At 47.2% G+C, this 47,660-nt stretch carries 51 protein-coding genes and 1 tRNA gene (1 of these 52 only partly in view); 40 read left to right on the forward strand and 12 right to left on the reverse strand.

What is annotated here, in order from left to right; translation table 11 throughout:
* Positions 1-579: the 3' end of a glutamate synthase-related protein gene (locus tag Q335_RS09060; RefSeq protein WP_245588270.1), read on the forward strand. The gene continues 4,158 nt to the left of window position 1, outside the view; 579 of the gene's 4,737 nt are visible here — the last part of the coding sequence; its start codon lies beyond the left edge, outside the window; its stop codon occupies positions 577-579.
* A gap of 10 nt (positions 580-589) precedes the next feature.
* The gene (locus tag Q335_RS0102955; RefSeq protein WP_028357359.1) at positions 590-2,053 is read left to right on the forward strand and encodes a glutamate synthase subunit beta; all 1,464 of its coding nucleotides are present in this window, start codon (positions 590-592) and stop codon (positions 2,051-2,053) included.
* A 74-nt stretch (positions 2,054-2,127) separates the two neighbouring features.
* Here Q335_RS0102955 and fghA read toward each other — a convergent pair whose 3' ends face one another.
* A complete protein-coding gene (gene fghA, locus Q335_RS0102960) occupies positions 2,128-2,976 on the reverse strand; it encodes an S-formylglutathione hydrolase (protein ID WP_028357360.1) in 849 nt (282 codons plus the stop codon).
* A 207-nt stretch (positions 2,977-3,183) separates the two neighbouring features.
* Between fghA and Q335_RS0102965 the strand changes: the two genes are divergently transcribed.
* Together Q335_RS0102965 and Q335_RS0102970 are read left to right on the forward strand one after the other, a co-directional pair.
* Entirely contained in the window at positions 3,184-5,085 is a 1,902-nt protein-coding gene (locus Q335_RS0102965; RefSeq protein ID WP_028357361.1) for an LTA synthase family protein, read from the forward strand.
* 9 nt (positions 5,086-5,094) lie between these two features.
* Positions 5,095-6,267, forward strand: a complete 1,173-nt coding sequence (locus Q335_RS0102970) for a nucleotide sugar dehydrogenase (protein ID WP_028357362.1) — start codon at positions 5,095-5,097, stop codon at positions 6,265-6,267.
* A gap of 152 nt (positions 6,268-6,419) precedes the next feature.
* On the opposite strand, the gene Q335_RS0102980 is transcribed toward Q335_RS0102970, so the two are convergent.
* From Q335_RS0102980 to Q335_RS0103010, 7 genes are all read right to left on the reverse strand, one after another.
* A complete protein-coding gene (locus tag Q335_RS0102980) occupies positions 6,420-7,376 on the reverse strand; it encodes a formate dehydrogenase accessory protein FdhE (RefSeq protein WP_028357363.1) in 957 nt (318 codons plus the stop codon).
* A gap of 58 nt (positions 7,377-7,434) precedes the next feature.
* Positions 7,435-8,244, reverse strand: a complete 810-nt coding sequence (fdhD, locus tag Q335_RS0102985; protein WP_028357364.1) for a formate dehydrogenase accessory sulfurtransferase FdhD — start codon at positions 8,242-8,244, stop codon at positions 7,435-7,437.
* The gene (locus Q335_RS09065) at positions 8,225-8,887 is read right to left on the reverse strand and encodes a formate dehydrogenase subunit gamma (protein WP_051532270.1); all 663 of its coding nucleotides are present in this window, start codon (positions 8,885-8,887) and stop codon (positions 8,225-8,227) included. Before Q335_RS09065 ends, fdhD begins: the two co-directional genes overlap by 20 nt.
* 161 nt (positions 8,888-9,048) lie before the next feature.
* Positions 9,049-9,966, reverse strand: a complete 918-nt coding sequence (gene fdxH, locus Q335_RS0102995) for a formate dehydrogenase subunit beta (protein WP_028357365.1) — start codon at positions 9,964-9,966, stop codon at positions 9,049-9,051.
* 11 nt (positions 9,967-9,977) lie between these two features.
* Complete coding sequence (gene fdnG, locus Q335_RS0103000; protein ID WP_084493523.1) at positions 9,978-13,082, reverse strand: formate dehydrogenase-N subunit alpha; 3,105 nt, start codon at positions 13,080-13,082, stop codon at positions 9,978-9,980.
* A 288-nt stretch (positions 13,083-13,370) separates the two neighbouring features.
* The gene (gene moaC, locus Q335_RS0103005) at positions 13,371-13,853 is read right to left on the reverse strand and encodes a cyclic pyranopterin monophosphate synthase MoaC (RefSeq protein WP_038369294.1); all 483 of its coding nucleotides are present in this window, start codon (positions 13,851-13,853) and stop codon (positions 13,371-13,373) included.
* 26 nt (positions 13,854-13,879) lie between these two features.
* Complete coding sequence (locus tag Q335_RS0103010; RefSeq protein ID WP_028357368.1) at positions 13,880-14,554, reverse strand: FCD domain-containing protein; 675 nt, start codon at positions 14,552-14,554, stop codon at positions 13,880-13,882.
* A 128-nt stretch (positions 14,555-14,682) separates the two neighbouring features.
* Between Q335_RS0103010 and Q335_RS0103015 the strand changes: the two genes are divergently transcribed.
* From Q335_RS0103015 to mog, 9 genes are all read left to right on the forward strand, one after another.
* The gene (locus Q335_RS0103015; protein WP_028357369.1) at positions 14,683-15,564 is read left to right on the forward strand and encodes a phosphate/phosphite/phosphonate ABC transporter substrate-binding protein; all 882 of its coding nucleotides are present in this window, start codon (positions 14,683-14,685) and stop codon (positions 15,562-15,564) included.
* Between the two features lies 1 nt (position 15,565).
* Positions 15,566-16,336, forward strand: coding sequence for a phosphonate ABC transporter ATP-binding protein (locus Q335_RS0103020; protein WP_038369297.1), 771 nt, complete (start codon positions 15,566-15,568; stop codon positions 16,334-16,336).
* The gene (gene phnE, locus Q335_RS0103025) at positions 16,329-17,138 is read left to right on the forward strand and encodes a phosphonate ABC transporter, permease protein PhnE (RefSeq protein WP_028357371.1); all 810 of its coding nucleotides are present in this window, start codon (positions 16,329-16,331) and stop codon (positions 17,136-17,138) included. The genes Q335_RS0103020 and phnE overlap by 8 nt, the downstream gene beginning before the upstream one ends.
* Before the next feature lie 36 nt (positions 17,139-17,174).
* The gene (phnA, locus tag Q335_RS0103030; RefSeq protein ID WP_028357372.1) at positions 17,175-18,425 is read left to right on the forward strand and encodes a phosphonoacetate hydrolase; all 1,251 of its coding nucleotides are present in this window, start codon (positions 17,175-17,177) and stop codon (positions 18,423-18,425) included.
* Between the two features lie 197 nt (positions 18,426-18,622).
* Complete coding sequence (locus Q335_RS0103035) at positions 18,623-18,874, forward strand: MoaD/ThiS family protein (RefSeq protein WP_028357373.1); 252 nt, start codon at positions 18,623-18,625, stop codon at positions 18,872-18,874.
* 2 nt (positions 18,875-18,876) lie between these two features.
* Complete coding sequence (locus Q335_RS0103040) at positions 18,877-19,344, forward strand: molybdenum cofactor biosynthesis protein MoaE (protein WP_028357374.1); 468 nt, start codon at positions 18,877-18,879, stop codon at positions 19,342-19,344.
* Positions 19,329-19,973, forward strand: a complete 645-nt coding sequence (gene mobA / locus Q335_RS0103045) for a molybdenum cofactor guanylyltransferase (protein WP_156929878.1) — start codon at positions 19,329-19,331, stop codon at positions 19,971-19,973. Before Q335_RS0103040 ends, mobA begins: the two co-directional genes overlap by 16 nt.
* Before the next feature lie 35 nt (positions 19,974-20,008).
* Positions 20,009-21,292 (forward strand): molybdopterin molybdotransferase MoeA, encoded by a 1,284-nt coding sequence (locus tag Q335_RS0103050; RefSeq protein ID WP_084493524.1) that lies wholly within the window; start codon positions 20,009-20,011, stop codon positions 21,290-21,292.
* A gap of 11 nt (positions 21,293-21,303) precedes the next feature.
* Entirely contained in the window at positions 21,304-21,873 is a 570-nt protein-coding gene (gene mog / locus Q335_RS0103055; RefSeq protein ID WP_028357377.1) for a molybdopterin adenylyltransferase, read from the forward strand.
* A 97-nt stretch (positions 21,874-21,970) separates the two neighbouring features.
* Here the strand turns inward: mog and moaA are convergent, their stop codons facing one another.
* On the reverse strand, positions 21,971-22,945 hold the full coding sequence (moaA, locus tag Q335_RS0103060) for a GTP 3',8-cyclase MoaA (protein ID WP_028357378.1): 975 nt from the start codon (positions 22,943-22,945) through the stop codon (positions 21,971-21,973).
* A gap of 28 nt (positions 22,946-22,973) precedes the next feature.
* Positions 22,974-24,083 (reverse strand): S-(hydroxymethyl)glutathione dehydrogenase/class III alcohol dehydrogenase, encoded by a 1,110-nt coding sequence (locus Q335_RS0103065; protein WP_211248242.1) that lies wholly within the window; start codon positions 24,081-24,083, stop codon positions 22,974-22,976.
* Between the two features lie 161 nt (positions 24,084-24,244).
* On the opposite strand from Q335_RS0103065, the gene Q335_RS0103070 reads away from it, so the two are divergent.
* The 20 genes from Q335_RS0103070 (at position 24,245) to tatC (ending at position 38,773) form a co-directional block, all read left to right on the forward strand.
* Positions 24,245-25,099 carry an ABC transporter ATP-binding protein gene (locus Q335_RS0103070; protein ID WP_051532263.1) on the forward strand — a complete coding sequence of 285 codons (855 nt, stop codon included), beginning with the start codon at positions 24,245-24,247 and terminating at the stop codon, positions 25,097-25,099.
* On the forward strand, positions 25,099-25,866 hold the full coding sequence (gene mlaE, locus Q335_RS0103075) for a lipid asymmetry maintenance ABC transporter permease subunit MlaE (RefSeq protein WP_028357381.1): 768 nt from the start codon (positions 25,099-25,101) through the stop codon (positions 25,864-25,866). The genes Q335_RS0103070 and mlaE overlap by 1 nt, the downstream gene beginning before the upstream one ends.
* 51 nt (positions 25,867-25,917) lie before the next feature.
* The gene (mlaD, locus tag Q335_RS0103080; RefSeq protein WP_028357382.1) at positions 25,918-26,445 is read left to right on the forward strand and encodes an outer membrane lipid asymmetry maintenance protein MlaD; all 528 of its coding nucleotides are present in this window, start codon (positions 25,918-25,920) and stop codon (positions 26,443-26,445) included.
* A 23-nt stretch (positions 26,446-26,468) separates the two neighbouring features.
* Positions 26,469-27,452: an MlaA family lipoprotein gene (locus tag Q335_RS0103085; protein ID WP_028357383.1), complete on the forward strand. Its 984-nt coding sequence runs from the start codon at positions 26,469-26,471 to the stop codon at positions 27,450-27,452.
* A gap of 133 nt (positions 27,453-27,585) precedes the next feature.
* Complete coding sequence (locus Q335_RS0103090; RefSeq protein ID WP_028357384.1) at positions 27,586-28,203, forward strand: MlaC/ttg2D family ABC transporter substrate-binding protein; 618 nt, start codon at positions 27,586-27,588, stop codon at positions 28,201-28,203.
* A gap of 185 nt (positions 28,204-28,388) precedes the next feature.
* The gene (locus Q335_RS0103095; protein ID WP_028357385.1) at positions 28,389-29,159 is read left to right on the forward strand and encodes an ABC transporter ATP-binding protein; all 771 of its coding nucleotides are present in this window, start codon (positions 28,389-28,391) and stop codon (positions 29,157-29,159) included.
* 2 nt (positions 29,160-29,161) lie between these two features.
* Complete coding sequence (locus Q335_RS0103100) at positions 29,162-29,947, forward strand: ABC transporter permease (RefSeq protein ID WP_038369300.1); 786 nt, start codon at positions 29,162-29,164, stop codon at positions 29,945-29,947.
* Positions 29,948-30,032: 85 nt separating this feature from the next.
* The gene (locus Q335_RS0103105; protein WP_028357387.1) at positions 30,033-30,275 is read left to right on the forward strand and encodes a BolA family protein; all 243 of its coding nucleotides are present in this window, start codon (positions 30,033-30,035) and stop codon (positions 30,273-30,275) included.
* Positions 30,268-31,527, forward strand: a complete 1,260-nt coding sequence (gene murA / locus Q335_RS0103110) for a UDP-N-acetylglucosamine 1-carboxyvinyltransferase (protein WP_028357388.1) — start codon at positions 30,268-30,270, stop codon at positions 31,525-31,527. Before Q335_RS0103105 ends, murA begins: the two co-directional genes overlap by 8 nt.
* On the forward strand, positions 31,527-32,183 hold the full coding sequence (gene hisG / locus Q335_RS0103115) for an ATP phosphoribosyltransferase (RefSeq protein WP_028357389.1): 657 nt from the start codon (positions 31,527-31,529) through the stop codon (positions 32,181-32,183). The genes murA and hisG overlap by 1 nt, the downstream gene beginning before the upstream one ends.
* Before the next feature lie 8 nt (positions 32,184-32,191).
* Positions 32,192-33,496 (forward strand): histidinol dehydrogenase, encoded by a 1,305-nt coding sequence (gene hisD / locus Q335_RS0103120; protein ID WP_028357390.1) that lies wholly within the window; start codon positions 32,192-32,194, stop codon positions 33,494-33,496.
* Positions 33,497-33,499: 3 nt separating this feature from the next.
* The gene (gene hisB / locus Q335_RS0103125) at positions 33,500-34,087 is read left to right on the forward strand and encodes an imidazoleglycerol-phosphate dehydratase HisB (protein WP_028357391.1); all 588 of its coding nucleotides are present in this window, start codon (positions 33,500-33,502) and stop codon (positions 34,085-34,087) included.
* Positions 34,087-34,734, forward strand: a complete 648-nt coding sequence (gene hisH, locus Q335_RS0103130) for an imidazole glycerol phosphate synthase subunit HisH (RefSeq protein ID WP_028357392.1) — start codon at positions 34,087-34,089, stop codon at positions 34,732-34,734. The genes hisB and hisH overlap by 1 nt, the downstream gene beginning before the upstream one ends.
* A 126-nt stretch (positions 34,735-34,860) precedes the next feature.
* A complete protein-coding gene (hisA, locus tag Q335_RS0103135; protein ID WP_028357393.1) occupies positions 34,861-35,610 on the forward strand; it encodes a 1-(5-phosphoribosyl)-5-[(5-phosphoribosylamino)methylideneamino]imidazole-4-carboxamide isomerase in 750 nt (249 codons plus the stop codon).
* Positions 35,611-35,639: 29 nt separating this feature from the next.
* The gene (hisF, locus tag Q335_RS0103140; protein WP_028357394.1) at positions 35,640-36,431 is read left to right on the forward strand and encodes an imidazole glycerol phosphate synthase subunit HisF; all 792 of its coding nucleotides are present in this window, start codon (positions 35,640-35,642) and stop codon (positions 36,429-36,431) included.
* Between the two features lies 1 nt (position 36,432).
* Positions 36,433-36,825 (forward strand): phosphoribosyl-AMP cyclohydrolase, encoded by a 393-nt coding sequence (gene hisI, locus Q335_RS0103145; protein WP_028357395.1) that lies wholly within the window; start codon positions 36,433-36,435, stop codon positions 36,823-36,825.
* On the forward strand, positions 36,822-37,169 hold the full coding sequence (locus tag Q335_RS0103150; protein WP_028357396.1) for a phosphoribosyl-ATP diphosphatase: 348 nt from the start codon (positions 36,822-36,824) through the stop codon (positions 37,167-37,169). The genes hisI and Q335_RS0103150 overlap by 4 nt, the downstream gene beginning before the upstream one ends.
* Before the next feature lie 2 nt (positions 37,170-37,171).
* Positions 37,172-37,438 (forward strand): Sec-independent protein translocase subunit TatA, encoded by a 267-nt coding sequence (gene tatA, locus Q335_RS0103155; protein ID WP_028357397.1) that lies wholly within the window; start codon positions 37,172-37,174, stop codon positions 37,436-37,438.
* Positions 37,439-37,487: 49 nt separating this feature from the next.
* Positions 37,488-38,003: a Sec-independent protein translocase protein TatB gene (tatB, locus tag Q335_RS0103160; RefSeq protein ID WP_028357398.1), complete on the forward strand. Its 516-nt coding sequence runs from the start codon at positions 37,488-37,490 to the stop codon at positions 38,001-38,003.
* On the forward strand, positions 38,000-38,773 hold the full coding sequence (tatC, locus tag Q335_RS0103165) for a twin-arginine translocase subunit TatC (RefSeq protein ID WP_028357399.1): 774 nt from the start codon (positions 38,000-38,002) through the stop codon (positions 38,771-38,773). The genes tatB and tatC overlap by 4 nt, the downstream gene beginning before the upstream one ends.
* A 69-nt stretch (positions 38,774-38,842) precedes the next feature.
* Here the strand turns inward: tatC and Q335_RS0103170 are convergent, their stop codons facing one another.
* Entirely contained in the window at positions 38,843-40,045 is a 1,203-nt protein-coding gene (locus tag Q335_RS0103170; RefSeq protein WP_028357400.1) for a S1C family serine protease, read from the reverse strand.
* Positions 40,046-40,067: 22 nt separating this feature from the next.
* Here Q335_RS0103170 and Q335_RS0103175 point away from each other — a divergent pair, with 22 nt between their 5' ends.
* The gene (locus Q335_RS0103175) at positions 40,068-40,847 is read left to right on the forward strand and encodes a Nif3-like dinuclear metal center hexameric protein (protein ID WP_028357401.1); all 780 of its coding nucleotides are present in this window, start codon (positions 40,068-40,070) and stop codon (positions 40,845-40,847) included.
* A 92-nt stretch (positions 40,848-40,939) separates the two neighbouring features.
* Here Q335_RS0103175 and mscL read toward each other — a convergent pair whose 3' ends face one another.
* On the reverse strand, positions 40,940-41,452 hold the full coding sequence (gene mscL, locus Q335_RS0103180; RefSeq protein ID WP_028357402.1) for a large conductance mechanosensitive channel protein MscL: 513 nt from the start codon (positions 41,450-41,452) through the stop codon (positions 40,940-40,942).
* A 129-nt stretch (positions 41,453-41,581) separates the two neighbouring features.
* Here mscL and petA point away from each other — a divergent pair, with 129 nt between their 5' ends.
* From petA to Q335_RS0103210, 6 genes are all read left to right on the forward strand, one after another.
* Positions 41,582-42,241, forward strand: a complete 660-nt coding sequence (gene petA / locus Q335_RS0103185) for a ubiquinol-cytochrome c reductase iron-sulfur subunit (protein WP_038369302.1) — start codon at positions 41,582-41,584, stop codon at positions 42,239-42,241.
* Positions 42,242-42,318: 77 nt separating this feature from the next.
* Positions 42,319-43,704, forward strand: a complete 1,386-nt coding sequence (locus Q335_RS0103190; RefSeq protein WP_028357404.1) for a cytochrome b — start codon at positions 42,319-42,321, stop codon at positions 43,702-43,704.
* Positions 43,705-43,716: 12 nt separating this feature from the next.
* Complete coding sequence (locus Q335_RS0103195) at positions 43,717-44,568, forward strand: cytochrome c1 (protein WP_211248240.1); 852 nt, start codon at positions 43,717-43,719, stop codon at positions 44,566-44,568.
* A gap of 117 nt (positions 44,569-44,685) precedes the next feature.
* Positions 44,686-45,297 (forward strand): glutathione S-transferase N-terminal domain-containing protein, encoded by a 612-nt coding sequence (locus Q335_RS0103200; protein WP_028357406.1) that lies wholly within the window; start codon positions 44,686-44,688, stop codon positions 45,295-45,297.
* Positions 45,298-45,329: 32 nt separating this feature from the next.
* Positions 45,330-45,761, forward strand: coding sequence for a stringent starvation protein B (locus Q335_RS0103205; protein ID WP_028357407.1), 432 nt, complete (start codon positions 45,330-45,332; stop codon positions 45,759-45,761).
* Between the two features lie 125 nt (positions 45,762-45,886).
* Positions 45,887-45,962, forward strand: a tRNA-Thr gene (locus Q335_RS0103210).
* Positions 45,963-47,660: the final 1,698 nt, after the last annotated feature.

Genomic DNA, 47,660 nt, shown 5'->3' on the forward strand with positions numbered 1-47,660 from the left:
CAAGGGTATGGCCCCGAAAATATCATTGTTGGCAATACCGTTTTATACGGTGCCCTAGAGGGACGAGCTTTCTTTAATGGTGTGGCAGGCGAGCGCTTTGCTGTGCGTAATTCGGGGGCTTGTGCGGTGGTAGAAGGTACCGGTGATCATGGTTGTGAATATATGACAGGTGGCACGGTGGTTGTTCTCGGTAAAACGGGTCGTAACTTTGCCGCCGGCATGTCGGGCGGTGTCGCTTATATCTGGGATCCAGAGGCTAACTTTAAGGCGCAATGCAATCTCAGTATGGTCGACCTCGAACCAGTCTTGAGCCAAACAGAGCAAAGCGACCAACATAGTTGGCACAGTCTAGAACGTCAGGGCCAACGACAATCGGATGAAGCGATTCTAAGACACCTGATTGAGGAGCATTTCCGCTATACCGGTAGCTTTAGGGCGCGTGATTTATTGAATGACTGGGCGAATGCGCGACAGCAGTTTGTCAAAGTCATGCCAAAAGAATACAAACGCGCCTTGCGCGAGATGTCATTGACAGCGCTCGAACAAGCACAATTAACAACTGCCGCTGAGACAGTATAAGGAGGAGACCATGGGAAAAATCACTGGATTTATGGAGTTTGCGCGCGTTGAACAAAGCTATGAAGCGCCCAAAGCGCGTCTCAAGCACTACAAAGAGTTTGTCGCAACCTTGAGTGACGATAAGGCGCAGACACAAGCGGCGCGCTGTATGGATTGTGGCATTCCGTTTTGTAATACGGGCTGCCCAGTCAACAATATCATTCCGGATTTTAATGACTTGGTCTATAAGCAGCAGTGGCGTCAGGCCTGTACGGTGCTGCACTCGACCAATAACTTTCCCGAGTTTACTGGCCGTATTTGTCCAGCACCGTGTGAAGCCGCCTGTACCTTGACGATTAATAGTCAGCCTGTCGGTATTAAGTCGATTGAACAAGCCATTGTCGATAAGGGCTGGCAAGAGGGCTTTATTAAGCCACAATTGGCGCCTTATAAAACCGGCAAAAAAGTAGCGGTAGTGGGGTCTGGGCCGTCCGGCTTGGCGACCGCGCAACAGTTAGCGCGGGCAGGACACAGCGTGACCCTATTTGAAAAAAACGACCGTATTGGTGGTTTATTGCGTTATGGTATCCCAGACTTCAAACTCGAAAAGCGTTTGATTGACCGGCGTCTAGCACAGATGGAAAGTGAGGGCGTGACGTTTGAACCCATGGTGTATATTGGTCACAAGAAAAACGCGCCTGGCAGTGTCAAATGCATTGAACCGAGTCAATTACTGAAAAAATTTGATGCGGTCGCTTTATGTGGTGGCTCCGAAACACCTCGTGATTTGCCGATTCCGGGACGCGATGCCGAGGGTGTACACTTTGCTATGAATTTCTTGCGGCAACAAAATAAAATCAATGCCGGTGATCGTATAGCGCATGCCATTAATGCGAAAGGCAAGCATGTGGTCGTGATTGGTGGCGGTGATACTGGCTCCGACTGTGTGGGTACGAGTAATCGTCAAGGCGCCAAAAGCGTTACCCAAATTGAACTGATGGCTAAACTGCCAGAACAAGAAGACAAGGCCTTGACTTGGCCCTATTGGCCAGCTAAATTGCGAACCTCATCCTCACACCAAGAAGGCTGTGAAAGAGATTGGGCCATTTTAACCAAGGAGTTTGTCGCAGAAAAAGGTCAACTCAAAAAGCTGCGTTGTGTTCGCGTAGAGTGGCATAAGGATGCTGTCAGCGGTCAGATGCAAATGCACGAAGTGCCTGACAGTGAGTTTGAGCTCAAAGCCGATTTGGTATTTTTGGCGATGGGCTTCGTGCATCCAGTCGCTCAAGTGCTAGACGCTTTTGGTTTAGAAAAAGACAAGCGCAATAATGCCAAAGCCGATACTCTTAATTACCAAACGTCAGTGCCTAAGGTGTTCGCGGCGGGTGATATGCGCCGCGGGCAGTCATTGGTGGTGTGGGCGATTCGTGAAGGCCGACAATGTGCGCGCGCGATCGATGAGTTTTTGATGGGTAGTAGCGATTTGCCTCGTTAAGTGACTAGATAAGCACGGTTCTAAAAAAGCCCAATACCTGATGCTAGGATTGGGCTTTTTTGCAGCTTGAGCGATTAGCCGAGGTGTTGTGCATGAAAAGCAATATGTTTTTCTATAAAGCTACTGATAAAAAAGTAACTATGATCGTAATATTGATGCAGGTCCAAACGGCTCTCAAATCCTAGTGACTGTGCTTTTTCTTGGAATTTTTCGGGTTGTAGTTGTTCAGGATAGAACTGATCAGCCAAACCTTGATCAATCAACAGCGGGATTTTTTGGGGGACTTGTTCGAGCAATGCTAGCGCATCGTAGTCTTGCCAAGCACTTGGATTATCACCTAAGTAGGCAGATAAGGCTTTTTGCCCCCAAGCCGTTTGGCTCGGATTGACGATAGGCGCGAACGCCGAAGCACTTGTATAGAGGCTTGGGTTTTTTAGGCCAATGGTGAGTGCGCCGTGACCACCCATACTATGCCCCATAATGGCTTGTTTACCATTGTGGCTTAGTAGTGTTTGTACGACGCTAGGCAATTCTTGGGTGATGTAGTCATACATCTGATAGTGGCGTTGCCAAGGCGCTTGCGTGGCATTGACATAAAAACCTGCCCCTTGACCCAAATCGTAATTCTCATCATCCGGCACCTCCTGGCCACGTGGGCTGGTATCTGGAATAATCAGCGCGAGATTATGCTTGGCAGCATATTGTTGCGCACCAGCTTTGCTTGAAAAGTTTTCGTCGGTACACGTCAGCCCAGATAAAAAATACAAAAAAGGGACGGCTTGGCCGGCTAAGGCACTTGGCGGCACAAAAATAGAAAACGTCATGGCACATTGTGTGCTCTCAGCTTCGTGACGGTAGCGTCTTTGCTCACCGCCAAAACAAAAATGTGTTTCTAGAAGTTCGACAGAGGGTTGAGTGGTCATGCGAAATCCTTAAGGTTAGAGAGAGTTCTTTTCATTATAAGGATTGTGGCCAGTTTTTTTCAGAGGAAGGTGCTTGGCCACCGCATGCCGTTAAGTGAGGGCCATTTATCAAGCAATTATCAAGGCACTGCCTAAATTGCCCAGTGCGGGCTTTAATTTTTTTAAAATAAGCAGATTATATTTTTAAAAGCGCTCGCTTCGCTGATTATGAGAAATCAATTATTTGTCTTTGTCATTGCCTTGATGGCAATGTTTAGCATCAGTCGTCTTCTTTTGTCCTTATGGCAAAAACAACGTGTCCAAAAAAGCGGCAATGTAGCGGCCGTATTCGTGGGCGGTTTGCGTATTGACCTCAATATGATGGCCAGTTTTGCGGTGATACCCGCGGCCCTGATGCCTTGGTTTGAAAACTCCAGTACAGCGATCGAGGTGGCTGGATTTTGGTATAGTGCTTGGTTCTTGGTCAGCGTCTTTATGGAATTGGCGACTCCTCAATTTATGATGGAGTACGACCTACGACCTAATCGCCTATTTGTCGAGTATTTACAGCATCCCAAAGAAGTCAGCACCATGTTGTGGCGAGGCTACAAATGGGCCATTGCTTTTAGTTTGCTTGGTATGGCATTGGTGCTTTGGCTTGATTCTTGCCTCTTCTTTGGTTTTAAGGCGCAACCGTTGCACCCTTGGTGGTTGCGGATAATTGAATCCTTATTGTGGATTGCGTTGGCCGTGGCGTGTATTCGCGGCACCATGAAAAAACGCCCGATTAATCCTTCTACTGTGGCTTTTTCTAGTGATGGCTTAGTTAATTCACTAGCGCTTAATTCTATTTATAGTTTGTTTTACGCCATTTATGCCATGAAGTACGAGGTGTCTGCCGAGAAGTTCTATGGGCAGATGGATCGTGATGAGGTCGAGCAACGCTTACGCCAAACGGCGGGTCTAGAAAGTGCCCCCACTTTGCCAGAGTTTGCGCAAAAAACCTCACTCTATCATTTGCAACGGAGTGCCAAGCCTAAACAAAAACCGTTAAATATTGTCGTCATTGTTGAAGAAAGTCTAGGCGCGCAATACATCGGTAATTTACAAGGCGGCGCTGCGGAACGCTCCTTGACCCCGAACGTCGACAAACTATACGAGCAGTTTTGGGGCTTTACCAATGCCTATGCGACGGGTACGCGCTCAGTACGCGGCCTGGAAGCCTTGAGTGCTGGCTTTCCTCCTACGGTAAGTCAATCGGTGTTTAAACTCCCTAAAGCGCAGCAGGGCTTTTTCACTATCGCCAAAGCCTTAGGTCAACAACAGCATTATCATTCACGCTTTGTGTATGGGGGCGAGGCGCATTTTGACAATATGAAAAGTTTCTTCTTGGGCAATGGTTTTCAGGAAGTCATTGACGAAACCAATTTCCAAAGCACCGACTTTAAAGGCACTTGGGGTTACAGTGACGAGGATATGTTCAAGGAGCTCGATCGTGTGCTTCTGCAAGACCATGAGCAGCAACGCCTGGCTTTTACCCTCGCCTTCAGTGTGAGTAATCACTCACCTTGGGAATATCCACAAGGCAAAATCACACCGATTGGACAGCCGGCTTCAGTGACGAATACGGTGCAATATGCCGATTATGCGATTGGCCAATTCTTCGAGAAAGCCAAACAGCAGCCGTATTGGGACAACACGGTGTTTTTGTTGGTGGCTGATCATGACTCACGCGTCTTTGGTGAGGAGCTCATCCCCCTCAAGCATTTTCATATACCTGCTGTCATTTTTGGCAAAGAGATAGCACCGCGTCGCGATGATCGCCTGATTAGTCAGATTGATTTGCCTGTCACTTTATTATCACTGGCAGGTGTGGATTTGAAACACCCCATGATTGGTCAAGATTTATGCCAGTCCTCACCCAATCGCGCCATTATGCAATATGACAACCGCTATGGTTATTTACAAAACGATCAACTCATGGTCTTAGCCCCCTTTAGCGAGCCCAAACAGTATCAAGTCCGTAGCCAAACGGAGATGATTCCAACGACCTTAGATTATCAATTTTCTAAGAATGCCTTAGCGCATGCATTGTGGCCTTTTTATGTTTATAAAGACAATTCCTACTAAGAAAACGTTATGAATATCACGATTGTAGGCACGGGTTATGTCGGTTTATCCAATGGTATTTTGCTAGCACAACAGCATGATGTCATTGCCTTAGATATTAATTCCCGCAAGATTGAGCAACTCAATCAAGGTATGTCACCAATTGAAGATCATGAAATCACTGAGTTTTTGGCGCATAAACCCCTCAGGTTTAGGGCCACGCTGGATAAACAAGAGGCCTATACAGCGGCAGATTTTATTCTGATAGCGACACCAACTAACTACGATCCAGATACCCATTATTTTAATACCGAGTCCGTAGAGGCTGTATTAGCGGATATAGCCGCTTTGCGCCCTGAGGCGAGCGTGGTCATCAAGTCTACTATTCCCGTGGGCTTCACAGAAAAAGTCAAACAACGCTGGCCAGCACTTAAACACTTGTTTTTTGCCCCTGAGTTCCTGCGCGAGGGCAAGGCACTCTACGATAATCTATATCCTAGCCGTATTATTATTGGCGATGATTCTGCTCAAGCTCGGCAATTTGCACAGATGCTCAGAGATTGCTCGTATAAGCCCGAGGTTAATATTCTGTTCACCAATAATACAGAGGCAGAGGCCATCAAATTATTTGCCAATACCTATTTGGCCTTACGCGTGGCGTATTTTAACGAGTTGGATACTTTTGCTAAGGTCCATCATCTAAATTCGCGCCAAATCATCGAGGGGGTCAGTGCTGACCCGCGCATTGGTGACCATTACAATAATCCAAGCTTTGGCTACGGTGGTTATTGCCTACCCAAAGACACTAAACAATTATTGGCTAATTACCAAAATATCCCACAAAACATTATTCAGGCGATTGTGGATGCTAATCACACACGTAAGGACTTTATCGCGGCGGATATTGCACAGCTTGAACCGAATGTGGTGGGTATTTATCGTCTGATCATGAAGGCTAGCTCTGATAATTTTAGAGACTCTTCAATTCAGGGCGTCATGAAACGTTTGATGGCTAAAGGGCTAAAGGTGATTGTGTATGAGCCTAAACTAGAGGCTGATGAATTTCTGGGCTGTAAGGTCTACAAAGATTTACAGCAGTTTATCGAGCACTCAGATGTGATTGTAGCCAACCGCATGCACCGGGATTTAGCCGCCGTACAAGATAAAGTTTATAGTCGCGATTTGTTTGGTGGTGATACCTAATTGCGCATGCCGCCATGAGTGGCGGTGCGTGGGCGTGCGAGCCCTAAGAAAAAAATTAAAGCCTTGGACAGCGCGGCGCCACGATTGAGCGTATTCATTTGCGTCCAGTGTTAAGGCTTGGCTTCGTTAGAGGATGCCAGCGCTAGCGGTGCCTATGTGCTCGCGTTCGTGTCTGCGGCGAACATCAGATAAGGGTTATGACCGCCCCGAGAGTAGCCGGCCTCGCCTAATTTAATATCCAAGGCCAAGGACGCCAAATCATCTGCAATCACCTCGGCAAATTGCTGTTTTTTAAGGTCAAAGAGCTTGCGATAATGGTGGCACTCATCGCAGCATTCGCCGACCGCCGCTTCTAGCCCGCCTTCAGGTGCCTCATCAATACTCGCTAAGTACATGGATTTACCAGAGCCACAAAACGTGCACTGTGCACGTAAATAATGCTTGGCGCTATTGCAAGTGCCACAATATAAGTAACGCAATCCTTCGTCTTGACCGTGATTGATGACGTAAGAGGCCACGGTTTCTGAACCACAACAAGGACAGGTGGTGGCCGCTGCATTCAACGCAAAATGATATTCATTAAACTGCATGGCTTGTTTACTCAAGACAATCTCGAGTACGGCATGGAGCCAAATGGCTTGCGCTGGATGAGGCAATGGTTGGCCTTGTAAATGCGCCACGCATAACGTTATGAGTGCCTCAGGGTTAAGTGCCAAAAGAGTCTGCCAGGTTTGTTGGCTGGCTTGTGGGAGGTCAGCTTTAATGGCCTTGTAAAATTTCTTGAACAATTTTGCGATGACTTTGGACTGCGTTTGCAAAAATTCCGCATCTAAGACTACCGCCTCAGTCTCAGGATGTTGGCGTAATTGCTGCGCTTTAGCGATTAAATCGCTGGGTTTGAGTGTTGCTAATAGCTTATCTTGAACCTTGGCTATTTGTGCGATGAGTAATAAATAATGACTCCAATCGCTATGATCTTGTTGTGCTAGGGTGTGTAGGCGCTCGGCACGCTTAGCAAAGACATCCGGTTTAGGGGCAATCCAGCGGGTGATGTGAAAAAACTCTTGGTGTTGGATTTGTTCGGGCGTTTTTAATTCACGATGTTTCATAGCGGTAGGATAATAAAGTTAAGTGCCGCATCGCGGCCAGACATGAGCGTCGCTAGGCTTAATGGCTTAAATACTCGGCGCCACAGTAAATCACTTGGCGATGCGGTCGAGCAAAGCCCACTAAACTTAGATTAGCTTTTTCGGCCATATCGATGGCTAAAGAAGTCGGTGCAGAAATCGCCACCAAGGTGCCAATCCCCGCTCTGACCGCTTTTAGTACCATTTCATAGCTGGCACGACTAGAGATCAAAACAAAGCCCTGACTAAGCGCTAAGGGCTGCTGAGCGGCAAAGCCAATCAGTTTGTCGAGAGCATTGTGTCTGCCTACATCCTCAAAACTCGCCACTAAATTGGCCTGACTATCAAAATAAGCCACCCCATGCACCGAACCGGTACGCGTCCTTATGGCCAGCGATTGATCAAATTGTGCTAGTGCTTGGGGCAGTTGCCGTAAATCTAGAAGAGTGTCGGTTTGGCGTTGCAAGCGGGGGACATCTGTGGCGAGTGCTTGCAGGCTTTCAATGCCGCATAAGCCACAACCCGTGCGACCATTCAGGTAGCGGCGTTTTTGCTTGAGGGCCTGAAAGGCCGCAGAGGCGATTTGCATTTCAATGATCACACCCTCGGTACCGGCGTCTTTGATCTGCAAATCGTAAAGTTGCTGAGCGTGGCTTAAGATGCCTTCACTTAAACTAAAGCCGAGAGCGAGCTCGGCTAAATCAGAGGGAGTCGCCATCAAAACGACATGCGAAATGCCATTATAGACAAGGGCAATCGGCAACTCCGTACTGATATCATCGGCTTGGATGTCGAGCGCCCCTGCTTGGTGTACATTAACTGACTTTGTTTTATGAGTCCTTGTGCTCATTCTGGCTTTGTTTGGTTTCAAAAAAATCTGGATTCTTTTGCGCAACCTGTGCCATTTTTTCTCGGTACCAACGAGGGTGGTGCGCCTTGGCCCAGCGTTGTGTGACATAGCCTTGCACCATAGCACGAATGGAGCCTTTAATCCAAAGGGCCGCATAAATATGCACAAAGATGCTGGCAATCATGATGATAGCAGCGCAAGAGTGCAAGAACAGAGCAATGCGGATCACAGGAATAGGGAAGTAAGCGGCAAAATAAGCGCGCCAGCTAATCAGACCGGTGAGAATCAATACCGTCATGCAAGTCCCTAAGGTCCAGAACAGCATTTTTTGACCACCGTTGTAGCGACCTACATCGCCCACGTCTTTACCCGAAATCACATCCTTAATGGATAAGAGCCATTTGACATCTTCTTTTTCGAGGAAATTATGGGAGAAGTAATGCACAAATTCAATCCCAAAACCAATAAACATGGCCACCCCAAAAAACGGATGCAACATGCGAGCCAGTTCTGGAGAGCCAAAAATATGAGTAAACCAGAAGAAAGGTGGGTAGAAAAAACCTAAGCCTGAAATGGCCAATAATAGGAATAAACCCGCGACAACCCAGTGAGTGATGCGCTCAAAGCGATTATAGCGTTGGATAAAAGGCGCATGTTTAGGCGGTTTTGCTTCGCCATAAATATACTCCTCTGGCGTTGGCTGTAGGTTCTGTTGACGTGTGGCTGTCGTAGTATTAGGCGCTTTAGCAGTAGGGCGAACTGCCTGACCAGATGCCGTATTTTGTGTCATATCGGTAGAGCTCATTAGGCTTCCTCCTTACCTTCTAATAACTCACCATCTTTGCTGATGACTTCTGGATCATCCTCATCGGCTTCATTAGGACCGACGGTGATGTAGTGTAACCAACTGGCAATACCAGCGGCGGCAATACCGATAGTCGCGATTGGTTTCCAGATGCCTTTCCAGAGGCTAACGGTGTGACTGATTTGAGGGTCTTTAGGTAGATTGTGATAAAGATCAGGGCGATCGGCGTGATGCAATACATACATAACGTGCGTGCCACCTACCCCTTGAGGGTCATATAAACCAGCATTTTCATAACCGCGTTGCTTAAGATCAGTAATGCGCTCTTGTGCCACGCGTTTCATATCCTCTTTGGCACCAAATTGGATGGCGCCGGTAGGACAGGTTTTGGCACAGGCCGGTTCTTGACCCACAGCAACCCGATCTGAACATAAGGTGCATTTGTAGGCGCGATTGTCTTTTTTGGAGATGCGCGGAATATTGAAAGGGCAACCCGCGACACAGTAGCCACAGCCAATACAGTTCTCTTCGTGGAAGTCCACAATACCGTTTTCGTATTGGATAATAGCGCCCGGTGATGGGCAAGCTTTCAGACAACCTGGTTCGGAACAATGCATACAGCCGTCTTTACGAATTAACCACTCAAGTTTGCCGAACTCGTCGGTTTCTTGGAAACGCATGACGGTCCAACTTTGATCGGTCAAATCCATAGGATTATCGTAAACACCATGGCACTCGCCCACTTCATCGCGTAAATCATTCCATTCAGAGCAGGCGACCTGACAGGCTTTGCAGCCAATACAGGTACTGACGTCAATCAGTTTAGCGACCTCAACCACGTGATGCCTTGTATTAGGACCAGGCGTCAGGGTAGTGGTTGCGGAACGACGTTTAATATCTAGAGATTGTAAAGCCATATTCTGCTCTCTTATGCTTTCTCGATGTTACACAAAAACGATTTATACGACGGTGTTTGTGTATTACAGTCACCGACAAAATTCGTTAAGCTATTGATTAAGTACTGTTTTTTGTCACCAACATTGACCCAGCCGCCATGTAATGGGATGCCGACTTGGTGTACCGTTTTGCCATTGACTTGTAGTGGCACGATACGTTTGGTGACGACAGCTTTGACAATGACTGAACCACGGTTTGAGAAGACACGAACCCGATCACCTTTTTTGATACCTTTTTCGGCGGCGAGCTCCTCACCAATTTCGATAAATTGTTCGGGTTGCGCAATCATCAATAAGCGCACCGATTTGGTCCAGAACTGGAAGTGCTCGGTGAGACGATAGGTCGTCCCCATATAAGGGAATTTATCAGCCGTCCCAAAACGATCCTTAATACTGTCAAAGACGCGCACTGCAGGCGTATGTAATACTTTAGGATAGATGAGGTTTTTGCCAACCGGCGATTCCATCGGCTCATAAAAGGTCGGTAAGGGGCCGTCTTTCATTTTTTGGGTACAGAACATCCGACCAACGCCTTCTTCATTCATGATGAATGGATTCATTGGGCTGCCTGGCGGTTCGTCGGCCTTAAAGTCTGGGATATCGGCGCCCGTCCATTTTTTACCATTCCAATAAATAAGCTGACGTTCTGGATCCCATGGCTGACCATCACGATCACAGGAGGCACGGTTATACAAGATGCGTCGATTGTTAGGCCAAGCCCAAGCCCAGTAAGGTGTGGTACCTAGGCCCGTATTGGTATTGTCGCGGCGGCCCATTTGGTTACCCTCACGGGTCCAACTGCCTGAAAAGATCCAACAGGCACAAGCTGTGCTGCCATCATCTTTGAGTTGTGAGAAACCATCGAGTTGCTCACCTTTTGGCACGATAATATTGCCCGCCTCATCTTTGAGATCTTGTAAGGCTCGACCATTGAACTCCTGCGCCATTTCTTTCGGTGATGGATCATGTGGAATGGCATAGTCCCACGCGGTATTGAGAATAGGCTCAGGCACCGTACCGCCTTCTTTGCGATACATTTCACGCAAGCGCAAAAAGATCTCGGCCATGATGGCCAAATCGGGTTTGGCGTTACCATGTGGAGCCGCGCCATCCCAGTGCCATTGCAGCCAGCGGGCAGAGTTCACAATTGAGCCTTGCTCTTCAGCAAAGCAAGGGGTAGGTAATTGGAAAACCGTGGTATTGATTTTGCTTGGATCAACATCATGTTGAGGACCGTGATTTTGCCAGAAAGATGCGGTCTCGGTTTGGAGCGGATCCATGACGACCATCCAATCGAGCTTAGAAAAGGCCTCAACCACGCGATTAGAATCCGGGAACGACGCCATGGCATTAAAGCCTTGCACTAATAAGCCATGCATTTGACCGAGGTACATCATATTGGTCATTTGCAAGACGTCGTACATTTTGTCCCATTTTGGTAACCAGTCGTAGCCCCAATCATTGTCTTTGGTGGCATTATCACCGTAAAACCATTTGAGCAGGCTCACCATAAAGGCTGGTGTATGCTGCCAATAATTCATTTGATCTGGACGTTGCGCCTTAGGTGTTTGATCTTTAAGGAAGGCCTCAAACGTCGGATTGGCGTTTTCGTTGGGTAGGTTCAAATAACCTGGCAGGCTGGTTGATAACAAACCAACATCAGACAAGCCTTGAATGTTAGAGTGACCACGCAAGGCATTAACGCCTCCGCCAGCCATGCCCATATTACCCAGCAGCAATTGAATAATGGCCATGGTGCGGATATTTTGTGCACCGTAGACGTGCTGCGTCCAACCTAAGGCATAGAGCACCGTAGCCGTTTTGTTTTTGGCACAGGTGCTGGCCAAGGTCTCACAGACAAACAGGAAGTCTTTTTGTGGTGTGCCCGTCACTCTTTCGACCATTTCTGGCGTGTATTTAGCGTAGTGGCGTTTCATGATTTGCCATACGCATTGCGGATGTTCTAGGGTTGGATCGGTTTCGGCATAATCATCCACTTGGTTATATGTCCAACTGGATTTATCGTAAATATTGGTACCACCCGGTTCCACCACACCATTGGCGCCCGTCTTGATATCAGCATCTTTTTGAAAATCAGGGTGCCCAGAGAACAAGCCCTCATTAAAGCCAAATTCATCTTTTAGGATTAAAGGGGCATTGGTGTAGTTCTTGACATAATCCCACTGCACTTTGCCATGCGTCATCAGGTAGTTGATCACGCCACCTAAGAAACAGATATCGGTACCGATGCGGATCGGTAGATAATGATCGGCTACCGACGCTGTGCGGTTAAAGCGTGGATCACAAACGATTAACTTGGCGCCTTTTTTCTTTTTGGCTTCAATGACCCATTTAAAACCGACAGGGTGAGCTTCGGCGGCGTTACCGCCCATCACCAAGATGATGTCAGCATTTTGGATGTCGACCCAGTTATTGGTCATGGCACCACGGCCAAAAGTTGAGGCCAGCGCCGCCACGGTTGGGCCGTGACAGACCCGGGCTTGGGAGTCAACCCCCACTAAGCCCAAGGCGCGTGAGAATTTTTGGGTTAGCATACCCGTTTCGTTGGAACTGGCGGAGGCACAGAGCATGCCGACAGTTTCGAGACGGTTAATGGTGGTACCTTCCTCGTTTTTGGCCTTAAAACTGCGATCACGCTCATCTTTGATGAGACGCGCAATGCGGTCAAAGGCCTCTTCCCAGGAAATAGGCGTCCATTCACTGCTGCCTGCTTCACGGACCAAGGGCTCATTGAGGCGGTTATCACTATTGACAAAATCTACTAGGGAGGCACCCTTAGGACAAAGGCTACCACGACTCACAGGATGATCGGGATCCCCTTCGATATGGTAGATCTTGGCTTTGGCGTTCTTGGCTCCATCGCCGAGGCTGTAGAGCAGCGTACCACAGCCTACTGAACAGTAAGTACAGTTATTGCGAGTGATGGAAGCCTTCAGTAGCTTGTATTGACGCACTTCGGCCCAAGCATTCGAAGGCGCCATACCTAACATGGCTAAACCAGTTGCGCCTGCGCCGGCCGCACTTACCTTAAAGAATTGGCGACGGGACATATTCATGAGCGAATTCCTAATAATAAGATATGGAAAATTATAATTACTGATCCTATCAGTATAACAAATACCACACTGGTAACAGGGTGAAGTAAATCAAAAAAAGCTATTGTTAACAATAAGTTAGTCGCTTTTAATGGGAATGATTATTACTTATTGTAGGACAATAGCGATATTTGCAGTGCTAAGCATCTGCAATCATAGCCTTGGAATATAACCGACAGTATGAAAGTGAGCAGAAGGGATGGAGATACCTGCAATTGTAGAGATTTATCGGGCTAGGAAGCTAAGCAGTTATGTAGGACGGTGCCAATCGCCTGACTTGCCACCCGATTTGTGAAGCAGTTGAATATTGCTGATTTGCATGCCTTTGTCTGCCGCTTTGAGCATATCGTATATGGTCAATAAACCAATATTGACTGTACAGAGCGCTTCCATCTCTACCCCAGTTTGTCCAGAGGTTTGCACCGTAGCGATGAGTTTTACACTGTGCTCCTGTGGTAATAGCTCGAATTCTACGCTCATTTTGGTGATCGGTAAAGGATGGCACAAGGGGATTAAGCTGGAGGTTTGCTTACCGCCTTGGATAGCAGCGATGCGCGCCACGCCTAAGACATCGCCTTTTTTGCTGGTGCCGCTTTTTAATAACTCAAAAGCTTCAGCACTCATACGAATCGTACCCTCCGCCACGGCGACGCGCTGGGTGATGGCCTTATGACTGACATCCACCATATGCGCTTGACCTTTTTCATCAAAATGCGAGAGGGATTTGGACATGAGAATTTCCTGTATGGATGGATTACTTAAGCGGACTGCGCGACGTTTTTGAAGCGCTCTAGACTAGCGGTAGCATGTTGTTGCAGTAAATCACTCGCAAGCTTGGCATTGGCAGCCGCGATGGCTGCATAAATCGCTTGGTGCTCTCGCAAAGAAATGCTAATGCTATCGGGATTATGCCTGAAGGTATAGCTGCGACAGAGTTTGAGCTGTACGACCAAACGGCGGTACGAGTCATATAGTACAGGATTGTTACTGTATTGCGCTAGTAAATCATGGAATTGAAAATTAAGCGCTGTGTAACGGCTGACATTTTTTTGCTGTACCGCGGTTTGCATGTCGGCCAATACCTGCTCGAGGGCTTGCTTGCCTTCGTCATTGAGGTGCTCTGCGCTCAATTCACCAATTAGGCCTTCCAGCGGTATACGAACTTGGTAAATATGAGTGGCTTGTTCAAGGTTGAGCTGCCGTAAGCGGGCGCCACAGTTTTTTTCAAATTCGAGCAGACCTCTTTCTTCGAGCATCCGAAAAGCCTCGCGGACTGGGCCGCGCGAGATGCCCATTTGAGTGGCTACCGTGGATTCTCTGAGCGGCTCGCCCGGCACCAAGTCACCCGCAGCAATGAGTCGTTCTAATTCTTCATACACTACAGATGTCAACGATTGGGTTCGTAATAATGAAATCGCGTCAAGAGAGTTCATAGCGGTCAGCTCATCAAAATGAATCAAAGTAAGCGTTATTATAGCTTACTTTATTTTGTAAATTGTCATCAATATGCAATATTCAATATCTACGATGTGCATATCCAAACCTCAATAGGAGAGCACGCATGTTACAGAAGTTGTTTAGAAAAGCCGCGCTAAGTCTCTGTGTTTTCGCTGCCGCTGCGAGTGCACAAGCCCAAAGTATTAAATTTGCAGTCACTGACTTGATCGGTTTAGAGCAATTACAAAGGGAGTTCGGCCCCTTTAAAGATGAACTAGAAAAAGCCAGCGGCTTAGAAATCGAGTTTTTGCCCGTTACCAACCGTACTGCGGCCCTCGAGGCCTTACGGTTCAAGAAAGTGGATTTTGTACTGACCGGACCGGCTGAATATGTGGTGATGCAAAAGCGCGCCAATGCCAAAGTAGTGGCCGGTCTGTATCGCCCTAACTACTATTCACTCTTAGTGACCAAGGCGGACAGTCCTATTTTTGCGGTGGCTGACCTCAAAGGCAAACAAATTGGTCTGGGTCCCGTCGGTTCCACCTCGCGTCACTTAGGTCCTATGCAGCTGATCGCCAATGCGGGTCTCAGTCCACTCAAAGACATGAAAACCACTCACACTCAGCTACGCCTGGCTTGGGAAGGCTTAAAAAAAGGTAATTTGCAAGCTGTCGGCATGGGTCGCTCTGACTTAGAAAACTTCTTGGCACATGAACCCAAAGACCAACAAAACGCCTTTCGTGTGATTGCACGCAGTGGTGATCTGCACAATGACTTATTAATGGCTGGTCAGCATGTCGACGCCAAGGTGGTCGCACAACTGAAGGACGCCATCGTGGCTCACTCCGACCAACTCATTGCCAGTATTGGCAAGGGTGAGGAGTTCACTAAGCGCTATCAAGGGATGCGTTTTTTAACTGCCATTGCGGACAAAGATTACAACGTCGTGCGCGCCATGTATAAAACCGCAGGCTATCCGGAATATGCCGAGTTTATAGGTAATTAAGATGGTTATCTCAGACAAAGCAATAAAGCCGCCGGCGTTACGAGTTGAAAAACTCAGCAAGCAGTTTGCAGGCGCTGAGGCGCCAGTTTGGTCGGATATTTCCTTTGCGATCCCCCATGGTCAGCGCGTGGCTATTATTGGTGGCAATGGTGCGGGTAAGAGCACCTTATTGCGCTGCTGTATGCGATTGCTAGAAGCAGATGCGGGTGAGGTGTATTTTGAACAACAGTGTTTAACGTCGCTGCGGGGTCATGCCTTAGCCAAGATGCGCTCACGCGCCGGTTTTGTTTTTCAAAAACATAATCTTGTCAGCCGCCTAACTGTATTAAGTAATGTGTTGCATGGTGGCATGGCCTGGTCCAACACCCCTCGACTGTGGTTTCAGGGCATTGCTTCAAATGAGCATAGAGATTTTGCTATGCATTGTCTCGAGCAAGTGCATTTAGGCCACCTCGGCAGTCGTTTAGCGGGCGAACTGTCGGGTGGTCAATCGCAACGCGTTGCCATCGCACGGGTGTTGATGCAAAAACCAAAAATGATTTTTGCAGATGAGCCGGTAGCCAGTTTGGACCCTCAAGCGGGTGAAGATGTGATGCAAGTGTTTTCAGATTTAGCTCAAAAAGAATCGTTGACCTTGGTATTTGTCACACATCACTTGGACCATGCCCTACGTTATGCCGATAGAGTGTTGGGACTACAAGATGCGCACTTGTGTATTGATGAGTTGAGTCAGCATCTAGATGCCCAGTCTTTACGGAGGCTGTATGTCTAAGCCAAACCGTGCCAAAGATATGACTCGTTTTGAGCGGCCAAAAGTGTATTCACTACTGAGCCTAGTGATTTTCATCCTCTTTTTAGGCTGGTCCTTTGCGGCGGCAGGTATCTCCGTCCAAGAGTTAGTGACGGGCTTGCCCAATATGGCGAATATCGCCGTCGAGATGATACCGCCGGCCACTGATCGCTTGGTACCTATGATGAAATCCGTGCTCGTAACGTTTCAGATGGCGCTCGTGGGTACAGTCATCGGGGTACTGTTAAGCCTGCCATTGGCCGTACTGATGTCACGCAATTACACACCGCATCCGCTCATTCGTTCCTTTATTCGTAGCTTGGTTAGTTTTATACGAACTATCCCAGATTTGGCCTGGGCCTTATTCTTTGTCGCCTCTGTGGGCTTAGGACCGTTCGCCGGCACGCTCACGTTGATTATGGACACGATTGGATTTTGTGCCCGCTTTTTTGCCGAAGCCATCGAAGAGGTGGATGACGGTCCACCCGAGGCACTGACCGCGATTGGCGCTTCCAAACTAGCCATTATTGTTTGCGCCGCGCTACCCATGGCCATGCCTAGTTTTATTAACTCCAGCCTGTTTGCCCTTGAAAAAGCAGTACGTTCTTCAGTGGTCCTAGGCTTGGTGGGGGCGGGCGGAATTGGCGCGGAATTGGCGACGGCCATGGAGTTATTCCGCTTTGACCAAGCCGCCACCATTATTTTGATGATTTTTGTATTGGTGTTGAGTGTCGAAAAAGTCTCTTCGCACGCTCGCGCTTTATTGCTTAAAACACGGCGTTAAATCGCTGTCATTAGTTGATTAGATGAAGGATAGGAAATGACACAAACCATTTGTATTAATGAGGTCACTTATCGTATGCCGCAACGCCCTGTTGTTGTGGTGTGTATCGATGGTGGCGATCCTGAATATTTACAAAAATATTTGGCCGAAGGCGCCTTACCGACGATTCAACAATTCATAGAGCAAGGCTTTGCGACAGTCGCGACAGGCTCCATGCCATCGTTTACTTGCCCAAATAATATGTCCATCATCACGGGGACGCCGACCGCTAAGCATGGTATCTCAGGCAATTTTTATTTAGATACGCAAACGTGGCAACCTGTGGTCATGACGGGTCCTGAGTTATTGCGCGGCGAAACGATTTTGGCAGGGTTTGCTAAAGCAGGGGCAAAAGTGGTATCGATTACCGCCAAAGACAAACTACGGCGCCAGCTGGGTAAAGATTTAGACGTGAGTCAAGGTCATATTTCGTTTTCTTCGGAGTTTGCCAATCGTTGTACGCTAGCAGAAAATGGCATCGAAAACGTCCTGGAGTATGTTGGTATGCCTCAGCCCAATATGTACTCGATGGAACTGTCATTATTTGTATTGGCGGCTGGTATTAAACTACTGCAAGATAAGCGTCCCGATATTATGTACTTATCACTCACTGATTTTGTGCAACATAAGTGGGCACCGCAAGCGGCCGAAGCCAAAGCGTTTTATCAACAATTGGATGCGATGTTTGCACGCTTGGTCGAACAAGACATTGTCTTGGGACTTATTGCCGATCATGGTATGAGTGATAAGAGTAATCAGGCAGGCGAACCTAATGTGATCTGGCTGCAAGATATTCTTGATGCAGAGTTTGGTGCGGGCGAAACCACGGTCATTTGTCCGATCACCGACGCCTTCGTCGCACACCATGGCGCTTTAGGTAGTTTTGTGCGCGTTTGGAGCAAAGGCAAGATCAGTGCGCAAACGATTATCAATTGTGTGTCTGCCATCGAAGGGGTCGATCTTGCACTCAATAAGCAAACTGCATGCCGTATGTTTGATTTACCCGAAGACAGAGAAGCGGATGTGGTAGTGATTTGCAAAAAAGACCAGGTACTCGGTAGTTCTGCCAAAAACCACGACTTAAGCGGCCTGCAAGGACACCGTTTACGCACACATGGCGGCATCACCGAGACACCGGTTCCTTTTATTCTAAGTCGCGCACTTAATCAAAGCTACAAGCAAAAAGCTGCTTTTACTTCAATCAAAAGCTATCAAATCTTTGATTTTGCCATTAATGGCACCCTATAAAACCTCTCAAGCCGCCGATGTTTTTGGGGGCTGAAAACGCTATTTGCGATTCATCAACGCCGCTGGATAAGCGGCGTTTTTCTTATCTAGCACCGTCTTCTTTGACCTATCACGACTGTTATAATGAAGCGATTGCAAACGCGACAAGCCAAGCATAAGAACATCAACATCATGGCTTGTTGGTACTAGGAATAGGTATGATCGAGATTAAATACTTTGGTCCTCTGGCCACAGAACTGGACTGCGCAGAGGAGTCTTGGGCATGGCACGAACATATGACCACTGCGAGTCTTTTGAGTGAATTGCAACAACGAGGCGAACGCTGGCAGCAGGCTTTAGCCGAAAATAAGATTTTTAAATTCGCGGTCAATGGCAGTATTTGCCATCAAATTACCGCGATTCCCGATGGCGCCGAAGTGGGTATTTTGCCCCCTGTGACTGGAGGCTAACGATGTCAGCCTTTCAAGTGGTCGTGCAAGATCAGACGATTGATGTGCAAGCCTGGCAAGCGCAGGCCTTACGTCATGGTGCCGACAGCGGTGCTCAAGTGACTTTTACAGGTTATGTGCGGGTTCATGATCAAGAACTACCGGTGCGCTATCTGAAATTACAACATTACCCAGGAGTGACCGAAGCTGAAATTCAAAAAATCATTCTGCAAGCGCAACAAAAATGGTTATTAAGTTCAGCGATCGTGGTGCACCGTTGCGGCAAGGTTTATGCGGGTGAACCCATTGTGTGGGTTTGCGTAATGGCTAAGCACCGACAGGACGCTTATCACGCCAATGAATATATTATGGATTACCTGAAAATCGCGGCGCCTTTTTGGAAGCAAGAAGGCTTTGCTGATGGGACGGAGCGTTGGGTCAAGGCCAAAGACAGTGATCTTGAGAAATTTAAGACTTGGCAAGCGAATTAGCCCGTGGTGTGAGGCATAGCATGACGGGTTTTGGCGTAATTATGGCGGGCGGTGAAGGAACGCGTATGGCGATAGCGCCGGCTCGCACCTGTAATAAAGCCCTTCAAGCCTTTGGCCAGGCGTATTTAATCAGCCCAAGTATTGCTCTGATGCGTCAAGTCTGTACACGCTTTGCCATCAGTGCCAATCAAGATCTCGATAAACTCCAGCAGCTGGCGCCAGACGCTCTGCTTTTAGCGGATTTACCGTCGTGGCAAAAACAAGGCCCGTTAGCCGGTATCGCTTCTTGTGTGGCGCAATTGCAGTCCCAAAATCTTGATTATGAGAGCCTAGTTGTCGTGCCCTGTGATATGCCTTTTTTGACGGTAGACGTTATGCAAGCGCTGCAACAACACTTAGGCCAGCACCCAGCCGTCTATGCTGAGTTTGCCGGGCGTGCCTACCCTTTGGTCAGTGTCTTTAGCACGACTGGCGCGCAACAACTGCTTTCTTATATGGGGAGCACTGAGCATTTTGGTGTCTATCGTTGCTTACGTCATATAGGTGCTCAGGCAGTGCCTTTTGTGGGGGCAGGGTACCAAAAAATTTTTAGTAATCTCAATGATCAAACGGCGTTACAGCAGCTATAACCGTATTTTTATCGTAGAAGTTAACCGAGGAAACTATGAGTCAAGCAAGTTCTACATCCAGCATGCTCCCCTATGAAGAGGCGCTTAACCTATTATTGCAACATATGGCGAGCACTCAACAAACAGAGGTGGTGCCTATAGAGCAGGCCGCTGGACGTGTGCTGGCGCAAACCATTCATGCGCAATATGATGCACCACGCTTTAGCAATAGTGCTATGGATGGTTACGCGGTGGCCGATATTAATGCAGCGCATTGGCAAGTTGTGGATTATGTCTCGGCAGGTGCTAGTACCGCGCATTTACAGCTGCAAGCTGGACAAGCAGTACGTATTTTTACGGGCGCCGCGATTCCTGCTGGCACTGAGGCGGTGATTCCTCAAGAAAACATCAGTCTTGATGGGCAGCAATTATCGCTAAGTACGACGGACACCAGTGGCAAGCCCGTCAAGGCACTCAAGCCGGGTCAAAATATCCGCGTCAAAGCCGAGGAATATGGTGCGGGTGATGTCCTCATGTCGGCGGGTCAACGCCTGTCTGCCGTAGCGATTGGCTTAATTGCAAGCCAGGGACTAGCTGAAGTCGACTGCTATAAAAAACTCAATGTGACCGTGTTATCCAGTGGTGACGAATTGCAGGCCTTGGGTCAAGCGCTAGCCGAAAACCAAATTTATGACAGCAATCGCTATATGTTGCTCGCTTGCTTACAGGATTATGCCTCGATCTTTAACATCCAAAATGGTGGTGTCTTAAGGGATGATTTGGCACAGACTAAAAAACGCCTGCAAGAGGTCGCCGCGAGCAGCGATATTATTCTTTTCTCAGGCGGCGCTTCTGTTGGCGACAGAGATTATGCTAAGCAAGCACTGGAGCAAATAGGCACCTTACAGCATTGGAAATTGGCTATCAAACCCGGCAAGCCTTTTGCATGGGGCCGTATCGAGGGGCAAACCCACACGACTAGCGTATTTTTATTGCCTGGCAATCCAGTGGCCAGTTGGGTCACGTTTAGTGTGCTAGCACTGCCCGCCATGAAATTACTGGCAGGTATTCCTGAAGCTCGTGTTCGACCAACGTATCTAGAAGTGGCCAGCAGTCATGACATCGAAAACAAAAACTTCCGTCTTAATTTTATGCGTGGGGTCTTGGAGCACCACCAGGGTGAACAAGCGCCCACGGTGCAAGCCTTCCCGGCACGTTTACAAAATAGTGCCATGTTAGCGAGTTGTGTGGCTAGCAATGCGCTGATCCAAGTACCCGGTCATGCGCATATTGCCGCCGGTGACAAAGTGAAGGTGTTACTCCTATCCAATGATATCTAAAAGAGGTTAGCATGCAATCAGTCAAAATCGGTGTGGTCTCCGTTAGCGATCGTGCCTCACAGGGCGTGTATGAGGACGAAGGCATCCCTGCACTCAAACAATGGCTACAAAAGGCTTTGCAGAATCCCATTGAATTTACGCAAGCTTTGATTCCTGACGAACAGCCCCAAATTGAGCAAACACTCAAAGACATGTGTGATGAGCAGCACTGCGACTTGATCTTTACGACAGGCGGTACCGGTCCAGCCTTACGTGATGTCACACCCGATGCCACGGCTAATATCGCCGACAAAATTATGCCGGGCTTTGGTGAACAAATGCGCCAAATTAGTCTGCATTATGTGCCTACGGCCATCCTCTCAAGGCAGCTTGGCGTTATTCGCAAAAATACGCTGATTCTTAACTTACCTGGGCGGCCAAAAGCCATTGCCGAAACGCTTGAGGGCGTTAAAGACGCTGACGGCCAAGTGTTAGTACACGGTATTTTTGCCGCGGTACCGATGTGTGTCGATTTGCTCGAAGGGCCTTTTATAGAAACTCACGAGCAGGTGGTCAAAGCGTTTAGACCCAAAAAGAAATAACACGCCAAGCGTTACGCGAGCATCCCTCTGTGTTTCTTAACAAAAAAGGCGCATCATGCGCCTTTTTTTGGGGTTGCGATTTAAGCGGCTTTGAGTCCTAGCCACCCGTCATCGACATAATACGAATCATTTTTTTAGGTTTTTCGACAAACTCGTGTTTAAACGGTTTGATATTAATCGCTTGCCGTAAATGTTGTCGCAACTCGTCGTCGCTAATACCGCTACGTAATAGGGGCTTGAGCGGATATTCATGATCATTGCCTAAACACATATAAAGTGTTCCGTCGACGCCCATACGGACGCGATTACAGGTTTCACAAAAATGCTGAGACATCGGCGTGATATAGCCAATCGAAAAACCACTGCCTGGTTTTTCCCAATAGCGCGCAGGCCCCCCGCCAAACACCTTGTTGGAAGGGACTAATCCCAACTCTTTGCTAAGGCGTTCAATAATGGGTTGAATATTTAGCCCTTCTTGCGATTGTGCGGATAAGCCCATAGGCATGAGTTCAATTAAGCGCAAAATAAAATGATTATCATGGCAAAACTGCACCATAGGGTCGATTTGATCCTCATTAATACCCTTCATCACCACCATATTAATTTTGATGCGCTTAAAGCCAGCATCCTTGGCAGCTTGCAAACCATCAAACACTTTAGTGGCCACATTAGAGTGGGTAATGCGTTTGATGGTTTGCGGGTCAATCGCATCTAAACTGACATTCAAGCGGTTGAGACCGGCCTTGCGCAAGTCATGGGCATAGCGACTCAATTGCGTTGCATTTGTACTGAGCGATAAGTCATTGACACCATCGATTTGACTCAATCGGGCGGTCAAATCCACAATGTTTTTGCGCAGCAAAGGTTCACCGCCCGTTAGACGAAAACGGGAGGTCCCTAGACTTGCAAAGACACGAACAACTTGTTCGATTTCATCGAAACTTAACCAGTGCTCGGGTTTTTCAAATTCAGTAAAACCCTCTGGAATACAGTAACTGCAACGTAAGTCGCATTTATCAGTTAAAGAAAGACGTAAATAAGAGATAATGCGACCATATTGGTCGATAAGCATTTAAACTCCTAAAACAGATTAAACGAGCTTAGTAGTGAATGACGGTACGAATAGACTTGCCTTGGTGTAGTAAATCAAAGGCTTGATTAATATCTTCAAGAGGCATGGTATGCGTAATAAAATCTTCAAGGGCGAACTCACCACTCATGTATTGATCAATCAAACCAGGTAGTTCGCTACGGCCCTTGACACCGCCAAAGGCAGAACCCCGCCAAACACGACCCGTTACCAATTGGAATGGACGCGTATGGATTTCGGCACCTGCTGGTGCTACACCAATAATGACCGATTCGCCCCAACCTTTGTGACAACACTCTAAGGCTGTGCGCATCACGTCTACATTACCAATGCACTCAAAAGAGAAATCGACGCCCCCGTCAGTCATCTCTATAATGACTTCCTGGAGTGGTTTGTCATAATCCTTAGGATTGATAAAGTCTGTGGCGCCTAATTTTTTGGCGCGGGCAAATTTGTCTGGATTAGTATCAATCGCCAAAATCCGGGAAGCACCAGCCATTCGGGCACCAATAATAGCGGCTAAACCAATACCACCCAAACCAAAAATCGCTACCACGTCACCTTTTTTGACCTTGGCGGTTTTTTGTACAGCACCAATCCCGGTGGTTACTCCACAGCCCAGTAAACAGACTTTTTCGAGTGGGGCGTCTTCTTGGATTTTTGCCAAAGAGACTTCGGCCACTACTGTATACTCAGAAAACGTTGAGCAACCCATATAATGGTAGATGGGTTGGCCGTCTTTGAAGAAGCGTACCGTGCCATCGGGCATCAGACCTTTACCTTGAGTACTGCGAACCGCAGAACACAAATTTGTCTTGCCTGATTTACACATTTTACACTCACCGCATTCTGCTTGGTATAAAGGAATCACATGATCACCAGGTTTCACACTGGTGACGCCTTCACCGACGGCTTCCACAATACCGGCCCCCTCGTGACCTAGGACACAGGGGAAAACGCCTTCTGAGTCTTGACCAGAGAGGGTATAGGCATCGGTATGGCAAACCCCAGTCGCGATAATTCTCACTAAAACTTCACCTTTTTGGGGTGGCATTAGATCCAATTCTTCGATAGTCAATGGTTTATTGGGTTCCCAAGCAACAGCGGCACGGGTCTTGATATATTCCATGAAGACGTTCCTTTAGATTGAGATACTAAAATTAAAGAGAAAGCAATTAGTATTTTACTGCATAAGCAGGAGTTTGTAGAGTCAGCTTTGCAAAGCATTACAAACTAGCGCTTATTTCGCTAAAATAGAACTTTAAACTCAAGTATTTACCTATGGAAAATCCCCAAATACAGGCAAGTCACAGCGATCACACCCGCATTTTGCAGCTACAGGATGTTGCCCTAGGTTATGGCCAAAATGTCGTGTTGTCGGATGTCAATTTGCAGGTAGTACGGGGTCAGGTAGCCGCACTCATCGGTGGCTCTGGTTCAGGTAAATCCACAATTCTCAAATCAATCACCGGGCAACTTAAACCCAAACAAGGGACTGTTACCCTTCTAGGACAGGATTTGGGCAATGCGACGGGGGCGCAACTATCTGCCCTGCGCAGAAAAATGGGCGTGCTCTTTCAGCAGGGCGCCTTATTGACCGATCTTAATGTCTTTGAAAATGTCGCTTTTCCTTTGCGGGAGCTCACGTCGTTTAACGAACCACAGATCACCACGCGCGTCCTCGAGAAACTCGAGGCAGTAGGTCTGCGCGCGGCTGCGCATTTACGTATCTCTGAGGTTTCTGGTGGCATGGCTAGACGGGTGGCGCTAGCGCGAGCAATTGTCATGGAACCGGAGCTCATTCTCTATGATGAGCCCTTCGCTGGCCTTGATCCCGTGTCTTTGGGTATGATTGCGGCCTTAATTCGTCGCTTGTGCGAGCAATTTAATTGCGGCGCCTTATTAGTGACCCATGACATTGAGGAGTCTTTCGAGATTGTTGATTATGTATATATGATTGGCAATGGCACCATCATTGAAAATGGCACGCCAGAGCAATTGCAACAAAGCACCCAGCCAATTGTGCAAAACTTCCTCAAAGGGCTGCCTGCCGATGGTCGCAATTACAGCAACTATCCGGTCACACCGGCGTTTGAGCACTGGCTCGAGACAAAACAAGCCCGAGGTGAAAAATAATGAATTTTATTACGTGTATTGGTCGTAAAGTCATCGACGTGATTACGGGGCTCGGCACTTTTTTTATATTTTTTCTCAAGCAGTTCCGTTTGCTCACTATTCTCAAACGACCTTATTTAGCCATCCAACAAATTCACTTTATCGGTGTCTATTCCTTATTAATTATTGGCGTTTCTGGCTTGTTTGTCGGCTTTGTGCTGGCCTTTCAGGGCTATCATATTTTAGCGACCTATGGTTCCGAAGAAGCCTTAGGGTTGATGGTTGCCCTAGCCTTACTCAGGGAGCTCGGTCCAGTGGTCACGGCCTTGTTATTTGCCGGTCGCGCAGGGACCTCTATTACTGCCGAAATCGGTCTCATGAAGGCTGGCGAGCAGCTCGATGCCATTGAGGTCATGGGGATTGATCCTATAGAGCGTATTATCGTTCCGCGTTACTGGGGTGGGGTCATCGCTATGCCTTTATTGGCCGCCATTTTTTCGGCCATTGGTGTGATAGGTGCTTGGATAGTTGGCGTCGTCATGATTGAAGTCGATCAGGGCGCGTTTTGGTCACAAATGCAAGCTGGCGTAGATGTCTTTGAAGACTTATGCAACGGCTTTATCAAAAGTCTAGTGTTTGGTGCGGCCGTGATGCTGGTGGCCCTTTATCAGGGCTGGTCTTGCCAAGCGACTCCCGAGGGGGTCTCACGCGCGACTACGCGTACGGTGGTTATGAGTTCTTTATTGGTATTGGGTCTGGACTTCATTATGACCGCCATCATGTTTTAATCTTGGCATCACTATTTTTAAGAGTTTTTTCTACGGAAAAAAGGTAACAAAATGACGAACAAAAGAGTAGAGTTTATTGTAGGTATTTTTGTGTTATTAGGTTGCTTAGCCTTGCTATTTTTAGCGTTGCGTGCAGGTAATCTAAGTACATTTTCTTTTCAGCCTACTTACACCTTAGTGGCTAAATTTGACAATATCGGTTCACTCAAAACCCGCGCAGCGGTCAAAAGCAGTGGTGTCGTCGTCGGACGTGTCACCTCAATTGAGTTTGACCCTCACGAGTATAAAGCCGTGGTGAAATTGTCCATGCAAAATGACAAGAAATTCTCTCGTGATAGTATCGCCGCCATTAAAACCGCCGGCTTATTGGGCGAGCAATACATCGATATTCAAACAGGCTCTGATGATGATTTAGTCGATGGTGATGAAATTACCATGACGTCGTCTGCCGTGGTACTCGAGGATTTAATCAGTAAATTCCTGTATTCAACTGCCGAAAAAGAAGGTAGTGAGGCCGCTGCTGACAGTAGCGACGCAGAGCCAGCTAATGCTCAACCTACACCTGCTACCAGCCACTAAGCTTTTAGTCGACAGGAAAACCTATGATTTCAAAAAAAACTTTACTTATTTGTAGCAGTACGTTGTTATTAGGGGCTTGTGCTAGTACGCACAACCCAGACGACCCACTCGAAGGCTATAACCGAGCCATGTATAAGGTCAATACAGCGATCGATGATGCTGTGCTCAAACCTGTCGCCAAAGGCTATCGCTGGGCGGTACCGGATCGCATCAAAACCTGCATCAGTAATATTTTTGGTAACTTGGATGATGTCTGGTCAGGCATCAATAGTACCTTGCAATTGCGCGGTCGTGACTCTTTGCAGACCTTCAGCCGTGTTTTCTATAACAGCACCGTCGGTCTCGGCGGATGTATAGACGTCGCTAGCATGTCTGGTTTGGAGCGTCGTAGCAATGATTTCGGTACCACCTTGGGGGTTTGGGGCATTGGTTCTGGTCCCTTTGTGACTATCCCTATCAAGGGACCAAGCAATTTTAGAGATACCGCGGCCATGGGCCCAGAGATCGCTCGCGATTTCATGTACTTGTCGCCTTGGAGCATTGATGAGGTGCCGGTTCGCAATAGCCTGGTACCACTGCAATACATTGATTTGCGTTATCAATTATTGGATGCCGATGAATTGGCCAGCGATATTGCGCTCGATAAATACAGCTTTATTCGCGATGCCTATATGCAAAACCGTAATGCCAAGGTCAAGCAGAAAAAAGCGCCTGTGGTAGTAGAAACACGTGCCGACAAAGAAGGTATTCAAGCCTATCAATGGGATGCAGGTGGGGATACCAACTTACGCTTTAAAGATAATGGCTTTGTTCCTTATCACTCTGGCACTCTGGAGGATGATACGGGCTTGCCAAGCTATGATGACCCCGATGCAGATTCAGGCGCGAGCAGCACTGGCAGTGATGTCCCTACTTATGATGACCCAGAGGCTGATAGCGCAGCGCCAGCAGCGCCTTCGGCGAGTGCATCGAGTGATGTGCCACAATATGATGATCCTGGCGAATAAGTCTGAATTCGACCCGTATAGAGCCACTGCAAATCCCTAGAGTGCCACTTTGTTTACATTTTCTGACAAACTTGTACAACGAAGCGGCTCTGATTACGGTACAGTTAGCAGATAACTACAGGAGAAGTTTTATATGCGTTTACTCAAGCAATCTACTATCACGGCCGCTTTGGCCACTACGCTGACACTAGGGGTTTTTGCACCCGCACAAGCCCAGGCGAATGATCCCAATGCCTTTGTCCAAAACATCGGTGATCAAACTTTAAACGCATTCAAACAAAACTCAGCGGCCCGCAATGGCAATATTGCCGCTATCCAAGGTATTGTCAATCAGCACCTCATGCCTAATGTTGATTTCCAAAAAACCACACGTTTAGCCGTTGGTCAACCTTGGCGTAAGGCCACTGATGCCCAAAAGCAGCAGCTTACTGAGGGCTTCAAAGAAACCTTGATTCGTACGTATAGTGGTGCTTTCAAAAATATCACGCCAAATACTAAGATCACCTTGCAACCGTTTCGCGGTAATGCCCAAGCCAAGGACGTGGTGGTGCGTTCTAGTATCTCTGCCGCCAATGGTCCGGTCGCCGTCGACTACCGTCTCGAAAAAAGTGGCAACACATGGAAAGTCTACGACTTCAGCGTCGAAGGTATTTGGTTAATCCAAAACTATCGTAACCAATTTACGCAAGAGATCAATCGTGGCGGTATCGATGGTCTGATTAAGGCGCTGCAAAGCCACAACATCAAATAACAATACTCACCACAAAAAAACGGGCCTCGGCCCGTTTTTTTGTGTCTGATGACCGAGCGCAGTAATGAAGGCTTGGGCTCACTTCATGGTATTGCAATAAACGTTATAATTAAAGTACTTGTCTGTGCACACCGACAAGTTTTTTTATTTTGTATGGACGTGCCCATTCACCTAAAGCAATAACAATGTCAGCCATCTCCTATCAACATATCCACAAAGTTTTTCCCTACAAAAGAACCCTTTGGCAAACCTTAATGAGGCAAGAAAGCGAAGGTTTTCAAGCGCTTGATGATGTTTCTTTTGAGGTCAAAGAGGGTGAAATTTTCGGTTTACTTGGCTCCAATGGGGCCGGCAAAACTACCTTGATTTCGATTCTGGCCGGCCTCGTCAAGGCCACTTCAGGTCAGGCCAAGGTCTTGGATTTTGATGTGCAAAGCCAATACCAAGAAGCACGTCGCCATCTTGGCATTGTGCCTCAGGAGCTGGTGTATGATCCGTTTTTTACAGTGCGCGAAACCCTTAGGCTGCAATCGGGTTATTTTGGCATACGCCATAACGACGATTGGATTGACGAAATTCTCTTCAATTTGGGGCTACAGGACAAGAGCAATGCGAATATGCGCAGTTTGTCGGGAGGCATGAAAAGGCGAGTTTTAGTGGCCCAAGCCTTGGTGCATAAGCCGCCAGTCATTATTCTCGATGAGCCTACGGCGGGGGTGGATGTTGATTTGCGCCAAAGCTTATGGGAGTTTGTCAAACGACTCAATGAGCAAGGGCATACGATTTTGTTGACTACTCACTATCTAGAAGAAGCAGAGGATTTGTGTCAACGAATTGCCTTTCTGAAGCTCGGCAAATTGGTCGATTTGGATCAAACTCAGACCTTGATTGAGCGCTATGGTAATCAAGATTTAGAGCATGCTTTTACACTCGCCATGGCCAGTCATCAGGAATAATTATGCGTCAAGAACAAGAAATCCGCTTTGGGTCAGGCTTTCCGACCCTGTTCAAAAAAGAAATCATGCGTTTTGGCAAAGTCTGGATGCAAACTGTACTAGCGCCAGTAGTGACCTCGGCGCTGTATTTGTTGGTGTTCTCTCACGTGCTTGAGGATCGTGTCAGTGTCTATGGTGGCCAAGTGCCGTATATTGCCTTCTTAATTCCGGGCTTGGTGATGATGAGTATGTTGCAAAACTCCTTTGCCAATGTGTCTTCATCGCTCATGCAAAGTCGCATTACGGGTAATTTAATTTTTATTTTATTGCCGCCCTTGAGTCCCTATGAAATTTATTTTGCATACGTCTTAGCGGGCGTAAGTCGCGGGCTCTTAGTGGGCATTGTTTTGTGGCTAGCCTCTGCTTTTTTCCATCTCACCTTACCGCAAAATTTCTTGTGGGTTGGAGCGTTTTCTTTGTTTGCCTGCGGTATTATGGCGGCGCTGGGTTTAGTGGCGGGGCTGTGGTCAGAAAAATTCGACCAGCTCGCCGTGTTCCAAAACTTCTTGATTTTGCCGGCTACGTTTTTATCGGGGGTCTTCTATTCGATTCATAGCTTGCCTATCTTTTGGCAACATGTTTCGGCATGGAGCCCTGTGTTTTATATGATTGACGGCTTGCGCTTTGGCTTTTTTGGGGTCTCTGATGTCTCACCCTGGCAAAGTCTGTTGGTGGTGGCGATCACCTTTGTCTTGGTATCGGCGGCGGCGCTGCGGCTTTTGGTCACAGGATATAAATTACGCTACTAAGCCGTTGTTTTATTGCTAGCCCTAACGCCTTTCTGTCATTAAACCGTGTTTTAATATTAGATTCTAAAAATTTTTAATCACTATGATGTTACCCACTCCAGAACAAGTACGAGCGGCAATTGCCGATAATCTAAGCTGTGACAAAGTCGAAGTCGCAGGTGATGGCGCCCATTTTGAAGCCATCATTGTCAGCCCTTTATTTGAGGGTAAGCGTTTGATTGCTAGGCACCAGTTAGTGTATCAAGCCTTGGGCGAGCGCATGAAAGACGAAATCCATGCCCTCTCTATGAAGACGTTAACCCCAGAAGAATATCAACAAAATGGATAAACTGAAGATTCATGGTGGTCAGCCCCTACGAGGCGAGATTATGATTGATGGCGCCAAAAACGCCGCTTTACCTATTCTCTGTACCACCTTATTAACCGACGAAGTCGTCACCTTGCGCAATGTCCCTAAACTGCATGATGTCACCACCATGCTATCGGTGTTGCAGCAGTTAGGGGTCAAGGTCAATTGGCTTTCTAACAATGAAGTGCAGTTACAGTCAGACGCGTTGCAATCGCACGAGGCCCCATATGAACTCGTCAAAACCATGCGCGCTTCTATTCTAGTCCTAGGCCCTTTATTAGCGCGTTTAGGAAAAGCCAAAGTGAGCTTGCCTGGGGGCTGTGCCATTGGTCAACGTCCGGTAGATCAACATATCAAGGGGCTCAAGGCCCTGGGGGCCAACCTAGAAATCGAGCATGGTTTTGTGGTGGGTACGAGCGGCCCTAACGGCCTTGTAGGTAGCAGTATCTTGACTGACATGGTTACCGTGGGCGGCACTGAGCAATTTTTAATGTCTGCCGTCCTCGCGAAAGGCACGACTATCCTAGAAAATGCGGCCTGTGAGCCCGAAGTCGTAGATTTGGCCAATATTCTCATCGCCATGGGCGCCAAAATCACTGGGCATGGCACGCCAAGAATAGAGATTGAAGGGGTGGACAGCCTCCATGGGGTGGATTACAGCATTGTGCCTGATCGCATAGAGACGGGGACCTTCTTGTGTGCGGTGGCCGCGGTCGGCGGCGATATTACCTTGCGTCACGTCGCTCCCGACACATTAACTGTGGTGCTCGATAAGCTCAGCGAAGCCGGTCTAGAATTAACGCTAGGGGAGGATACGATTCGTGCCGTCATGAAGCAGCGCCCCAAAGCCGTGAGCTTCAAGACTAGCGAACATCCAGGATTTCCGACCGATATGCAAGCGCAAATGATGGCCATGAATGTGGTGGCCGATGGCACGGGCGTAATTACCGAGAATATTTTTGAAAATCGCTTTATGCATGTGGCTGAACTTTTGCGTTTAAATGCTGATATAGTAGTTGATGGGCATACCGCGGTTGTCAATGGCGTAGAGCAACTCTCTGGCGCTCATGTCATGGCCACCGATTTACGCGCTTCGGCCAGTCTTGTAATCGCCGCCTTAGCCGCCAAGGGCGAGACCATTATCGATCGCATCTATCATCTGGATCGTGGCTATGCCCAAATGGAAAAAAAACTAAAAGCAGTTGGAGCCAACATCGAACGAGTGTCCTAATGAATGAAAATAGCCTGACGCTGGCCTTATCCAAGGGTCGTATTTTTGAAGATACTTTACCTTTACTTAAGCAAGTGGGCATAGAGGTTCACGATAACCCAGAGCATTCTCGTAAGCTTATTTTAGCGACCAGTGAAGCAAGTCTTAGGCTATTAATTGTCAGGGCCTCCGATGTGCCTACGTATGTGCAGTATGGCGCGGCCGATTTTGGGATTGCCGGCCGCGACATTCTATACGAATACAGCAAAGAATATTCGGGTGGTTTATATCAACCCATCGACTTACAAATCGCCAAATGCCGCTTATGCGTGGCCGTGCGGGCGGGTTTCGACTACCAAAAAGCGGTCCAGAAGGGCTCGCGCTTACGGGTAGCCACTAAATACACCAAGATCACTCGTGAGCATTTCGCCGCCAAGGGCGTGCACGTCGATATAATCAAGCTCTATGGCTCAATGGAGCTGGCGCCCCTTACGGGCTTGGCCGATGCCATTGTCGATATTGTTTCTACTGGTGGCACTCTCAAAGCCAATAATTTGGTCGAAGCCGAGACGGTCATGCCCATCTCTTCGCGCTTGATCGTTAATCAAGCGGCCCTCAAAACTAAAGCCCAGTTATTGCAACCCTATTTGGATGCCTTTGCGCAAGCCACACGCTAGGACTGCTTATGCCACTCATCAACCGTTTAAATGCACTCGAGCCCGATTTTTCTAGCAAACTCAACGACTTACTACGTTACGACGATGCCCAAGACGAGGCGATCGAAAGCGCGGTCGCCAATATCCTCAAAGATGTCCAGCAGCGGGGTGATGCGGCCGTCATCGAATATACACAACGTTTTGATCAAATTGAATGTACCTGTCTGGCAGATTTGGTGATTTCCCAAGAAGAATGTCAACAGGCTTTACAAGCCTTACCCGCAGAGCAGAAACAAGCCCTAGAGGCGGCTGCCCAAAGGGTACGCCAGTATCATGAGCGCCAATTAATGCAAAGCTGGCATTACCAAGAAGACGATGGCACGGTATTGGGTCAACAAGTGACGGCTATGGATCGTGTTGGTTTATACGTGCCAGGTGGTAAGGCCGCCTATCCATCTTCGGTATTGATGAATGCTATTCCTGCCAAGGTGGCGGGTGTTAAACAAATTATCATGACCACGCCCACGCCGCATGGTCAACGCAATCCCCTGGTATTGGCTGCAGCAGCGGTCGCCGGTGTCGATCAAGTATTGACCATAGGCGGGGCACAAGCAATTGCGGCCTTGGCCTATGGTACCCAAAGTATGTCACAAGTCGACAAAATCGTCGGTCCAGGCAACGCCTTTGTGGCCGCCGCCAAACGTCGGGTTTTTGGAACGGTGGGGATCGATATGGTAGCGGGGCCCAGTGAGATTTTAATTATCTGTGACGGTCACACCGAGGCGGATTGGATTGCCATGGATTTATTTTCGCAGGCTGAGCACGATGAATTAGCCCAAGCGATTTTATTGAGTCCAGACCCTGACTTCCTAGCCGCAGTCGAGGCGTCGATCGCGCGCCAATTACCACAAATGCCGCGTCAAGCCATTATTGCGAGCAGCTTAGCGCATCGCGGTGCGCTCATTCAAGTAAAGGATTTAGCACAGGCCTGTACGATTGCCAACCAAATTGCCCCTGAGCATTTGGAGCTTTCGGTGCAAGACCCATCATCTTGTTTGGCACAAATTCGTCATGCCGGCGCCATCTTTTTGGGGCCTTATAGTTCAGAGGCTTTAGGTGATTATTGTGCAGGCCCCAATCATGTACTACCGACAGCCCGCACCGCGCGCTTTTCTTCACCACTCGGCGTGTATGATTTTCAAAAACGTTCAAGCCTGATCCAGGTGTCCGCCCAAGGAGCACAGCATTTGGGACAGATCGCGGCTACCCTGGCTCAGGGCGAGGGCTTGCCGGCGCATGCCGCCAGCGCGCAATATCGAATCAAAAAGGGGTGAACTATGCGCACTGCTCAAGTAAGTCGCGATACACTCGAGACGCAAATCAAAGTCGCTATCAACCTAGACGGTACAGGAAAGCAGCAATTGGATTCCGGCGTGCCCTTCTTGGACCATATGTTGGATCAAATTGCTCGCCATGGTTTGATAGATCTCGAAGTCTTTTGTCGTGGTGACCTTCATATCGATGATCATCACACGGTTGAAGACATTGGCATTGCATTGGGGCAGTGCTTTGCTCAAGCCGTAGGTGACAAAAAAGGCATTCTGCGTTACGGCCATGCCTATGTGCCCTTAGATGAAGCACTCTCTCGTGTGGTGGTTGACTTTTCTGGTCGCCCTGGCTTGTTTTTTCATGTGCCTTTTAGTCGCGCGCGTATCGGACAGTTTGATGTCGATCTGGTGCAGGAGTTCTTTCAAGGCTTTGTCAATCATGCCCGAGTCACTTTGCATATCGATAATCTCAAAGGCAGCAACGCTCATCATCAGGCCGAAACCGTTTTTAAAGCTTTTGGCCGCGCCTTGCGTATGGCCTTAAGTCAGGATCCACGAGCCCAAGCAAGCATTCCTTCGACCAAAGGCGTACTCTAATGTCCAAGGTTAAGCACCTAGCGGTGGTCGATTATGGCATGGGCAACTTACACTCAGTGGCTCGTGCCTTGCAAGCTGCCGTGCCAGAGGCTCAAGTGCAATTGGCTACCACGGCCGCCCAAATCGCTCAAGCCGACAGACTTGTCTTGCCAGGCCAAGGCGCCATGCGTGACTGTATGGCAAATCTCCAAAAACATGCGCTGCAACAAGCTGTTTTAGAGAGTTTAGACAGCAAGCCTGTATTAGGGGTGTGTGTCGGATTTCAGATGCTATTTAACCGTAGCGAAGAAGGCGATAGCGCTTGTCTAGGCTTGTTACCAGGGGTTGTACGTAAATTTGCAGGGCCAGCCTTTAGTCATGCTAAAGAGGCCATCAGCCTCAAAGTCCCGCACATGGGGTGGAACCGTGTCAAACACACGCATACCCACGTCTTATGGCGGGGCATCCCTGATGAGGATTATTTTTATTTTGTGCATAGCTATTATGCCGATACCGCAGGCCCGCACGTGGTGGGTCAAACCTTATATGGCCATGAATTTTGTAGTGCCATTGCAAAGGACAATGTATTTGCGGTGCAGTTTCATCCCGAAAAAAGCGGCCGTGCGGGTTTGCAGCTTTTGCAAAATTTTGTTGAGTGGCATATTTAAGTTGCCTCAAAACAATGTCAATTTGCATAATTTTTACAACACATACAGACGCAATATAGGTTATAACTATAACTTTGTATTAACTCTCGCCTGTAGCGTCGCTACAGTTTCAAACCCTTTATTATTATGTTGCTTATTCCAGCAATTGACCTCAAAGACGGTCAATGTGTTCGTTTACGTCAAGGCGATCTCAAGGACGCCACTATTTTTTCTGATGACCCTTTAACGGTGGCCAATAACTGGTTCGATCAAGGCGCACCGAGACTGCATCTGGTTGATCTAAATGGCGCTGTTGCCGGTAAGCCTAAGAATCTTTCGGTGATTAAGCAAATTGTAAAAAGCGTAGGTTACGACATCCCTATCCAAATAGGTGGTGGCATTCGTGACATGGAGACCATCGAACTGTATCTCGATAACGGCATCGAATACGTCATTATTGGCACGGCCGCTGTCAAAGATCCAGGTTTCTTACAAGACGCTTGTAGCGCCTTTGCAGGGCATATTATCGTTGGTTTAGACGCCAAAGAGGGCAGAGTGGCGACCGATGGCTGGAGCAAATTAACCAAACATGATGTAATTGATCTCGCCAAAAAATACCAAGATTTTGGCGTCGAATCTATTATTTATACCGATATTGGTCGAGATGGCATGCTCTCAGGCGTCAATCTTGAAGCTACTGTTAAATTGGCGCAGGCTGTCAATATTCCTATTATTGCGTCTGGTGGTGTCACTGATTTATCCGACATCGAGAAGCTTTGCCAAGTCGAGCAAGAAGGCATTGAAGGCGTTATTTTGGGCCGTAGTATCTACGAAGGCACGATCGACTTCCAAGATGCTCTGGATTTAGCTGACGAACTGAGTGAAGAGGCCGAATAGTGCAAGCGCTGACCACGCCCTCACCTCACTTGAGCGAGCCGCGCAGTGGTCTGACCAAGCGCATCATTCCTTGTCTCGATGTAACGGCGGGTCGCGTTGTCAAAGGTGTGAACTTTGTGTCACTCCAAGATGCGGGTGATCCTATAGAGATTGCGCGTCGATACAATGAACAGGGTGCTGACGAGATCACTTTTTTAGATATTACGGCCACGAGCGATGATCGTGATCTAATTTTGCCGATTATCGAACAAACCGCAAGCCAAGTATTTATTCCCTTAACCGTAGGTGGTGGGGTCCGCAAACTTAGCGATGTACAACGTCTGCTCAATGCCGGAGCCGATAAGGTATCTATCAATAGTGCGGCATTACAACAACCAGAGCTCATTGCTGAAATTGCTGCTTACTATGGCTCACAATGCCTGGTCGTGGCGATTGACGCCCGCCGCAGCCGTAAGGCCGATGGCCAAGAGCACTGGCAAGTTTATACTCATGGCGGTCGCAAAGCGACAGGCATAGATGCTATCGAGTGGGCTGCCAAGGTCTGTGAGTTAGGCGCTGGCGAGATTTTGCTGACCAGCATGGATCAAGACGGCACCAAGTCAGGCTTTGATTTAGACCTTACGCGTGCCGTTAACGAGGTTGTGTCTATCCCTGTCATCGCCTCTGGGGGCGTCGGCGAATTGCAACATTTAGCCGATGGTGTGACCATGGGCGGTGCAGATGCAGTCTTGGCTGCTAGTATTTTTCATTATGGTGCATACACCATTGCCGAATGCAAAGCGTTTATGGCCGCTCAAGGCATTGCTGTGAGGATGACTTAGCATGGATTGGCTCAGAGAGGTTAATTTTAATGAGCAGGGATTGATTCCTGTGGTGGCACAAGATGCGGCGAGTGGCCGCCTACTCATGGTGGCCTGGATGAATCATGAAGCCCTCCAATTAACCGTCAAGACCAAGCAAGTGGTGTATTGGTCGCGGTCACGCAAAAAGCTCTGGAAAAAAGGAGAGCAGTCAGGCCATATCCAGCGCTTGCACTCGATTCACCTAGACTGTGATGCCGATGTGCTCCTCGTCAAGGTCGAGCAAGTGGGCGGCGCGGCCTGTCATACTGGACGTGAAAGCTGTTTTTTTAGAGAGTTACAAGAGGTGCAGGGGCAGTTAAGCTGGCAGATCACCGATGATGTTTTAGTCGATCCCAAAGAGCTATATTCATGAGTCAAACACCGTCTGATTTTTTAGAGCAATTATGTGCCACTTTGCAACAGCGTTTGCCCGCGAAGGGTGGCGATCCCAAACAATCCTATGTGGCTAAGTTACTCGCCAACGGTCCTGATGCTTTTCTCAAAAAAATAGCAGAAGAGAGTGGTGAATTGATTATGGCTTGTAAAGATCAAAAAAACGATAAAATTATATATGAAGTCGCTGATTTATGGTTTCACAGCCTGGTTGCCTTGACCTATTATGGTTTATCTGCAAGCGACATTATTCAAGAATTATCACGGCGCGAGGGCACTTCTGGTCTAGCCGAAAAGGCCGCTCGCCAATCAACAGGAGTATAAAGATGGGTTCATTTGGTCCAATGCATTGGATTATTGTTATTTTGGTGGTTTTATTAGTCTTTGGCACCAAAAAACTACGCAATATCGGAGAGGATCTTGGTGTTGGCATCAAGGGCTTCAAAAAAGGCATGCGCGAAGCCGAAGAAGAGGATAAACAAGCCGCTTTGAATAACTCCCAAACTAAACAAAAAGTCGATAGCGATTTTACAGATACTAATTTCCAACAAAATCAAACTGAGCAAAGCCATAACGATCAACGCCAGCCCTAAGGGCTAAGCTTGGTGAATTTCTCTGTAGTCATCATTAAGTTGTATTGTTATGTTTGGTTTTAGTTTTGGGGAGCTCATGGTCATCGGCGTAGTTGCCTTGGTAGTGATTGGCCCTGAGCGCCTTCCTAAGGTAGCCCGTACGGCTGGCTTATTGATCGGGCGTGTCCAGCGCTATGTCAATGACATAAAAAGCGACATTAAGCGAGAGATTGATATCGAGGATTTTAATAAATTCAAGGACGATATCACGCAAACGACATCGCAAGTGAAGTCTAGTTTTAGTTCTCAGATCAATGAAATTAAACAGCCGTTTGAATCTTTTAAGCAACAAAGCCAAGATCTAGACCAACAGCTCAAAGCATCCTTGTCGCCGTTGCCCGAGCGTTCTCATCATAAGCCGCAGGCGTCGGCCTCAGAATCATCATCTTCTCAGTCCCAACCAGACCAGGCGCCAGCGACGTCGTCTTCTGCACCAGAGAAGGATCAGCCAGCCTCAAGCGTTGCCAATCCGTCCAACACGTCCAGTACGACGGCGGCATCATCAACCACAAAGGATGAGGGATGAGTTCCTCAGCACAATCACAAGATCCCCAAGAAGAGGGCTTTTTTACACATCTCACTGAACTACGCTCGCGTTTAATCCGGGCGGGCTTGTCGGTGTTTGTCATTTTTATTTTATTATGCATTTGGCCGGGTACCTCACGCGTCTACGATGTCTTAGCGGCACCCATGATCAGTACCTTGCCACCAGGCCACACCATGATTGCTACTGGCGTGATAACGCCATTTATGGTGCCCATCAAAGTCACTTTTTTATTAGCCTTTGTGATTGCCTTACCCTACGTCTTGTATCAATTCTGGGCCTTTATTGCGCCAGGCTTATATAAGCACGAAAAGCGTTTGGTTCTACCCTTGGTCTTTTCTTCGACCATCTTATTTATTGTGGGCATGGCGTTTTGCTATTTTGTGGTTTTTCGTTCCGTGTTCCATTTTGTCAATATGGTGGCACCGAGTTCTATCACGATGGCACCCGATATCGAAGCCTACCTAAGCTTTGTCATGACGATGTTTATCGTGTTTGGCATGACCTTCGAAGTGCCTGTCGTGGTTATGGTGCTCGTCAGTCTAGGGATTGTGGAGCTGCAAACTATGCGCAAAGCGCGGGGGTATGTGATTGTGGGTTCCTTTGTTGTGGCGGCGATTGTCACACCACCAGACGTCATGAGTCAATTGATGATGGCGATACCCTTGTGTGTGCTGTATGAGGTGGGTTTAATTGTCTCGCGTTTTTTGCGAGTACAAGCTAAACAAACTTTGGATTCAGACCAACACTAAAAAGCCTTCAATCGTCCCCCATCAAAAAACCCAAGTCACCGTAGTGCTTGGGTTTTTTTGACAAATGAGTTAATCAAAAGAGCGTGGTCGCTTGGCTAATGTCACCTCGTAATTGAGCACCGATCCTGACCGTAGCACTTGGACTTTGATTTTGGTGCCGGGTTTAAGATTCGCGACCTCGTTGAGCATGGCGCTCGTACTAATGGCAGGCTTGCCGTTGAGCTGTTGGATAATATCACCGACTTGTAAGCCTGCTGCTTGCGCCGGACTGTTTTGGCCAATCGAAGCAATAATAATGCCGCGGCTTTCTGGTAATTTGAAGGCCTTGGCTAGCTCTGCCGTCACGTCTTGTGGTTCGACGCCTAACCAGCCACGGGACACAGAACCCGTATCAATGATTTCTTGCATGATTTTGAGGGCGCTCGCCGCGGGTGTGGCAAAGCCAATCCCTAAGGAACCACCATTATCAGATTCTGAATAAATAGCCGTATTAATACCAATTAAATTGCCATTGACATTAATCAGCGCACCGCCAGAGTTACCAGGATTAATGGCGGCGTCAGTTTGAATAAAATTCTCATAAGTATTGATACCCAAGCCGGAGCGGTCTAGTGCCGAAATAATGCCCATGGTGGTGGTTTGCCCCACCCCAAAAGGGTTACCAATGGCAAGCACTACGTCACCCACATTCATGGTTTGTTTGTCATCAAAATGAATAGGTACAACCTCAGTGCTACTATCGACTTTGAGTACGGCTAAATCAGTATCTGGGTCGTAACCAATAAACTTGGCCGCACTTTTGCGACCATCAATAAAGGCCACTTCAATCGCATCAGCGGCTTCGACGACATGATAGTTAGTGAGAATATAGCCATCTTGGTTGGCGACCACCCCTGAGCCCAAGCTAGTGGGCGTGGTTAAGCGCTTTTGGAGTTCGTTTTGTTCGCGTAATAGTGGCCTGAGTGCGGGGATATCATTCAAACCCTTGAGCGGCGAAGTGTTAATATGTTTGGTGGTATAAATGTTAACCACAGACGGGGCCGCTTGTTTGACGGCGTCTGCATAAGACGTAAAGACCGTGGCGGTCGGACTAATCGCTTCTTGATTGTCGTTATTGATGATGACGGAAGGCTCTATCTTAACGGTAGCTGTAGGTGCAGGATTGACCTCCAGTTGTTGGCCAATCCAACCCGGACGGATCGTGCTGATAGTAAACGCCAGCGCTAAGCAGATAGTTACCGTTTGAGCAAAAATTAACCAATATCGAAACATAGACGATTTATAAGGATAGAGTGTGAGTCAAGTCAATATAGCAGACATTACTACTTGGTTAGAGCAGCAGCTACAGCCTGATAATTTCAGGGATTATGCGCCGAATGGTCTCCAAGTTCAGGGCAAACCCACGATAAAAAAAATTGTGTTGGGTGTGACAGCTAGCTTGGCACTGGTACAAGCGGCTATCAAAAAACAGGCTGATGCCATTATTGTACATCATGGTTGGTTTTGGAAGAATGAGGACAGCCGCATAATTGGCTGGAAATACAACCGTATAGCCAGTCTAATTAAGCATGATATTAATCTGATTGGCTATCACTTGCCTTTGGACGCGCATCCAGAATGGGGTAATAATGCCTGTTTAGCGAAGGTACTCGACTTGCAACCTATGCTTGTGGCAGGAAAGCCACAGACTGTGGGCGCGGCGGATCTGATTTGGTTAGGGCAACCTAAGGAGGGGGCCATTACTGTAGCGCAAATGACACAAACCATTGCCAAGCGCCTCCAACGTCAACCCATCGTCATTGGGGAACCCCAACAAACATTACACAAAATTGCCTGGTGTACAGGTGGCGCCCAAGGCATGTTTGAAGAAGCCATTCAAGCGGGTGCAGATGCTTATATCACTGGCGAGGCTTCGGAGCAGGTTTGTCATTTAGCCCGCGAAAATGGTGTTGCGTATTTTGAGGCGGGACATCACGCTACCGAGAGATATGGTATCCAAGCGCTGGGTCAGGCTTTGCAACAACATTTCCCAGACCTCGATATAGAATACCTAGAAATTGCTAACCCTATCTAACTAAAGATAAATAAGCGGGTTCTGAGGCACAGTAAAGACACAAATAAGCCCCAAACATAGGTGCTTGGGGCTTATTTACATGTCTGTACGGCCTATTGCGAGACAGAGTCTTGACTATTTTTAGAGGCTACGTCAGCAGGCTGGCGACCTTGTTGTTTGAGAAGATCACGAATTTCACGTAATAAAACCGTATCGGCAGGCTCGGCAGCGGTGGCTTTTTCTTCCTCTTTGGAATTCTCAAAGTGGGCACGGGCGCTGGCAATCGCCTTGACAATCAAAAACACCACAAAGGCCAAAATCAAGAAGTTAATCAAGATGGTCAGAAAGCTACCATAGGCGAAAATATTGGCGCCTGCTGCTTTTAGGGCTTCGTAAGTTTCGGGACCGTTGTAACCAGCGGGGCGTCCCAACACAATAAATAAATTATTAAAGTTCACTTCATTGCCAATAATTAAATTGATGAGTGGCATGAGTACGTCTTTGACGAGAGAGTCAATAATTTTGCTAAAAGCACCGCCAATAATGACAGCGATAGCCATATCGACCATATTGCCCTTGATGGCGAAGTGTTTGAATTCCTGCACAAAACCTTTGATTTTACTCATAATGTCCGTCTTTAATTAATTGTAGAATGGCATGAGTTTGTATAATAAAACGAAAAAACTATAAACAGTTGTAAATTACTATAATCATCTGCAAAATTTGTAACAAAATTTTGACCATAAAGGATACATATGAGTCAATCTTCTAATAATCAACAACAGTCAGATTTGCAAGGCATAGAGGATTTTCAATCTTCTCCAACCGTGCTTCCCGATGATCCATCCCGACGCTTTTGGTTAGGCAGCGCCTGTGCGGTGGGTGGCGCAGCGACGGTCGCTACCCTGGTACCATTCGTGGCTTCCATGAATCCTTCTGATCGCGCCAAAGCCGCTGGTGCTCCCGTCCAAATTGATTTGAGTATTGTCAAACCTGGCACTATGGTGACAGCCGAGTGGCAAGGTAAGCCGGTCTGGGTGTTACATCGCACGCCAGAAATGATTGCTGATCTCACCAAAAATGACGACTTATTAGCCGATCCTAAATCCGAGCGCCCAGGCTTTACACCCGCCTTTGCCCAAAACGAGCATCGCTCTCGCAAACCTGAGTGGATGGTTATGGTCGGTATCTGTACGCACTTAGGCTGTTCGCCATCCCCCCGCTTCAAAGTCGGTGCCGACGAAGGCATGCCTGGTAATTGGCAGGGTGGCTTCTTGTGCCCATGCCACGGTTCTAAGTTTGACTTAGCGGGTCGCGTCTTCAAAAACCAACCGGCACCAGACAATTTACTAGTCCCTCCGTACTATTTTATTGATGATAACAACATCTTAGTGGGCGAGGAATCAGCATCTTAGTCCTAACGATGCTCTAGGTTTTAGCTGACTCAAAGCACGAATTTCTAGATTAAATAATTATGCATAAGGAGCCTTTTATGGCTGGCGATAAAGTAGTACAAACAACTGGATTAATGGGCTGGATTGACCGCCGTTTCCCATTAACCAAAATGTTTAAGGAGCACATGAGCGAGTACTACGCTCCTAAGAATTTTAACTTTTGGTATTTCTTTGGCTCATTAGCCATGTTGGTATTAGTGATTCAAATCCTCACTGGTATTTTTATGGTGATGCATTATAAGCCGGATGCCAAATTAGCTTTCTTATCCGTCGAATACATCATGCGCGAAGTGCCTTATGGCTGGATTATCCGCTATATGCACTCCACCGGCGCCTCCATGTTCTTCGTGGTGGTGTATTTGCACATGTTGCGCGGTCTTTTTTATGGTTCTTACCGCAAACCCCGTGAATTAGTCTGGATTTTCGGTGTCTGTATTTTCTTGTGCTTAATGGCCGAAGCCTTCTTTGGTTATTTATTACCTTGGGGTCAAATGTCTTACTGGGGCGCCCAAGTAATTGTTAACCTTTTCTCCGCCATACCTTTTGTCGGTGATGGCCTCTCTACTTGGATTCGTGGTGACTTTGTCGTCTCAGATGCGACGCTTAACCGTTTCTTTGCCTTTCATGTGATTGCCATTCCGTTGGTCTTAATTGGTTTAGTGGTGGCTCATATTATTGCGTTACATGAAGTCGGTTCCAACAACCCGGATGGTATCGAGATCAAAGCCAACAAAGATCGCAATGGTCGTCCTTTAGACGGTATTCCTTTCCACCCTTACTACTCAGTACACGATATTTTAGGCGTGGCTGGCTTCTTGTTAGTCTTTGCCGCCATTATGTTCTTTGCCCCTACGATGGGAGGGTATTTCCTAGAAGCGAACAACTTCTTACCTGCTGACCCTTACAAAACACCACCGCATATTGCGCCAGTTTGGTATTTCACTGCCTTCTACTCAATGTTGCGGGCTACCACCGATGAATTCACCTGGGCCTTAATAGCCTTTGCCTTATTCTTCGCGGTTTATATATTACTCAACAAAAATATCAAAGGCTTATGGCGTATTTTGTGGCCTGTGGTGCTCGTCTTAGTGGCCGTTGGTTTACGCACCTTTGATGCGAAGTTCTGGGGTGTTGTGGTGATGGGCGGAACCGTAGTGATTCTTGGTTTCTTGCCTTGGTTAGATAAATCTCCCGTCAAATCAATCCGCTACCGTCCAACTTGGCATAAGTTCTTATACGCCATCTTTATTGTTGACTTTATTGTCTTGTGTATTATCGGTACCAAAGCACCGTCACCGCTACTGAATATTGTTTCCCAAGTGGGTACGGTCATTTATTTGGCATTTTTCTTCTTTATGCCTGTCTGGAGTCGCTTAGGTAAATTCAAGCAAGTTCCTGATCGCGTTACCTTTAAGCAACACTAACAGGAGTAAATCATGAAAAAATTTCTAGCCTCATTAATTTTATTCTGTGCCAGCGCGCTCCCTGTGTTTGCCAATGAAGGGGGTGCTGAGTGGCAAAAAGCACCGGTGGGTGTAAACGATATGCAAGCCCTGCAAAACGGTGCCAAACTGTTTGTAAATTACTGTCTGAACTGTCATAGCGCCAACGCCTTGCGCTATAACAAACTCACAGAAATTGGTCTGACCGAAAAGCAAATCGAAGATAATCTACTCTTTACGGAAGGCAAAGTGGGCGATCTTATGCAAATTGCGATGCGCCCTGACGATGCCAAAAAATGGTTTGGTACGACACCACCGGATCTGTCTGTTATGGCTCGCGCTAAAGCCGAAAACTTAGGTCAACCAGGTACCGATTATTTATACACCTATTTGCAATCATTCTATCGTGATCAAGGTCGAGATACCGGTTGGAACAACCTAATTTTCCCGAATGTCGGTATGCCTAACCCATTGTGGGACGTCGCGGGTCCTACCGAAGTCTCTATCACGGATGTGCATCAGCTCGAAAAAGAAGACGGTAGTAGCGAATGGAAGAAAACAGTTACGCATTACGATGCGCATGGGTTTGCGGATACGGTTTCGGATGAAGTCTTAAATGATTATTCTGGTGGGCCTGAGCATCATGCCGAGATCAAATATTTAGACCCTAACAAGGAGCAAGTCTTCAAGAAAGATGTCGCTGATTTGGCCGCCTTTATGGGCTGGATGGCTGAACCACAACAACACTTCCGCAAAGTTTTGGGAACGTGGGTGATGTTATTCCTAGCGTTCTTCTTTGTGGTCGCCTGGTTCCTCAACCGCACATACTGGAAACACGTCAAATAAGCATAAGCAGGGGTCAAGTCGAGACTTGACCCTTTTTAATGTAGAATAGTGATATTAAGGTCGGCCTTAAGCTGGCCTTTTTAGTTTGATAGGTATTACCGACAGGAGAATGTCTTTATGATGGTACTTTATTCGGGTACAACCTGCCCGTTTTCACAACGTTGTCGTTTTGTTCTTTACGAAAAAGGCATGGACTTTGAGGTCCGTGATATTGATTTATTCAATAAACCAGATGACATCACCGTTATGAATCCATACGGTACCGTGCCTATTCTTGTCGAGCGAGAATTAATTCTATACGAATCTAATATTATCAATGAATACATTGATGAGCGTTTCCCGCATCCACAACTGATGCCGGGCGACCCAGTCATGCGTGCGCGGGCCCGTTTGTTCTTACACAACTTCGAAAAAGAACTGTTCGTGCATGTGCTCACCCTCGAAGATCGTACGCTAAGCGACAACGAAGAGAAGCTTGATCACGCCCGCAAAGCGATTCGCGATCAATTAGCGATGTTGGCACCTATCATGTCTCAGTACAAATACCTGCTCGGTGATGAATTCTCCATGTTGGATGTGGCCTTAGCCCCGTTGTTATGGCGCCTCGAGCATTACGGCATCTCCCTTCCTAAAAATGCCGCGCCTCTACAAAAATACGCTGAGCGTATTTTTTCTAGACCGGCCTACATAGAGGCATTGACGCCTTCAGAAAAAGTTATGCGTCGCTAGTTCATAACGACTTTCATCTCTAAAGGAAACTCATGACTACCTCTTCAAGCAAAGCGGAACTGATCCAAGCTTGGTATAACTGGTGCCTGGATCAAGGTCAGACACCCCACGTCGTGGTGCGTGTGGATGCCAATTGTCAGGTGCCTCAAGCATTGGTCAAAGATGGCGTCATCGTGTTTAATATCGGTTTTACAGCCACTAAAGATTTCTTTATTAGCGATGAATATATTTCTTTTGAGGCGCGATTTAGTGGCCGCGCCCAGCAGATTAGTGTGCCTATTGCTCGATGTGAAGCCTTTTTCTCCAGAGAGTCTCAAGAAGGTATGAACTTCAGGGTGTCAGAGGATTACGAGTTGTCTGCCCCAGAAGAGGGGGCGGCGCCTAAGTTACATTCAAGCCGTAACAATCGATCCAGCACTAAGAGTGACAAACCTAAAAAATCCGTACTCAAAATTATTAAATAAAAAAATCTCTCTTTGTTTTATAAAGTTTGTTGCATTAAGGTAGCAAAAATTTAAGTTTTTGTTGATTTAATCCAAAAAACCTTGCTTTTATTTATTTGCTACCCTATAATAATTCTTTTTTAGGGGCCGGCTTAGCTCAGTTGGTAGAGCAGCTGATTTGTAATCAGAAGGTCACGAGTTCGACTCTTGTAGCCGGCACCAATCCCCATCTTTCAGTCTCTTAGACTCTCTTTAAATCCCTTCAGGATCCTTCCTCAAAGCCATCCTTACTTAATAAAAACATAAAAAAGTATTCTTAACTATTTCACTATCAAATAAGAGCTCTCATAAATGCCCAATCGCTCGCATCCATAAAAACAAGAACAAGACGATGAGTTAAGAGACTAGTAAAAGAAATCAAAGAAAATTCACCGCCGCCTTTAGGGTTTAGAAAGTAGGCGATTAAAAAGGGTAATGGTACGCCCTTACTTTTTTTGTGTTTGATAGTTCTTTGTTTATGGTTTATAAACACTGATGCAGTAGCAAGAGCAAATACGTCACTGCTCTGCATTTAGTTATATTTAAATAAGCGATCGTGTTACGAAAAAACGAATTGCATACTAACAGCGCCATTTTGAATCCGAAACCCAAAAGCTTCATGTCTAAAAAGGAGCCCCAGTGCCAACTTGCTGATGGGGTGTGTGAACGTGTACCGTGTATCCACAAATCGCGGTTTGCCGCTAGTCGTTAATGGTGAAACAGCCTGATGCTGTGTGTTGCTAGCTGATTTACACGTCCATGTCTTGCATTATTAAAAAACAGTATGGCGCTGACTTTATCCGTGTTTAGGGGTTTGACACAACATCTGCTGACAAAGAAAAGGCTCTGATAGGCGCAATAAGGACTAAGCTGAGGATGATGATTCTTGCTTATCAATGATAAAACTTAGTTTGCTGCAAGAAGATGGTTAAGTATAAGCTCCCCAGAAAGCTAAAACTGCTCAAACACGTTAAAAACATGTGTTAAGCAGAGTCAGGATGTAGAGGTCATAGGTCAAAGTGGCGATAGTTAACCAGGAACTTATTGAGAAAAGTCGTTGGTTGTTTTCGACTTGAAAGCTTATACCAATAGCAAAGACAAGGTGCAAAGCCAAGCAGCGCACTTAAGGAATTCGCCATGATGAAGAGGGCTATCGACATGGTGGGTGGCTCGAATCAGTTTGTATTATTACCACATTCTTAAAGTTATACGAACATCGTCAGGAAGAAGTCTCTTATGAGCCCAAGCGCCAAAGCTGTAGGCGGACTAACAGAGTGCTTACGTGGTATGTCGATAGGGAAGTACTTTTGGGCAGTATGTGCGCGATAACCGCATGACTTGAGAGACTAACATAAATAAATAAGAGGCCAGAAAGCAACAATCCAAAAAAATATAAAATTTTTTCTAAAAAGGCTTGCCAAGCTTTAAAAATACTGTCATAATTTCATTCTTTCTTGATAACCAACTAGGGGTTATCCACTAGTGGTGATTGAGAAGCTGACTAAAGTAAACGTAGAATAAGTGTGAAAAAACGCTAAACATTAGTTACGTTAACTTTAAAGTTAGCCATATTCTAAAAAGCCTTTTAAACGACATATAAACATCGCTTAAAAACTTTTTAAAATATTTAAAAAAATCCTTGACAATGATTTAAAACGCTGTCATAATTTCAATCTTTGCTGCTGAGCAAACAGCGCAGTTAAGCAAAAGAAATTAAATGAATTTAATCTGGATATTAAAAGCGATATCTAGATCGATTGATAAAGTAAATAGCTTTATTAATCACTTTGTTCTTTAACAATTAACAGCCGATAAGTGTGGGCACTAACAGGTAGTTAGCTCAAAAGCAAACTTTCACGAGTTTGCGTGCACAACTATTTA

Origin of the sequence: Brackiella oedipodis DSM 13743 (assembly GCF_000621025.1) — a bacterium.
In the GTDB taxonomy this organism is placed as follows: domain Bacteria; phylum Pseudomonadota; class Gammaproteobacteria; order Burkholderiales; family Burkholderiaceae_B; genus Oligella; species Oligella oedipodis.

What these genes read in the sequence shown, in the direction of transcription:
- Q335_RS0102955 (WP_028357359.1), top strand. Translation starts at nt 590, where the DNA reads ATGGGAAAAATCACTGGATTTATGGAGTTTGCGCGCGTTGAACAAAGC.
- fghA (WP_028357360.1), bottom strand. Translation starts at nt 2,976, where the DNA reads ATGACCACTCAACCCTCTGTCGAACTTCTAGAAACACATTTTTGTTTT.
- Q335_RS0102965 (WP_028357361.1), top strand. Translation starts at nt 3,184, where the DNA reads ATGAGAAATCAATTATTTGTCTTTGTCATTGCCTTGATGGCAATGTTT.
- Q335_RS0102970 (WP_028357362.1), top strand. Translation starts at nt 5,095, where the DNA reads ATGAATATCACGATTGTAGGCACGGGTTATGTCGGTTTATCCAATGGT.
- Q335_RS0102980 (WP_028357363.1), bottom strand. Translation starts at nt 7,376, where the DNA reads ATGAAACATCGTGAATTAAAAACGCCCGAACAAATCCAACACCAAGAG.
- fdhD (WP_028357364.1), bottom strand. Translation starts at nt 8,244, where the DNA reads ATGAGCACAAGGACTCATAAAACAAAGTCAGTTAATGTACACCAAGCA.
- fdxH (WP_028357365.1), bottom strand. Translation starts at nt 9,966, where the DNA reads ATGGCTTTACAATCTCTAGATATTAAACGTCGTTCCGCAACCACTACC.
- fdnG (WP_084493523.1), bottom strand. Translation starts at nt 13,082, where the DNA reads ATGAATATGTCCCGTCGCCAATTCTTTAAGGTAAGTGCGGCCGGCGCA.
- moaC (WP_038369294.1), bottom strand. Translation starts at nt 13,853, where the DNA reads ATGTCCAAATCCCTCTCGCATTTTGATGAAAAAGGTCAAGCGCATATG.
- Q335_RS0103010 (WP_028357368.1), bottom strand. Translation starts at nt 14,554, where the DNA reads ATGAACTCTCTTGACGCGATTTCATTATTACGAACCCAATCGTTGACA.
- Q335_RS0103015 (WP_028357369.1), top strand. Translation starts at nt 14,683, where the DNA reads ATGTTACAGAAGTTGTTTAGAAAAGCCGCGCTAAGTCTCTGTGTTTTC.
- Q335_RS0103020 (WP_038369297.1), top strand. Translation starts at nt 15,566, where the DNA reads ATGGTTATCTCAGACAAAGCAATAAAGCCGCCGGCGTTACGAGTTGAA.
- phnE (WP_028357371.1), top strand. Translation starts at nt 16,329, where the DNA reads ATGTCTAAGCCAAACCGTGCCAAAGATATGACTCGTTTTGAGCGGCCA.
- phnA (WP_028357372.1), top strand. Translation starts at nt 17,175, where the DNA reads ATGACACAAACCATTTGTATTAATGAGGTCACTTATCGTATGCCGCAA.
- Q335_RS0103035 (WP_028357373.1), top strand. Translation starts at nt 18,623, where the DNA reads ATGATCGAGATTAAATACTTTGGTCCTCTGGCCACAGAACTGGACTGC.
- Q335_RS0103040 (WP_028357374.1), top strand. Translation starts at nt 18,877, where the DNA reads ATGTCAGCCTTTCAAGTGGTCGTGCAAGATCAGACGATTGATGTGCAA.
- Q335_RS0103050 (WP_084493524.1), top strand. Translation starts at nt 20,009, where the DNA reads ATGAGTCAAGCAAGTTCTACATCCAGCATGCTCCCCTATGAAGAGGCG.
- mog (WP_028357377.1), top strand. Translation starts at nt 21,304, where the DNA reads ATGCAATCAGTCAAAATCGGTGTGGTCTCCGTTAGCGATCGTGCCTCA.
- moaA (WP_028357378.1), bottom strand. Translation starts at nt 22,945, where the DNA reads ATGCTTATCGACCAATATGGTCGCATTATCTCTTATTTACGTCTTTCT.
- Q335_RS0103070 (WP_051532263.1), top strand. Translation starts at nt 24,245, where the DNA reads ATGGAAAATCCCCAAATACAGGCAAGTCACAGCGATCACACCCGCATT.
- mlaE (WP_028357381.1), top strand. Translation starts at nt 25,099, where the DNA reads ATGAATTTTATTACGTGTATTGGTCGTAAAGTCATCGACGTGATTACG.
- mlaD (WP_028357382.1), top strand. Translation starts at nt 25,918, where the DNA reads ATGACGAACAAAAGAGTAGAGTTTATTGTAGGTATTTTTGTGTTATTA.
- Q335_RS0103085 (WP_028357383.1), top strand. Translation starts at nt 26,469, where the DNA reads ATGATTTCAAAAAAAACTTTACTTATTTGTAGCAGTACGTTGTTATTA.
- Q335_RS0103090 (WP_028357384.1), top strand. Translation starts at nt 27,586, where the DNA reads ATGCGTTTACTCAAGCAATCTACTATCACGGCCGCTTTGGCCACTACG.
- Q335_RS0103095 (WP_028357385.1), top strand. Translation starts at nt 28,389, where the DNA reads ATGTCAGCCATCTCCTATCAACATATCCACAAAGTTTTTCCCTACAAA.
- Q335_RS0103100 (WP_038369300.1), top strand. Translation starts at nt 29,162, where the DNA reads ATGCGTCAAGAACAAGAAATCCGCTTTGGGTCAGGCTTTCCGACCCTG.
- Q335_RS0103105 (WP_028357387.1), top strand. Translation starts at nt 30,033, where the DNA reads ATGTTACCCACTCCAGAACAAGTACGAGCGGCAATTGCCGATAATCTA.
- murA (WP_028357388.1), top strand. Translation starts at nt 30,268, where the DNA reads ATGGATAAACTGAAGATTCATGGTGGTCAGCCCCTACGAGGCGAGATT.
- hisG (WP_028357389.1), top strand. Translation starts at nt 31,527, where the DNA reads ATGAATGAAAATAGCCTGACGCTGGCCTTATCCAAGGGTCGTATTTTT.
- hisD (WP_028357390.1), top strand. Translation starts at nt 32,192, where the DNA reads ATGCCACTCATCAACCGTTTAAATGCACTCGAGCCCGATTTTTCTAGC.
- hisB (WP_028357391.1), top strand. Translation starts at nt 33,500, where the DNA reads ATGCGCACTGCTCAAGTAAGTCGCGATACACTCGAGACGCAAATCAAA.
- hisH (WP_028357392.1), top strand. Translation starts at nt 34,087, where the DNA reads ATGTCCAAGGTTAAGCACCTAGCGGTGGTCGATTATGGCATGGGCAAC.
- hisA (WP_028357393.1), top strand. Translation starts at nt 34,861, where the DNA reads ATGTTGCTTATTCCAGCAATTGACCTCAAAGACGGTCAATGTGTTCGT.
- hisI (WP_028357395.1), top strand. Translation starts at nt 36,433, where the DNA reads ATGGATTGGCTCAGAGAGGTTAATTTTAATGAGCAGGGATTGATTCCT.
- Q335_RS0103150 (WP_028357396.1), top strand. Translation starts at nt 36,822, where the DNA reads ATGAGTCAAACACCGTCTGATTTTTTAGAGCAATTATGTGCCACTTTG.
- tatA (WP_028357397.1), top strand. Translation starts at nt 37,172, where the DNA reads ATGGGTTCATTTGGTCCAATGCATTGGATTATTGTTATTTTGGTGGTT.
- tatB (WP_028357398.1), top strand. Translation starts at nt 37,488, where the DNA reads ATGTTTGGTTTTAGTTTTGGGGAGCTCATGGTCATCGGCGTAGTTGCC.
- tatC (WP_028357399.1), top strand. Translation starts at nt 38,000, where the DNA reads ATGAGTTCCTCAGCACAATCACAAGATCCCCAAGAAGAGGGCTTTTTT.
- Q335_RS0103170 (WP_028357400.1), bottom strand. Translation starts at nt 40,045, where the DNA reads ATGTTTCGATATTGGTTAATTTTTGCTCAAACGGTAACTATCTGCTTA.
- mscL (WP_028357402.1), bottom strand. Translation starts at nt 41,452, where the DNA reads ATGAGTAAAATCAAAGGTTTTGTGCAGGAATTCAAACACTTCGCCATC.
- petA (WP_038369302.1), top strand. Translation starts at nt 41,582, where the DNA reads ATGAGTCAATCTTCTAATAATCAACAACAGTCAGATTTGCAAGGCATA.
- Q335_RS0103190 (WP_028357404.1), top strand. Translation starts at nt 42,319, where the DNA reads ATGGCTGGCGATAAAGTAGTACAAACAACTGGATTAATGGGCTGGATT.
- Q335_RS0103195 (WP_211248240.1), top strand. Translation starts at nt 43,717, where the DNA reads ATGAAAAAATTTCTAGCCTCATTAATTTTATTCTGTGCCAGCGCGCTC.
- Q335_RS0103200 (WP_028357406.1), top strand. Translation starts at nt 44,686, where the DNA reads ATGATGGTACTTTATTCGGGTACAACCTGCCCGTTTTCACAACGTTGT.
- Q335_RS0103205 (WP_028357407.1), top strand. Translation starts at nt 45,330, where the DNA reads ATGACTACCTCTTCAAGCAAAGCGGAACTGATCCAAGCTTGGTATAAC.